Origin of the sequence: Streptomyces sp. NPDC017943, assembly GCF_044328425.1 — a bacterium.
Classification (GTDB): domain Bacteria; phylum Actinomycetota; class Actinomycetes; order Streptomycetales; family Streptomycetaceae; genus Streptomyces; species Streptomyces djakartensis_A.
Genome location: NZ_JBIRHH010000014.1, coordinates 65275 through 120795, shown reverse-complemented (window position 1 = coordinate 120795; position 55521 = coordinate 65275). Strand labels below are relative to the sequence as shown.

62 protein-coding genes (1 of these 62 only partly in view) are annotated in these 55521 nt (G+C 69.8%); 42 read left to right on the top strand and 20 right to left on the bottom strand.

Annotated elements, in window-relative coordinates; translation table 11 throughout:
* Window positions 1-1199, top strand: the 3' portion of a protein-coding gene (locus ACH4C6_RS32760; RefSeq protein ID WP_398112304.1) for a hypothetical protein. 877 nt of this gene lie to the left of the window's left edge; only the last 1199 of its 2076 coding nucleotides appear in the window; the start codon falls outside the window, past its left edge; it ends in the stop codon at window positions 1197-1199.
* A gap of 593 nt (window positions 1200-1792) precedes the next feature.
* Here ACH4C6_RS32760 and ACH4C6_RS32755 read toward each other — a convergent pair.
* The 3 genes from ACH4C6_RS32755 to ACH4C6_RS32745 are packed head-to-tail and all read right to left on the bottom strand — an operon-like array spanning window position 1793 to window position 3964.
* Window positions 1793-2788, bottom strand: a complete 996-nt coding sequence (locus tag ACH4C6_RS32755) for a hypothetical protein (RefSeq protein WP_398112303.1) — start codon at window positions 2786-2788, stop codon at window positions 1793-1795.
* A gap of 10 nt (window positions 2789-2798) precedes the next feature.
* Window positions 2799-3749: a sigma factor-like helix-turn-helix DNA-binding protein gene (locus tag ACH4C6_RS32750; RefSeq protein ID WP_398112302.1), complete on the bottom strand. Its 951-nt coding sequence runs from the start codon at window positions 3747-3749 to the stop codon at window positions 2799-2801.
* On the bottom strand, window positions 3746-3964 hold the full coding sequence (locus ACH4C6_RS32745) for a hypothetical protein (protein ID WP_398112301.1): 219 nt from the start codon (window positions 3962-3964) through the stop codon (window positions 3746-3748). The genes ACH4C6_RS32750 and ACH4C6_RS32745 overlap by 4 nt, the downstream gene beginning before the upstream one ends.
* Before the next feature lie 458 nt (window positions 3965-4422).
* Here ACH4C6_RS32745 and ACH4C6_RS32740 point away from each other — a divergent pair, with 458 nt between their 5' ends.
* Complete coding sequence (locus ACH4C6_RS32740; protein ID WP_398112299.1) at window positions 4423-4881, top strand: hypothetical protein; 459 nt, start codon at window positions 4423-4425, stop codon at window positions 4879-4881.
* A gap of 654 nt (window positions 4882-5535) precedes the next feature.
* On the opposite strand, the gene ACH4C6_RS32735 is transcribed toward ACH4C6_RS32740, so the two are convergent.
* Window positions 5536-8454: a hypothetical protein gene (locus tag ACH4C6_RS32735; protein WP_398112298.1), complete on the bottom strand. Its 2919-nt coding sequence runs from the start codon at window positions 8452-8454 to the stop codon at window positions 5536-5538.
* Between the two features lie 91 nt (window positions 8455-8545).
* On the bottom strand, window positions 8546-9850 hold the full coding sequence (locus ACH4C6_RS32730; RefSeq protein WP_398112297.1) for a hypothetical protein: 1305 nt from the start codon (window positions 9848-9850) through the stop codon (window positions 8546-8548).
* 258 nt (window positions 9851-10108) lie between these two features.
* Here ACH4C6_RS32730 and ACH4C6_RS32725 point away from each other — a divergent pair, with 258 nt between their 5' ends.
* From ACH4C6_RS32725 to ACH4C6_RS32715, 3 genes are all read left to right on the top strand, one after another.
* Entirely contained in the window at window positions 10109-10540 is a 432-nt protein-coding gene (locus ACH4C6_RS32725) for a DUF6300 family protein (protein ID WP_398112296.1), read from the top strand.
* A gap of 965 nt (window positions 10541-11505) precedes the next feature.
* On the top strand, window positions 11506-12441 hold the full coding sequence (locus ACH4C6_RS32720; protein WP_398112295.1) for a hypothetical protein: 936 nt from the start codon (window positions 11506-11508) through the stop codon (window positions 12439-12441).
* Between the two features lie 104 nt (window positions 12442-12545).
* On the top strand, window positions 12546-13076 hold the full coding sequence (locus ACH4C6_RS32715) for a hypothetical protein (RefSeq protein WP_398112294.1): 531 nt from the start codon (window positions 12546-12548) through the stop codon (window positions 13074-13076).
* Here ACH4C6_RS32715 and ACH4C6_RS32710 read toward each other — a convergent pair.
* Both ACH4C6_RS32710 and ACH4C6_RS32705 read right to left on the bottom strand, forming a co-directional pair.
* The gene (locus tag ACH4C6_RS32710; RefSeq protein ID WP_398112292.1) at window positions 13069-13641 is read right to left on the bottom strand and encodes a hypothetical protein; all 573 of its coding nucleotides are present in this window, start codon (window positions 13639-13641) and stop codon (window positions 13069-13071) included. The genes ACH4C6_RS32715 and ACH4C6_RS32710 overlap by 8 nt on opposite strands.
* Window positions 13641-16208, bottom strand: a complete 2568-nt coding sequence (locus tag ACH4C6_RS32705) for a DnaB-like helicase C-terminal domain-containing protein (RefSeq protein ID WP_398112291.1) — start codon at window positions 16206-16208, stop codon at window positions 13641-13643. Before ACH4C6_RS32705 ends, ACH4C6_RS32710 begins: the two co-directional genes overlap by 1 nt.
* A gap of 426 nt (window positions 16209-16634) precedes the next feature.
* Between ACH4C6_RS32705 and ACH4C6_RS32700 the strand changes: the two genes are divergently transcribed.
* Window positions 16635-17273 carry a hypothetical protein gene (locus tag ACH4C6_RS32700; protein ID WP_398112290.1) on the top strand — a complete coding sequence of 213 codons (639 nt, stop codon included), beginning with the start codon at window positions 16635-16637 and terminating at the stop codon, window positions 17271-17273.
* 765 nt (window positions 17274-18038) lie between these two features.
* On the opposite strand, the gene ACH4C6_RS32695 is transcribed toward ACH4C6_RS32700, so the two are convergent.
* The gene (locus ACH4C6_RS32695) at window positions 18039-19022 is read right to left on the bottom strand and encodes a hypothetical protein (RefSeq protein WP_398112288.1); all 984 of its coding nucleotides are present in this window, start codon (window positions 19020-19022) and stop codon (window positions 18039-18041) included.
* Between the two features lie 202 nt (window positions 19023-19224).
* On the opposite strand from ACH4C6_RS32695, the gene ACH4C6_RS32690 reads away from it, so the two are divergent.
* Window positions 19225-19575, top strand: a complete 351-nt coding sequence (locus tag ACH4C6_RS32690; RefSeq protein WP_398112287.1) for a DUF6233 domain-containing protein — start codon at window positions 19225-19227, stop codon at window positions 19573-19575.
* Between the two features lie 89 nt (window positions 19576-19664).
* Window positions 19665-20642 carry an ATP-dependent DNA ligase gene (locus ACH4C6_RS32685; RefSeq protein ID WP_398112286.1) on the top strand — a complete coding sequence of 326 codons (978 nt, stop codon included), beginning with the start codon at window positions 19665-19667 and terminating at the stop codon, window positions 20640-20642.
* Between the two features lie 157 nt (window positions 20643-20799).
* On the opposite strand, the gene ACH4C6_RS32680 is transcribed toward ACH4C6_RS32685, so the two are convergent.
* Entirely contained in the window at window positions 20800-22416 is a 1617-nt protein-coding gene (locus ACH4C6_RS32680) for a hypothetical protein (protein WP_398112285.1), read from the bottom strand.
* Between the two features lie 889 nt (window positions 22417-23305).
* Between ACH4C6_RS32680 and ACH4C6_RS32675 the strand changes: the two genes are divergently transcribed.
* Both ACH4C6_RS32675 and ACH4C6_RS32670 read left to right on the top strand, forming a co-directional pair.
* Window positions 23306-23806, top strand: coding sequence for a lamin tail domain-containing protein (locus ACH4C6_RS32675; protein WP_398112284.1), 501 nt, complete (start codon window positions 23306-23308; stop codon window positions 23804-23806).
* A 210-nt stretch (window positions 23807-24016) separates the two neighbouring features.
* Complete coding sequence (locus ACH4C6_RS32670; RefSeq protein ID WP_398112283.1) at window positions 24017-24232, top strand: DUF6207 family protein; 216 nt, start codon at window positions 24017-24019, stop codon at window positions 24230-24232.
* Window positions 24233-24242: 10 nt separating this feature from the next.
* On the opposite strand, the gene ACH4C6_RS32665 is transcribed toward ACH4C6_RS32670, so the two are convergent.
* Both ACH4C6_RS32665 and ACH4C6_RS32660 read right to left on the bottom strand, forming a co-directional pair.
* The gene (locus ACH4C6_RS32665; RefSeq protein ID WP_398112282.1) at window positions 24243-24899 is read right to left on the bottom strand and encodes an HNH endonuclease family protein; all 657 of its coding nucleotides are present in this window, start codon (window positions 24897-24899) and stop codon (window positions 24243-24245) included.
* A gap of 366 nt (window positions 24900-25265) precedes the next feature.
* Window positions 25266-25658, bottom strand: coding sequence for a hypothetical protein (locus tag ACH4C6_RS32660; RefSeq protein WP_398112281.1), 393 nt, complete (start codon window positions 25656-25658; stop codon window positions 25266-25268).
* Between the two features lie 339 nt (window positions 25659-25997).
* On the opposite strand from ACH4C6_RS32660, the gene ACH4C6_RS32655 reads away from it, so the two are divergent.
* Window positions 25998-26324: a YidB family protein gene (locus ACH4C6_RS32655; protein ID WP_398112280.1), complete on the top strand. Its 327-nt coding sequence runs from the start codon at window positions 25998-26000 to the stop codon at window positions 26322-26324.
* Between the two features lie 419 nt (window positions 26325-26743).
* Window positions 26744-27673 carry a PIN domain-containing protein gene (locus ACH4C6_RS32650; RefSeq protein ID WP_398112279.1) on the top strand — a complete coding sequence of 310 codons (930 nt, stop codon included), beginning with the start codon at window positions 26744-26746 and terminating at the stop codon, window positions 27671-27673.
* Between the two features lie 330 nt (window positions 27674-28003).
* Here the strand turns inward: ACH4C6_RS32650 and ACH4C6_RS32645 are convergent, their stop codons facing one another.
* From ACH4C6_RS32645 to ACH4C6_RS32605, 9 genes are all read right to left on the bottom strand, one after another.
* Entirely contained in the window at window positions 28004-28375 is a 372-nt protein-coding gene (locus ACH4C6_RS32645; protein ID WP_398112278.1) for a fic family toxin-antitoxin system, toxin component, read from the bottom strand.
* Complete coding sequence (locus ACH4C6_RS32640; protein ID WP_398112277.1) at window positions 28372-28626, bottom strand: hypothetical protein; 255 nt, start codon at window positions 28624-28626, stop codon at window positions 28372-28374. Before ACH4C6_RS32640 ends, ACH4C6_RS32645 begins: the two co-directional genes overlap by 4 nt.
* A gap of 85 nt (window positions 28627-28711) precedes the next feature.
* Complete coding sequence (locus ACH4C6_RS32635; RefSeq protein WP_398112276.1) at window positions 28712-29152, bottom strand: DUF6919 domain-containing protein; 441 nt, start codon at window positions 29150-29152, stop codon at window positions 28712-28714.
* Window positions 29153-29309: 157 nt separating this feature from the next.
* Entirely contained in the window at window positions 29310-30374 is a 1065-nt protein-coding gene (locus ACH4C6_RS32630; RefSeq protein ID WP_398112275.1) for a DciA family protein, read from the bottom strand.
* Complete coding sequence (locus ACH4C6_RS32625; RefSeq protein ID WP_398112274.1) at window positions 30371-32929, bottom strand: hypothetical protein; 2559 nt, start codon at window positions 32927-32929, stop codon at window positions 30371-30373. Before ACH4C6_RS32625 ends, ACH4C6_RS32630 begins: the two co-directional genes overlap by 4 nt.
* A complete protein-coding gene (locus ACH4C6_RS32620) occupies window positions 32926-33441 on the bottom strand; it encodes a hypothetical protein (protein ID WP_398112272.1) in 516 nt (171 codons plus the stop codon). The genes ACH4C6_RS32625 and ACH4C6_RS32620 overlap by 4 nt, the downstream gene beginning before the upstream one ends.
* 466 nt (window positions 33442-33907) lie before the next feature.
* Window positions 33908-34174, bottom strand: a complete 267-nt coding sequence (locus ACH4C6_RS32615; RefSeq protein WP_398112271.1) for a helix-turn-helix transcriptional regulator — start codon at window positions 34172-34174, stop codon at window positions 33908-33910.
* Window positions 34175-34315: 141 nt separating this feature from the next.
* Window positions 34316-35572, bottom strand: coding sequence for a helix-turn-helix domain-containing protein (locus ACH4C6_RS32610; protein ID WP_398112270.1), 1257 nt, complete (start codon window positions 35570-35572; stop codon window positions 34316-34318).
* Entirely contained in the window at window positions 35569-35898 is a 330-nt protein-coding gene (locus ACH4C6_RS32605; protein ID WP_398112269.1) for a putative quinol monooxygenase, read from the bottom strand. The genes ACH4C6_RS32610 and ACH4C6_RS32605 overlap by 4 nt, the downstream gene beginning before the upstream one ends.
* 219 nt (window positions 35899-36117) lie before the next feature.
* Between ACH4C6_RS32605 and ACH4C6_RS32600 the strand changes: the two genes are divergently transcribed.
* The 30 genes from ACH4C6_RS32600 to ACH4C6_RS32455 all read left to right on the top strand — a co-directional run.
* Window positions 36118-36498, top strand: coding sequence for a hypothetical protein (locus ACH4C6_RS32600; RefSeq protein WP_398112268.1), 381 nt, complete (start codon window positions 36118-36120; stop codon window positions 36496-36498).
* Window positions 36499-37121: 623 nt separating this feature from the next.
* Window positions 37122-37367 (top strand): hypothetical protein, encoded by a 246-nt coding sequence (locus ACH4C6_RS32595; RefSeq protein WP_398112267.1) that lies wholly within the window; start codon window positions 37122-37124, stop codon window positions 37365-37367.
* 284 nt (window positions 37368-37651) lie between these two features.
* Window positions 37652-37948, top strand: coding sequence for a hypothetical protein (locus ACH4C6_RS32590; protein WP_398112266.1), 297 nt, complete (start codon window positions 37652-37654; stop codon window positions 37946-37948).
* A gap of 175 nt (window positions 37949-38123) precedes the next feature.
* The gene (locus tag ACH4C6_RS32585) at window positions 38124-38609 is read left to right on the top strand and encodes a hypothetical protein (protein ID WP_398112265.1); all 486 of its coding nucleotides are present in this window, start codon (window positions 38124-38126) and stop codon (window positions 38607-38609) included.
* Window positions 38610-38795: 186 nt separating this feature from the next.
* Window positions 38796-38966: a hypothetical protein gene (locus ACH4C6_RS32580; RefSeq protein WP_398112264.1), complete on the top strand. Its 171-nt coding sequence runs from the start codon at window positions 38796-38798 to the stop codon at window positions 38964-38966.
* Window positions 38967-39137: 171 nt separating this feature from the next.
* Window positions 39138-39446, top strand: coding sequence for a WhiB family transcriptional regulator (locus ACH4C6_RS32575; protein WP_398112263.1), 309 nt, complete (start codon window positions 39138-39140; stop codon window positions 39444-39446).
* Window positions 39447-39641: 195 nt separating this feature from the next.
* Window positions 39642-39833, top strand: coding sequence for a DUF5999 family protein (locus ACH4C6_RS32570; protein ID WP_376330558.1), 192 nt, complete (start codon window positions 39642-39644; stop codon window positions 39831-39833).
* Window positions 39834-39943: 110 nt separating this feature from the next.
* The gene (locus ACH4C6_RS32565; RefSeq protein WP_398112262.1) at window positions 39944-40315 is read left to right on the top strand and encodes a hypothetical protein; all 372 of its coding nucleotides are present in this window, start codon (window positions 39944-39946) and stop codon (window positions 40313-40315) included.
* 364 nt (window positions 40316-40679) lie between these two features.
* Window positions 40680-42497: a DUF2637 domain-containing protein gene (locus ACH4C6_RS32560; protein WP_398112261.1), complete on the top strand. Its 1818-nt coding sequence runs from the start codon at window positions 40680-40682 to the stop codon at window positions 42495-42497.
* Between the two features lie 123 nt (window positions 42498-42620).
* Window positions 42621-43112, top strand: coding sequence for a hypothetical protein (locus tag ACH4C6_RS32555; RefSeq protein ID WP_398112260.1), 492 nt, complete (start codon window positions 42621-42623; stop codon window positions 43110-43112).
* Window positions 43109-43345 (top strand): hypothetical protein, encoded by a 237-nt coding sequence (locus ACH4C6_RS32550; RefSeq protein ID WP_376330464.1) that lies wholly within the window; start codon window positions 43109-43111, stop codon window positions 43343-43345. Before ACH4C6_RS32555 ends, ACH4C6_RS32550 begins: the two co-directional genes overlap by 4 nt.
* 153 nt (window positions 43346-43498) lie before the next feature.
* A complete protein-coding gene (locus ACH4C6_RS32545) occupies window positions 43499-45745 on the top strand; it encodes an ATP/GTP-binding protein (protein WP_398112259.1) in 2247 nt (748 codons plus the stop codon).
* Window positions 45746-45760: 15 nt separating this feature from the next.
* Window positions 45761-46150: a conjugal transfer protein TraB gene (locus ACH4C6_RS32540; protein ID WP_398112258.1), complete on the top strand. Its 390-nt coding sequence runs from the start codon at window positions 45761-45763 to the stop codon at window positions 46148-46150.
* Between the two features lie 83 nt (window positions 46151-46233).
* Window positions 46234-48360 carry a chromosome segregation protein ParM gene (locus ACH4C6_RS32535; protein ID WP_398112257.1) on the top strand — a complete coding sequence of 709 codons (2127 nt, stop codon included), beginning with the start codon at window positions 46234-46236 and terminating at the stop codon, window positions 48358-48360.
* Between the two features lie 79 nt (window positions 48361-48439).
* The gene (locus tag ACH4C6_RS32530; RefSeq protein ID WP_398112256.1) at window positions 48440-48628 is read left to right on the top strand and encodes a hypothetical protein; all 189 of its coding nucleotides are present in this window, start codon (window positions 48440-48442) and stop codon (window positions 48626-48628) included.
* A gap of 69 nt (window positions 48629-48697) precedes the next feature.
* Window positions 48698-49246, top strand: a complete 549-nt coding sequence (locus ACH4C6_RS32525) for a hypothetical protein (protein WP_398112255.1) — start codon at window positions 48698-48700, stop codon at window positions 49244-49246.
* A 121-nt stretch (window positions 49247-49367) separates the two neighbouring features.
* On the top strand, window positions 49368-49652 hold the full coding sequence (locus ACH4C6_RS32520; protein ID WP_398112254.1) for a hypothetical protein: 285 nt from the start codon (window positions 49368-49370) through the stop codon (window positions 49650-49652).
* A gap of 266 nt (window positions 49653-49918) precedes the next feature.
* The gene (locus ACH4C6_RS32515; protein ID WP_398112253.1) at window positions 49919-50341 is read left to right on the top strand and encodes an RRQRL motif-containing zinc-binding protein; all 423 of its coding nucleotides are present in this window, start codon (window positions 49919-49921) and stop codon (window positions 50339-50341) included.
* A gap of 20 nt (window positions 50342-50361) precedes the next feature.
* Complete coding sequence (locus tag ACH4C6_RS32510; RefSeq protein ID WP_398112252.1) at window positions 50362-50787, top strand: NUDIX domain-containing protein; 426 nt, start codon at window positions 50362-50364, stop codon at window positions 50785-50787.
* Window positions 50788-50901: 114 nt separating this feature from the next.
* The gene (locus ACH4C6_RS32505) at window positions 50902-51417 is read left to right on the top strand and encodes a hypothetical protein (protein WP_398112251.1); all 516 of its coding nucleotides are present in this window, start codon (window positions 50902-50904) and stop codon (window positions 51415-51417) included.
* Window positions 51414-51761, top strand: coding sequence for a hypothetical protein (locus tag ACH4C6_RS32500; protein WP_398112250.1), 348 nt, complete (start codon window positions 51414-51416; stop codon window positions 51759-51761). The genes ACH4C6_RS32505 and ACH4C6_RS32500 overlap by 4 nt, the downstream gene beginning before the upstream one ends.
* Before the next feature lies 1 nt (window position 51762).
* Window positions 51763-51930: a pRL2-8 gene (locus ACH4C6_RS32495; protein WP_398112249.1), complete on the top strand. Its 168-nt coding sequence runs from the start codon at window positions 51763-51765 to the stop codon at window positions 51928-51930.
* Between the two features lie 93 nt (window positions 51931-52023).
* Window positions 52024-52596, top strand: a complete 573-nt coding sequence (locus tag ACH4C6_RS32490; protein ID WP_398112248.1) for a hypothetical protein — start codon at window positions 52024-52026, stop codon at window positions 52594-52596.
* Window positions 52597-52711: 115 nt separating this feature from the next.
* Entirely contained in the window at window positions 52712-52909 is a 198-nt protein-coding gene (locus tag ACH4C6_RS32485) for a hypothetical protein (RefSeq protein ID WP_398112247.1), read from the top strand.
* Window positions 52906-53106 carry a hypothetical protein gene (locus tag ACH4C6_RS32480; protein WP_398112246.1) on the top strand — a complete coding sequence of 67 codons (201 nt, stop codon included), beginning with the start codon at window positions 52906-52908 and terminating at the stop codon, window positions 53104-53106. Before ACH4C6_RS32485 ends, ACH4C6_RS32480 begins: the two co-directional genes overlap by 4 nt.
* Window positions 53107-53231: 125 nt before the next feature.
* On the top strand, window positions 53232-53534 hold the full coding sequence (locus ACH4C6_RS32475) for a hypothetical protein (protein WP_398112245.1): 303 nt from the start codon (window positions 53232-53234) through the stop codon (window positions 53532-53534).
* Between the two features lie 166 nt (window positions 53535-53700).
* Entirely contained in the window at window positions 53701-54144 is a 444-nt protein-coding gene (locus ACH4C6_RS32470; RefSeq protein ID WP_398112244.1) for a hypothetical protein, read from the top strand.
* Complete coding sequence (locus tag ACH4C6_RS32465) at window positions 54141-54419, top strand: hypothetical protein (RefSeq protein WP_398112243.1); 279 nt, start codon at window positions 54141-54143, stop codon at window positions 54417-54419. The genes ACH4C6_RS32470 and ACH4C6_RS32465 overlap by 4 nt, the downstream gene beginning before the upstream one ends.
* Before the next feature lie 35 nt (window positions 54420-54454).
* Entirely contained in the window at window positions 54455-54631 is a 177-nt protein-coding gene (locus ACH4C6_RS32460) for a hypothetical protein (protein ID WP_398112242.1), read from the top strand.
* 12 nt (window positions 54632-54643) lie between these two features.
* A partial coding sequence (locus ACH4C6_RS32455; RefSeq protein WP_398112241.1) for a hypothetical protein occupies window positions 54644-55521 on the top strand: 878 nt, incomplete at its 3' end.

Sequence of the window (55521 nt, the reverse complement as noted above, 5' to 3'; positions counted from 1 at the left end):
GGCTCCAGCCGCGGCAGGCCGCCGAGGTCGCCTGGTCCCAACTCCTGCTCCAGCTACGGGCCGCTGCGGAACAGTTTGCGGCCGACGTATGGATGGACTCCTGGCGGGCTGTCGATGCGGTCCTCGCTGCCTACCGAGCCGCCCGCACCGTACAGCCCTTCGGCACCAGCCAGCAGGCTCCTGGTCTGGCCGCGCTGGTTGAGCCGGCCGTAGAGGACGGCTTCCTGCGCAAGGAGGCCTTTATCAATGCGCTACGGCACGCCGCGGCGCACCCCGAGGACTACCCTGGGCCCGTATTCGACGGCGCCGCCGCGTCGGCGATCCTCGCCCGGATCGACTCCCGGGAACCCCACGAGACCTCCAGCAGCGGCCAAGGTGACTCCGACGGCGACGACCCGGACGCCGACGCGGGAAGAGAGCGGCTCCATCGCATCGCACCGACCGTGCTCCGCAAACTTCCACTCTCCCATGCACTGCGTCTCGCAGAAGACCTCGACGACACGGCTCTCGCTGCTGTCGAAGGCATCGCCTACGACAGCGACGTTGCCCGGCTGAAGGCCACCGACCCCGTCATCATTCCCCTGCTCGACAGCTTCCTTGCCCGGTTGTCAGAACACGAGGCGTTCACGGGGGATGTCCGGCAGACCTTCACCGCCCTGCTCACCCAGACGCTGCTGTTCCTCAAAAGCCGCACCGACCTGGAACGAACCCACATTTTCGGCACCGGAAAGAAGGACGACCCGCCCTTCGACTACCGCCGAAAGGCCGAAAAGGGGCAACGGGAAGCCAACGAGGCGGACCTGCAGCGCGACTTCCACCAATGGCTGCTCAGCGGCCCCCTGCACAGCATCGTTCAGGTAGAGACGAACAACGTCGGCATGGGCCGCGCCGACGTCCTGGTCCAGTTCGGATCACTGCGCTACCTGACTGAGATGAAACAGGACCCCGACGACAACAGCCGCGCCCACATCGAGGGCAAGTACCTCACCCAGGAAGCCGAGTACACCAACACTAACGCCCCCTTCGGCCAGCTCCTCGTCCTCGACCTAACTCCCAAAACCAGCAGCAGCGGCACCCTGCGCGTCGACGAGGTCGCCTGGCTGGCCACGCACCGTCCCCGCGGCGCCACCACCGACCGGCTCGTCCTCGCCGGCATCGTCACCGGCAACCGCCTCACCCCCTCCACCTACTCACGCTGACCGAGGCCCTCCCCCGCTCCTGAACGCTTTCAGACCCCGGTCCCAGCTCAGCGCGCAAGGCCAGGCGCGAGACGAGATACGAGTCGGCACGCCCGCGCGGGCCTCATCATGATCGTCCTCACCGGGATCTCCTGTACGCCAACTACTCCCACCCGAGCTCCTCGCCCGCCGCCAGCCACTCGACGGTGACCACGGCGTTCCGGCTGTTTCGGCTCAGCGCAAGGCCCGCCGCGAGTACGAGAACCGCGTCAACGCCCTCGCGGCGACCACACCTTTATCGTTCCTCACCGCTAATCACGGCCTGATTGATCCCTGAGGCCCGTTCAGGCACGTCATGCACGTCACCCGGCCAGTGAGGACGGATAGGGCATCTGGTCTTCGGGGTGCCACAGGGCCGTCTTGCCCACCACTGAAGCCGCAGGGCGGTGCTGGCGGCGGGCTCGGGGCCGTTGCCGACCGCCGCACCGCGAACCCGGTCCCGGCGACGTTGGCCCGCGGCCTCCACCTGGACGGCCTCGCCGAAACGGCCGAGGTGTGGGCAATCTCGTCCCCATCGGATACATGCCCCTCGTGTGTAGTTGGACCGGATTTCGTCATGGCGTGGAGCGCAGAAGGCGTTGTCCGGCAGCGCCCCGTGCACGTGAGAGGGCAGGCGTGCGCAGCTGGCGGCGGTCGAGGAGGAAGCGCATGAGGACTTCCCTCTGACCAAGTCTCTGGGGCTGTTCCGGTGGGATCTGCCTCCACGCGTGGGCGAGGGCTGCCTCGTGGAAGGCGGAAGCGGACTCGGCGTCGGGTGCCGCGGACTGGACCAGGACGTGGTCCGGCTCCGATGTTCGGGTGCGGCGGGTGGCCATGTCGTCGTCTTCGACCGGGCGGGCGGGCAGAGGGTCTGCGGCTGGGTCAGCGCAGTCGTCGTCGGCGTCAGTCAGGGCTGCGAGGATGATGTGCAGCATTTCGGCGAAGTAGGGGCCGGGGGCGGGGATTTCGACGTCGGGGTGTCGGCGGTATCCGTCGGTGACGGCTGCGGTGGTGTAGGACATGACGGCGAGCGTGGTGTCGCTGTAGGTGCGGTCGCTGTCGGCAGTCATGTGCGCGATGATGCGTAGGACGGTGGCGGTACTGGCGGCGCATCCTTCGGCTGAGTCGGTGTCGGTGCCGTCGTCGGCTTGGTCGAGCCAGAAGTCGGCCGTTTGGTCGTCGCCTCGTGACCGGTGGTGGAGGGACAGGCAGTAGCCGGCGCCGCGGTCGCCAGCTCCGGCGGCGTACTGCCACCAGTAGCGTGCTCCGTCCTCGGCGCCGGCCAGGTACAGCAAGCAGCCGAGGATCCAGGCTCCCCCGGGGCCGGGGAGCTGTTCGGTGATGAAGTCGGTGATCTGGGGTGCGCTGGCGTGAGTCACGGCGACTTCACACAGGGAGCGCAGGTGCTTTGCGGAGGTATGGTCAGCGAGAGGATCGCCGGGGAAGATCTGGGATCCGTCGGGCGGAGAGGTGGGATCCGGGTGGGTGTCGAGGCAGGGAACGGTGTCGGCGGGGATGCGGGGGTTCTTCAGCAGGGCGGCGCGGGCGAGGAGGTCTTCGATGGCACTCATGTCGGGGTGATCACTCCCGGGCTGTGGGACGGTGGTGGAGCAGTTCGAGGGCTCCTCGTGCGTGGTGGTCGAGGGTGTGGACGTGGGCCGGGGACAGGCCGGTGGCCTCCTGAACCTCGTCGGAGGTGAACTCGCACAGGTAGCGCAGGACGACGACGTCGAACTGGTCGGGCGGCAAGCGGCTGATCGTGTCAAAGAAGTCGGCGACTTCGCTGATTTCGACGAACCGGGCCACCGGGTCCTCGATCCGGCTCTGTGCGACCGTCATGAACGCGGCGGGGCGCAGGTCGGGGCGGCCGTCCGGGTGGCGCCTGACGCGCAGCAGCACCCGTGAGCGCAGCAGCCGCCAGGCGTATCGGGGGAGGTTGGGGCCGGCGGCCGCTTCTGCTTCGTCCCAGCCGGCCCACAGGATGTCGAAGGCCTCGGCCACGATCCGCTCGGGCCGCTCGATGTGCAGCAGTGCCTGGGCGTATGAGACGTAGTAGTGCTCCATCTGTTCGATGAAGCCGCGGTGTTCCACGGGCCGCTCCTCGGGCCCAAGCGGCCGGACGGCCGCGATGCGTTGTGTGATCCACGTGGTGGAGTTGGCGGCCTCGTAGGCGCCCGCGGTCCACAGACGGCACAGGGGCCAGGGCGGCAGTGCCAGGGCGTGGACCACGCTGTAGGTGATCTCCCAGCTCGGGTAGTACTCGATGCCGCGCAGGAGAACGGAGATGCGGCCCTTGGAGAAGCCGGTGCGGCGGGCCAGCTCGTCGAGGGTGACGCCTTGTGCGGATATCTGGTGGCGCAGGCGCTCCAGCAGTGCCTGATGGCTGGGGCCGATGTTCTGGGACATCGGCTCCGCGCGGCGGCCTCGCCGGCCGGGCCCGAACGTGGCGGGCGCGAGGGAGAGCGGTGCGTCCGGGGCGTCGTCGGCAGTGGGGGGATCGTCCTGGGGGTTTGCGGGTGGTGGGGAGGTCATCGCTGCGGCTCCTCATGCCCGGCCGGCTCCGGTGCCGGAGCGCGGACGGGCCCGGTGCTGGAACCGTGGGCGGCGGCGGTGAGCTGCTGCAGCAGCAGTCCGAGCGAGGGCAGCAGCGCCACGACCGCGGCGAGGTGTCCGAGCACGGTCATCGCCGTGCTCCACGCGAGGACCACCACCAGCACGGCGATGGCCCACACCTTTCGACTGGGCATTTCACCTTCCCTGCTTCGAATTTGAGAGTCTGGAAGGCCTCCTTCCTCGGCGGTGCTCAAGCGCCGGGGAAGGAGGTGGTGGACAGCATTGCGGGCGCCACCGTCGACACTCAACGTGATCATGGAGTCACGGAACAAATACGTTCGATCGACCTTGTTATGAGCACTAGAACGCCAACTCCCACCCAGGCGCGGTCAAAAGCGCATCGGAACGTCCGCTTCTGATCACCATTCATGCAATTGCACAGCCACCGTCCGGGGGACCGGCACCATGAAGGAGACGCTCCAGTGGGCGTCACACCTTCCCGTCTGGAAGGCGCACGGGGTTCCCTCGTGCTCAGGGAACCTCAGGAGGGCCCCGTGCCGCTCCCGTCCGGCACGTGGCTGCCGGACGGGAGCCAACCTCCGCTCTACTGGGCTCTGCCCGCGGGTCGTCAGCCTCCCGCCAGCTCTGCCATGTGCGGGCGCTGCTCGCCGCCCGCCTTCGGGCCCTGAACCCGCGGCGGGCGCCCTGCTACCCGCGCGAAGAGGCTGCCGACCTCGGGGACGAGGAGACCGCCGCGCGGCTGATCGAACACGGTACTCAGATGCGGGCAGCCCGGAAGCCCCTGCCATCGGCCTTCAACGAACGCGGCCTGCTCGTCTCGAAGGACAGAGTGAGTGTGACCCCGGTGATCTGGAGCGACAGTCAGGGCGAGACAGCCCGGGCGGTCTTCGCCGCACACATCGGCCTCCTTGCCCGGCGGCTGGGTGACACCGACGACCTCGACGCGTTCGCTGCACAATTCCGGTCGTCGGTCATAGCCCACGGACACCTGCTCAATCATGAAGGAGCCGCTGCGCTGCGCGGGCATCTGGCCCCCCGGTCCCAGGCGTTGCGCACGGCTCTCGCCACGGGTGCCACGTCATCCCCCTGAGCACGTCCCTTCCACTGCCGGACAGGGATTGGGCAACCGCAGCAGTGACGACGCCGACGGAGACGAGCCGGTTCGCAGACCACCACGACGCTGCCGTTGGAGATGCGGCGCATGGCCGCGCCGGCCGCGACGGGACCCAGTTGGAAGCCGCGCTTCGGGGCTGACGTCCTGGTGCGGTGGTCCCCCGCACGAAGCGCCGGGCGTGCGCCTGGCGGTTGGGCATCGTACGGTCCGAGCGCCCGGCTCGGACAGGACGGCCGGAGTTTGCGGTCCCGCGTTCCTTCGCACGTTGCGCGGGACCGCTCCCTGTCCTCGAGGAGGGTTAGGAGCGAGCGCTCTGAGCGGCCTGGGTCCGCGCCGACTCTCTTCCCCTCTACCGGGGCTCCTCAACCGTCCGCGTGGTGCTTGGGGATCGTCGGCTGGGAGACGTTGACGGCTCGCTGTTCGTTCGGCGCCTGCGGGGGCCGTACGGCGAGGAGGTGATCGGTGGCCTGTCTCCCCCTGTCCTGCCTGCGCTGTTCGGCACAGCGGTGCTGCTCAGCGGCGAGTCACTTCGTCTTGCGCCGGACGCGTTCGTCGAAGGGCCTGCAGATTGGCGTCAGTGTGAAGGGCCGGTACCCGGCCGGGCGGCATCAGATGGCGGCCGCAAGAGCTTTAAGCGAGCAGGCTTCTACGGGCGAGCCATTCGCGGGCGGACAGCGATCCTGCTTCGGCGGCAGCCCGGTTCAGTCGTTCGGCGTCCTGGAGTTGGCCCTTGGCTAATCTGAGGTGGGCGAGGCCGTGCAGGGCGTGGCTGTTGCCACGGGCCGCTGCGGCGTGTGCCAGGTCCTCGGCGCGCCGATGGTCGCCTTGCCCGTCACAGCGCCATGACATCCACTCCAGGGCCTTGGGGTGCTCGACCGCGGCCGCAGCACCGTAGAAGCACAGTGCGGCGGCGTGGTCCCGGTGGTCTGAACGCTCGCGTGCGCGGGCGACGAGGAGGTCGGCGTGGCCACGATCAGCAATGATCTTGGCCAGTCTCGCCGCGTCCGTGACTTCTTTGGTGGCAACACGGGACTGAGCCAGGGCGAGGAGGGCGGCGGGGCTACCGTGCTGTGTGAGAGCGTCGTGCGCCAGCCGTTCTGCGGTGATCCTGTCGCCTTGGGCTTCGTAGTGCTCGGCGAGCCACCGAGCAGCCGACGGGTCGCCATGGTCGGCAGCCCAGGAGTAGAGGCGTGTCGCATCGCGGCGCATGCCTAGACGCAGCAGATGGTGGCTTAGGCGACGGTGACCGTACCGGTCACCGCTGACGGCGAACGCCCGGCGGGCCAGGCGTTCACTGTCTGCGTACTGTCCAGAAAGGCCCACAGCTGCGGAGAGCTCGCCGAGGAGTAAACCGGAGAGACATCGCTCTTCGATGAGTTTCTCCGCACGTCGGAACTGCCCAAGTCCGATGAGGCGGCGGATGAACCACGTCAGCAAGGAGGCGTCGCCACCGGCAGCTGCCCGCAGGTACAGCGCCTCACAGTCCACCGCCTGGTAGGTGCGCGCAGCCTCAGCGAGTTCCCGCATGTCAGCGTCGGTGCGGGAGTGAGTCGCTGCCGCTGCCCACAAAGAGGAGGCAGGAGGCTTCCTTTTCCTGGTTGTCCGGCTTTTCTCGTGAAGGATGTCTGCCAACTGGTACAACGGGCTATCCGGGGATGGCTCACCGGAACGGGGCCGGTACCGGGTCAGCGGCCCTGGCAGTTTACGGCGGGGTTTGAGTAGCTCGTCCAGGCTGGAGGTGAACCAGCCCTCGTCCAGCGCGTGCCATGTGGCTTCGTCGATATAGCCCTCGGCTGCGGTCCGTAGGAACTCTTCGGTCAGCAGGGGGCCGTGTCCACATCGGCGCGCGTCCATGGCGGCATGAAGGATGGCACGTGCAGCCCCGTCGGACTGTTCGTATCGGCGCACCAGGTGAGGGGCGCCGGCGAGGAACTGAGTGATGCGTCCGCTGGCGGCACGGCTTCGTGCCAGTCTCAGGCGCGGGTCGGAGGCGACGAGCGCTGCAGCGTCGGCCAATTCTCTCGCACTGAACGCGGGAGGCATCGTGATGGTGTGGGCAAGGTCGGCGAGCTGATGCACGGCGCCCATGCCGTCGTCAACCACATGGGCGTGCGTTTCGTCCCCTTCCGCCGGGTCGTCCGCCACGTGGTCCCAATACGTCGGCCACATGGTGCCCAGGACCAGAACGGGGCCGCGCTGGTGGTCCGTCAAACGATCTTGAAGTGCTGATGAAACCTGGGCCGTGTAGTCCTTCACCAGGAGATACAGCTGAGCTTCGTTCAGCCACAGCACCGTGCGCGGCTCCAGCGCGTCATCCTGCAAGGCACGCAGGAGAGCTGCGGGCCGGTCCGGGGCCAGGGGATGCACAAGGCGCCAAGAGGGTAGTTCGGCCCGCACTGCTTCCCAGCAGGCCCGTGTCTTCCCGGTGGAGGAACCACCCACCACCATCACCAGTCGGCTCCCGTTGACCGACTGAGCCACCATGCGCCGCAGCCGGCCGTCCACGCCATCAGGGCGGGCAATGTAGGGAGGAAGCGCAGCGAGCGCACCGGATCCGGCGTCCGCATCCACAGCGGGGTGTACCCCCAAGCGCAGCGCATCGGATGGCTTCAGCTCTCCGATCACCTCGGACCGCGTAGAACGGCTGGTGTGACTGGTCAGGGTCTGCCCCTGTGCTGACTGGGTGAGCGTTTCCGCCCCGGGCTGTTCAACGTGTTGGCGGACCACCACGGCAGACCGGGTCGGCGGATCGCCACGAAGCGCGACACCCCTTGCCCGCAGCCGGTTACGCAGCATGGCAGCGTCAATCGCACCGCCCCGTGGACCCCACTCCTGGGCAAGCTCCTCGACCATCCGGAACACTCCGGCGGCGTCTACCCCGGTGTCCGCGGGCAGCACCCGTTCCTGCAGTGCGGCGCAGAGAGCGGGGTAGCGAGGACTGATGTGCTCGGTGGGCTCAATCTGGATGACGAGGCGCCGAGCGATCCGGTAGGCACTGCGCTGCACCAACTCCTGTTCAGGAGCGTTGTCGTCGGACTCTGCGAGGAGCTCACTAACGGTTTGCGTCAGGTGTTTCCACACACGGTGGTAGGACTGGCCCAGGCGGGGCAGCTCGTGCAGAAAGTCGGCCACGCTCTTCTGTGCCGCAGCGGATGCGGCCAGATCTCGCAAAGCCTCCACACCAGTTGTGGGCCCGGAGGCAGTCAAGCCGAGACGGTGCCGGTCAGCGTCGATCGCGTCCCCGAAAGACTCCAGACTTGCCAAGCACTGCCCCATCGCCTTGCGCCAGGGACCACTACTGGGCACGATCTCAAGCGTGCGCTTGACCTGCCGCTGCACGGCCAGCTCGTAGGAGCCCTGGCGGTTGAGGACGACGACGTCGTCCAACGGGAAGTCGTTGGCCTTCTGCAGGCAGACCGAGTCCGGCACCACATCGAGACCGGGAACCTGCACACCACACAGGAGGGCGACCAGATCCAGTGCCGCAACCCGGTACTCATAGATCGTGCCGCCCCCACCTGAGCCAATCGAGGACGCCCCCCTGCTCAACCGCTCACTCCTCGCTCAGACAGGCCACCCATCTTCCAGGATCGCGGGCCCAACGAAGAATAGGATCCCCAAACGCCGGGCTGCCACGACGTCAGCTACGGCGGTGTCGGACGCTGCGCATCCACCGGCCCAGGGCCGAACGCCAGCCGTCCTCTCCTGGCCCCGGTGGCGGGAGGGGCGCAAGCGGCGGCGCCGGGGGCAGCGGAGGCCGGGACGGGCCAGGAGGCTCCGCAGGCGGCCCGGATTCTCCTGCCGGGGAAGCGGGTGGTTCAGGGGTCGACTGCACCGGTTCCTCGCGCTCCTCCGGAAGTGGCGGCGATATGGCGGCGGGAGGCAGCGTTGTAGGAGATTCCGGCTCCGACGAGGCAGCCGGTGGCACGTCCAGTTTCGGCGACGGGGACGGCCTGGCGACCCTGCGGCCGGGTGCCGGCTTCGGCTGGCGGGGGCGGACGACGGGCCTGGGGAGTTCCACGGTGGTGCCGTCGGTGTCCCAGCGGGTCACCTGCCAAGGCTGTTTCACCCACAGCTGCAGTTCGATCCAGCCCTGGCTTCGCGCGCGTGACAGGTCGTCGGGGAAGAGCTTCCAATAGCCGTAGGCGAGCACCTGCCCCGATCGTGTGGTGGCCCCGATCCAGTCGTGGTGGTTGCAGCGCACCGCGACCCTCAGCCGTACGGGCCTGTCCTTGATGTGGACGGGGTTGCGGGCCACGTACATGACCACGTACGAGTCGCGGCCGACGGCATCGGCGGTGCTGACGGGCCCCCACACCGCGCGCGGGATCGTATCGGCGGTGCCGTCGACGAGTGACTGAGCCAGTTGATCGGCGTCGGCGCGGCCGCGGCAGAACTGCGTCCATGAGATGTTGCGTGTCCCGTCAGGGGCGACCGCGGCGAACTCCTCCGCAACCTCGGGGTCCTGGTCGAAGTCCTGGAGGATCTGCACGATGCGGCGCGCCGAGGCGATCGCCTGTCCTGCCTGTCTACTGGTCGTCCGGGGACCCGCCCCGCCCGTACTAACGGGGCGTACCGTGCCGGCCGGTGGCCGTCTGGCGTGACCGCCGATCCCGAGATGGTCCAGCGGCGGGCAGATCAGCCGCCACTGACCGGCGCGCCGCACCACCGTGCCCGCCGAGCCGCCGCTCAGCTGCTTGCCACGCTGGTCGAGGTCGTATGTGCAGGTCGGCGAGTGCGGGTCGAGCCTGAAGTAGTGGGAGGTCCGGCCGTCTGGATCGTCAGCATTGCCATGCCGGGCGCTCACCCTGGTGCCGCACCCGCCGCACTTGAGGGGCATCACGTAGCGCGGGTGCGGCTGACGGTCGATCTCCGACCGGTCGTACTCGTTGCCCAGCGCGTCCTTGACCCACGGGATGCGCACCCCACGCTGCTTCTTCGCCACACGCCTCTCCCCGTCAGCGACTCATCCTTCCATGCTCTCTCCTGATCCTCCCCTAACACCCGCCGTACCCGGTCGACTTGGACACCTGAACGTGGGGATGTTCCTGTATGCCCGCCTCGGGCCACAGCGCACTGCCGACGGCCAGGTACTGAGAACTCTCTAGTCGGTCCCTATTCACGTGTGTCTCCACCCTTGACTTCGGTTGCGAATGGGGCAGATCGTGACCGTTCGCGTCTTGCTCCACGGGAAGGGGACTGTATGTCCTTCACCTGGCGATACCTGGTACGCCCGGACGGGTCCTTCAGCCGGATCGGCAACCTCAACGGCAGCCTCGACGACGTCAGTGACGAAGAGCTGGCCCGCATGCGCCCTGCCGATCGCGACGACGAGGAACAGCCGGCCCGGCCCTGCTCCCGCTGCGGAAGCGACCTCCTGCTGCACTGGCACGGCCCACTCGGGACCGGTGTGTGGATGGAGCTCTGCGCCGCCTGCGACGCTCACCGACCCGCAGCCCGCGCCTTCATCCGCTGGCACCGCGACGCCGACCGCGACCCGAAGGCGCTCCCCCAACTGTTCGAGGACTGGGAGACCGAGACCATGCACGCCCACGGCTGGGCCCGCGCCCAGGAACCCGCGGCTCCCTTCAACCCGCCGGCCCCGCCCGGCCTCACACCGCGCGGACGGGGTTGAACGCGGCGCCGGAGAAGCCTTCGAACCGCGCGGCCATCAGCATGGCGGCGACGGCGGGAGCCGTGCCATCGTTGCCGTACGTCAGCGGGCCCCGGCCGCAGCCACGGCCAGGGCCCGCACCGCGTAGCAGGCGGCTGTCCCGGCTCAGCTATCGGGAGCCGGGGCGGCCGTCAGCACCTCGGGAACACGAGGTCCCGGATGATCCGGCCCGCCCAGTACGCGGCGGCCGAGATTGGCACCAGCCACAACCGCACACGCCGCGCGATCCTGCCGGCCCTCTTCGGCCTGGTGCGCTCGCTCACAAACGTCTCCCTCCTCCCGGACGGCCGTATGCCGGACCCGGGCGCCCAGGGTCCAACCCCACGCCAGGGGCGGGAATCGCCGTTCTTACAACGAGCGAGAACAACCTAACCGGGGTGCTGTGACCGGAGAACAGCGTTTGTGTAGCTGTCTCTGCCAAAAGTGCCTCGCCGCGGCAGACCTGCGAGTCACCGGCCTACAACCACGGCCCGTGCGATGCCCCGACAGACGGCGCCTGCCGACGGGGCACGATCTACTTGTCGCCGCCCGCGCCGGACTTACGGGCGATCAGCACCGCCACCGCGCGGGAAGGTTCCCGTCGCGAGGCTGCGCCCGATCAACGGTGTACTGGGACCGAACTTCGTCACGAAGCACGGGACCAAGCAGGGCATCGTCGTGTCGGGTCCTGGGCCCTGGGCGACGACATCCGCGTCCAGGTCCACGTTCCATGGGTCGGGAACATCGACGTCTGGCACTGCATCGTCTCCGACGAGATCAGCGCCGACGGCTTCATCATCCTCTACTGAATGTCAACTCTTCTTGAAGCTCCTCACAATCCGTAACGGGCAGACTCAGGGCGCCTAGGACGCTCACTCGGTAGATGCCGAAGCAAGGAATCCGTCATAGGATTGTAAAGAGCTGTGGCGCAGTTGGGAGGCGCAAAAATGACGAAGAAGAAGGGCGACCCCAGGAACGTTACTGCTCATCCGGCAGGTGAAGGCGGAGCGGGTGGGCACGACGACTCCGAGATATCAGAGGGCGCCGTTTGGGGTCCCAGTGAAACCACCGTCGTTCATGAGAAGAGAACCACTTCAAGTGGCGGCGTAGCCGCCTCTGGTTCCCACTGGGGCGGCGGCACGGGCGGTGCTTACAATTACGTACCGCCTCCCGATCCGGGATACTCGTCGGAAACCAGCTCAGGAGTCAGCCAGAGTAGTGGCGGAACCACTTCCGAGACTGGAGGCGGTGACACTACGACTGTCTACGAGACGAGGACACCGACGAGCGAACATCCTCCAGCGGCACCAGGTGCGCTTACTCTAGGGCCACACATCTGGGCCTACGCAGAAACAATGGTCGTGCACGAAACGCGCGCGAAAGAGTCAATCGACTACGATCCGCTCACGGGGCACTTTCGGATCCTGTTCCACGATGTGCCGGTATACGAAACGCGCACGTCAGTAAAATTCGAAGATGGCGACCTGCAGACGTCGAGAATCAGACATCGACGCCTCACGAGGAGTGAGTACGACTTCGAAAATAGGGTCGGGGGTGGGAATCGGCAGGCAACTAAGAAGTGCGTGCCAACGAGGTTCGAGATCGGCCCCGCCCATGTAGATGTAGCAGTGATCATCGGCGCCTTCATTACGGCCTCGGACGGATATGTCATCAGCAATGTAGAGGCTGGCGATCAGGCATACCATGCCGCAACATACGCAGCGAACGTGGTCGCGTATGAGCTGACATACGGGGGCATGCATCCGAGATTTGCCCAAGAGGTTTTCATGGCAGTACTTCTAGGTTTCCTAAGAGCCAAATTCAAAACGCCCACCGGTGATTCAAAGGGCTGGACAGTCGACGGCTGCTTCTACATACCATGAGGTGGCTTGCACCGGAGGCCGCAGCACCCAGTTGATTGCAGGCAGCGTTCGTCCCGTTGATCGCGACGCGGCACTAGCCGAGTGAACGGTGGCCATGCCGCGCCATGGCCACCTTCCTAGACACTCAGTCGGACGCCCGGCGCTTCGCCGCGCTGCTGGACGGCTTCGACACCTTGGCCGCTGCCATCACCGACGGAAGCGTCACGATCGCCGTGGAGGGCTATGCCGACCGCTGGGTGCGGCTCGTCGCCCTCAACAGCGCGGGCCTGACCAGCACCCTCTCGGTGGCTGTATTGGGCAAGGCGCGCCAGGCTGTAGGGCAGGACCTCCTCGACGGGATCGTCAGCGAGGTCAAGCTGGCCGAGAACGCCGTCACCCAGGCGAAGGTCGCCCTGGGCGTCGTGGGCCCCGCCGCCCTGGCCAACGGGGCGGTCCTGGAGGAGAGGGCTAAGCCACGGCTTCGTCCTCTCCCTGACGTCGCCGGCGAGCCGATGGAGGGCAGGACGGTGTTCGGCGTTCGCGTCCCTCTGCCCATATACGGCGTTCAGCGGCAACCTCCGCCGTTCCGGCAGGTGGCTCATGAAGTGAATTCCCCTGTCGCGGCGAGTGGTCGGCTGCTCGTGCGTGCTATCTGACTTCGACGGAGTACGAGGCGCCGGAGAACTCCCAGCCGTCGGTGCCTTCGCCGATGTCCTCGACGATGACTTCGTCGATGAAGTGGTCCTCGAACTCGTCGTCGGTGAGTTCACCGGCGAGCCAGAGTTCCCCGATCCCGTCCCAGTTGCCCCGGCTGCCGTCAATCCGCAGGGGCGCGGCGTCCACCGTGCCGCGTGTACGTTCGTCGTCCCCGGTTTTGACGACGCCGCTGATCTCGTACTGGCCCTGCGTGATGTGGTCGGGAAGCGGGTCGGCGGGGACGATGGCGACGTTCTCGTACGCGGTGTGGATGAGGTCCTGGTAGCTGCGGCGGACGTTGTACTCGGAGTCGGACAGCCAGTTGATGAGCGTCTTGGTCGTGACGTTCAGGCCAGCGTCCGCCAGGGCCTGCTGCCCTCGGTGGGTCGCGGTGAGCTGGCTGAGCTGGGCGTGCCAGTGCTTGGCGTTGTACGACGACAGCCGGTGGCGGGGCGTGACCTGGGAGCGCAAGAGGTCGTTCAGGGCGGCTCCCAGAGATCCGCCGTGGCCGGTGGGGCCGGCCATCAGTCGTCACCTTCGAGGATGGTCTCTCCGGCCTGGACGAACTTGCGCTTCACTTCGCCGAAGCCGGTCCCGATCCGGTACGTGGACGGCGGCGTGCCGGGCGGCGTCCAGAAGATGGCCTGGTCGACGTTGCGCAGTGCGACGAGCTGGTGGCCTTCCTGGACGGCCTTGAACGCGACGGTCCAGTGCCGGACGGAGGCCTCGGCGACCATGCTCATGCGCCAGTCCGGCCGCCAGAACGGGGAGCGCTGCGCGGGGCGCTTGGGCCACAGCAGGCGCAGCGCGATGGACAGGCGGGTCTTGTACGCCTTGTAGGGGTCGCCGCCGACCTGGACGAGTTCGGTCCGTGCCTTGCGGGTGGCCTCGTAGAAGGGCTTGAAGAGGGACTCGTTGGCCTTGCCGGTCCAGGAGTCGTGGATGGTCGGCATGGCGCCGATGTGGTTGTCGCGGGCGAGCTTCACCAGCTGCTTGATGTGGGGGGTGGTGACCCATACCCGGCCGTCCTCGTCGGGGCGGTCGATGATCCGCCCCAGGGGGTGCGGCATGTCGGTGCGGTTCCACTCCGGGATGTCGATGAGGTAAATGCCAGCTCCGGCTTTGTCGTACGCGTCGAGCGGGCCGGTGTGCAGGAGCTTGTTCGGGGCAAGGGGGACGGCCGAACAGGCGGAGGGGAAGCTGCCGTTGCGGTCGATCAGGCACAGCACGCCCTCTCCGAAGGAGTCGGGCACCTCGAGCTGGTCGCGCCGGACGCGCTTTCCGCTCGCCCGGATGTGGGGAACACGGGTGGCGGTGACGTCGGGGTGGACCCAGCGGGGCTCGCCGTCCATGTGCTCGCTGATCAAAGTCCACGGGGCGCTGTCGCGGGCCTCGGTGCGGATGACGGGGATCGGGTGCATCTTCGAGCGGCCGACCGAGTCCTTGAGGATCTTCAAGGCGGGGAAGACGTGGCCCTCGGGCTCGTCCTCCTCATCCCCCGGCGCCAGACCGTCCTCGCCGTCTTCCTCGTCTTCCGCTACGGCATCCTGCCCCTGGCCGCTATCTGCCGGGGCGTGCACAGGGGCACCGACAGCAGCGACCTGACCGGCGCTTCCGGCAGTGTCGGCGGACATGGGCGTGCTGAAGGGCCGCAGTGCGGCGGCGAGGCGGTGCCCTTCGTGAGTGTCCGGCATCCCCGATACCGCTGCGGCGGCCTGGAGCAGCGACGGCAGGATCTCCTTCAGGGCGTCCTGGTCGCCACCTGCGACTGCGGTCCGCCAGGCCGCCAGCTCGTGGGTGAGGGCGGCGGGGATCCCCTGGTGTCCGCCGGACGTGTAGGGAAGGGCCGCTTCAGCCAGTTCCAGCGCCGCGGTTCCCGTTCCGCCGGTGGCAGGCGAGAGATCTGCGCCCGCCGGGCCGTGGGCGCGGTCGATGGGTCCGGTTTCTGCGTCGAGGAAGCGAGCGTGGAGCAGGTCGGGCTGCAGATATGCCGAGCCGATCGTGCCGAAGTCGCGTTCGGTGACCGTCACCTGGACCTTGCCCAGGTCGGCGGTCGCTGTGAGCGTCACGACGACGTCGGCATCCAGGAGTGCCAGGAGCGTGGGGTCGTCGCTGTCCACGACGGCGACGACCGGTACGTGAAGGGTGCGTGCGAGGCCGGCCAGGACCTGGGAGGCGTCCGGGAGACGCTCTCCGGACAGCGGGAGGCGGGCGCTGTGGGCGGCCTGGAGACGGTCCACGACCACGAGGGCCAGGCTCTCCATGTGCGGCGCGGTTTCCGCGATGTCCTCAGCCGTCAGGTTGGTGCCGTCATCGATCATGAGCAGGTCGCCCGCCTGGACCAGTTGCCGGGCGACCTGCTGCTCCTGCGCGGTGAGGCGGCCCTGCTTCAGGCGCGGGTAGTCGCCGCCGGTCTCGGCGGAGATGATCCGGCGGAAAATGTCGTCCCTGTTGGGCCCGGACGCCGCGTAGAGGACCGTGTGACGGTCGACGAGCGCGGTCTGCCGTGCGGCGGCAAGACCCAGCAGGCTCCCGCCGACGTTCGGGGCCGCCGCCACGAGCGTCAGCCGGCCCGGCTGCAGACCGCCCGTGGCGGCGTCCAGGCCGGGCAGCCCGAACAAGGCTCCGCCGACCGGGCCGTCGGTGAGTACGGAACCGATGGCGTCGCCCAGCGTGGCGAGCCTGCGCGGCGCGCTGCTGCGGTCCTGGTTGCCTTGGCTGTTCACCGCACCTCCTGCAGTCGCCGCGCCGGGGTGCGCGGCCGTGTCGGATGAGAGGGCACTTGAGGCGGGGTCGGCGGGGAGCAGTACCGCGACCGGCGTGGTGTTGCGAAGGAGGACCTGCGGTTGGCCCTTCGCTGCCAGCGTCACGAGGTCACCGAGGTCCTTCTGCGCCGTACTCAGCACGTGGGCCGGGAAAGCATCGGTCTTCCGGGCCGCCGGGAACCGGTCCAACGGCGCGAGCAGAGCGCGCACCTTGTGCTTGGTGATCACCGTGGTGCGCCCCTCTTCAACGAGCTTCACCAGCGAGTACAGGCTGCTCCGCGCTGCGGTCGCGCCGATCACATGCTCTTCCTGCGGCGACTGACTCACTCACCCTCCTAAACACTCAAGTCCCCAAGATTATACCAGAATCCACCTAGTCAACTGATGAAGTCACTATTTTTTTTGAGATTCTCACTCATTATTGGCAGCCCTGTGGTGTGGGTTGACGGGCCAGGTTGCCGCAGGGGTGGTCAGCAGCCGGCAGTACGGAGGCCGGGAACCGGGCCCCGGCCTCCGCATGTCCGGCGCAGTCTGCACACTCCACCGTGTGGGGTCGGTCGGCTGAAGATCTGCGGCCGACGGTCCGCTGTCGTGCTGGTGGAGGGTGCCGGCGGCGCCGGGGCGGGTTCGGGTGCGGAGCGATCGTCAGCGCATTGCGCCGACGCGGCGGGGGACCTTCGGGGCACCCCTCCACGCGTCGCTTCGCGCTGCGTGCGCGAAGGGTTTGCAAACTAGGAATGCCATGATGAGCGCATGGAGAGGCTGGGTAAATATCAAGTCACCGCGAAGGTCCGTCTGGAGGTGCGGGAGCGCCTGACGGAAGAGTTGAAGGCGCAGAAGAAGTACCGGGCGGAGCTTGAGAGCGACGATCGGTGGAGTGTGGCAGGCCTGAGTCGTCAGGATGCGAAGAAGGTGCGGGCCGCGCGGCGGGGTGAGATGGAGCGGCTGCGGAAGGCCGGCGAGTTGCTCGACACGGTCGATGTGCTCGCCATGCACGGTATCGAGTCGGAGTTGAGGGCCCGCGGCTGGTGGGACCGGCGGTGGCCGCCGGTTCCGGGAGAGGCGATGGATCCAGGGCGGTGGCCCGGTTCGCGGGATGGCGGCTACCCCAAGTCTGTGCCGTTGCGGCTGCCTCAGCCGTTGGCGCGGACGGTGTATGCGGCCTGCTGGCATACGTCGGCGAAGTCGATCGAGGCGCTGCTGGCGTGGCGAGACCGGCACCCGGGGATGGTGCCTGCCCGGTTCTATGGCGACCTGGACGACTTGCAGGACCCGCTGAGGGAGTACGCCCGGCTTGCGAGCGAGGTGACCACGGTTGGTGATGTGTGGCGGGGCGGGTTGGATCGTGGGATCGATGCCGCGGCCGCCCTCCGTACAAAGTTTGCAAACTAGAAAATCGCTGGTCAGAGCCCTAAGCGTGCTTGCGTTGGTGGGCGTCGAACGGCTACCGTCCCCCTAGGAGACGGCAATGCCGAGGGCGCCATCCAACCCCCGCAGAGGAGACGCAGCGTGACGGAGCAGCAGCTGACGCCGGACCAGAAACCGCAGGAGGCGGTCTGGCACCCCCGCTGGAACGAGGTCCCGTGGTCTCTGGCCTCCAAGACCCAGCTGAGCCGGGCTGACCTCCCCCGCGAGCCGGTCGGCCCGGTCCGCGGCTACGTGGCCGGCCGCGACTTCCGCGACAAGGAGATCGAGATCGCGCTGTACGCGGTGAAGGATTCGCGGCCGACGAAGGCGACCGGCGGGCAGCTGGCGGCCGCGGAAGCGCGCCGGTCGGCGACGGCCCGGGTGTGTACGGACTGTGGGGCGAACTGCCAGCTGCCGCTGTCGGAGCGGCGCGGCCGCTACCTGTGCCCGATGTGCTGGCGGATCGCGACGGTCGTCGACTACCAGATCGAGCTGCGCGAGCGCCGTGCGGAGAACGCGGCCTGGGCGCGCGGTCTCCTCGAGGGTTGTGACGGTTCCGAGATGCAGGGGCCGGCGTTCGGAAGGCAGTACCGTGCCGCGCTGCTCGGTTCAGGTACTGCGCAGGCGGGTGACCGTGACGACGGCGTGCCGGGTCGTCCCGGCCAAGGTCAGGACGGCAAGGCGCGTGATCACCGAGCACGCACACTCTCGGTGATCATTTGTCAGACAGGCCCTAGCCAACCGGCGCACTCAGACCTGTCGCTGTGGTGGCTCTACCGTGCGGTAGTACCTGGCTCCGCAGCGGAAGCAGAGCCCCATGAAGGTGTCCGGTTCCTCTGCGGTCGAGGCGCCGATCACTACGGACGGATCATCAGCCCACGGCCCGTTCTCGCTACACCCGCACGGGTGTAGCTGTCCGTTGTCCGGGCCGACGACCTCAAGCACGTACAGCCGCGCCAGCTCGTAGGAGGACCACCGCGCAGTGCAGAAGCGGCAGTGCAGCATTGACTCGGGGACCAGGTCTTCGGTGCGGTCGCGGTCTTCCTGCGGTATCACCACGGCGTACTGCCGGCAGTGTGGGCACAGCACCGTGCGGTCCGCCATGCCTCTGAGCGCTGCGGTGACATCGCCCATCCGGTCTTTCACCAACGAGTCGATGCGTCCCAGCCGCACCTGGATGCGCTCCATCATGTCGTTGAACTCCGCACCGAACTGGCTGGGGTACCGCGAGTCGTAGAGGTGTGTGCGGATGAAGTCGACGAGGAAGCCGAGCACCCGCGCGATCTGGGTCTCGACCGCGTACGCCGGCGCCGTGTGCCCGTAGTGAGTGAATGCGTTGCGGGTGCGAGTCAGTTCGTTGATGGCTCCGCGGTTCGCTTGACCGATGTCGAGGCCGACGATGTCGCGCAGGCGGTCTATGGTTGCATCCACGGTCACGCTGACGAAGTCGCCTTCGTGGAACTTGTGCTTCGTCGCTTTGCGCAGGTCGCTGAAGACCAGACTCCAGTGCTCACGGACTAGGCGTGCTTTGAGCAGCACCTCCGTGGCGGCATGCAGGTGCAGGACCGCGTACTTCAGATTCCGGTCGCCGGGCGGCTGCTGCCCCTCGGTCAAGTGCGTCACTGTGCTCAGGAGGTAGTCCATCCCGTTGCGCACGGGCCGGAACTCGATGTCCGGCCGGTCCGCCCTCCCGCTGTGGGCCAACACCCGCCCGCCCGGCACGTCGCTCGACAAGCTGCTCACCTTCATCCCCCCTCGGGATTGTTCTCGCCCGATATCCGCTCTATCGATCACCAAGACCGTGACCAGCGCGCTCAATCTTCGGCGAGAAGGATGCCAGTCGGCCAAGGTTCGGTGAGAACGCTCAATCTTCGCTGCGAAGGGTCAGAAGGAGTCGGCTGCCGCGCGCATCATCACAGACTCTAGAATCGAACGCGTGACCGATACAGCGTCGCGGCTTCAGCTGCTGCACTTCGCCCGCCAGGTGGTAGAGCAGCAGGCGAGCGCAGCCCTCGCCCAACTCGATCAATGGATCGCCGAGGAGGAGCGCCGCGAGGCCGAGCGGCGCCGGGGCGAGCAGGCACGGCCGGCGCCCCCGGACTGGCTGATCCAGTACGGGCTCAACCGCACAAACGTCGACGCGGTGCACACCGGGGACTGCTGGGCAGCTGCCAAGAGCGGCCGGTGCCACCCCGCCACTCGCGAGCAGGCCGTCGACGCGCTGGCGCAGCAGGTGCCGGCCTGCATTCACTGCCGGCCGGACACCGCCCTGGGCGTCCTTGAGTAGCGCGTGCGCGGCGCCCTTCGGGTTGTCCGCCGGGTGACCGGATGCCTCCCGGCCGGTCTGGTCGTGCGCGGTGTGGAAGGGATGGCGGCATGACGTGGTCGTTGCCCGAGCCGATGCTCACCGTGGCCGTGGACAGCCCTGCCCTGCCCGCCGGGTATGCGGCGGAGCCGAAGTGGGACGGCTTCCGCGCACAGCTGGCCGTCTACAAGGGCGGGCGGGTACTGCTGCGCTCCCGACAAGGCACGGACATGACCGGCTCGTTCCCCGAGATCCGGACCGCGGCCTCGGTGCAGCTGCCACCGGGCACCGGCCTGGACGGTGAGCTGGTGGTGTGGGAGAGCGACCGGTTGGCGTTCGAGCGGCTGCAGCAGCGCCTGGCCCGCCGCGGCAAGAGCGCGGCCGAGGCAGCCCGGCAGTGGCCGGCGCACTACGTCGCCTTCGACCTGCTCCACCAGGGCGACACGGACCTGACCCGCTGGCCTTACCGTGCACGGCGCGCAGCCCTCGAAGCACTGTTCGCCGAACGGGCCCTGCCCACGGCACTGACCCTGTGCCCCTCGACCACCGACCCGGCCGTCGCGAAGCAGTGGCTGGAGTGGGCGGCGGCCGGGCTGGAAGGCTTGTGCTTCAAGCGGCTGGACGAGCCATACCGGCCGGTGCGCTCGTGGCAGAAGTACAAGGTCCGGGTCACAACCGAGGCCATCGTCGGCGCGGTCACCGGCAGCCTGGCCGCACCCCGCACGGTCCTGCTGGGCCGCTACGACCAAGCCGGGCGCCTGCAGTACACCGGCCGCAGCACTACCCTCTCGCCAGCCGCCAGCCGCACCCTCGCCGAGCAGCTCACCCAGCCCCCGGCGGCGAGCGCGCATCCTTGGGACGGGTGGACGTTCCGGGCGGGGTTTGGCACGCAGCACACGCTGGACGTGCACCTGGTCCAGCCCGACGTCGTCATAGAGGTGGCCGTCGACGTGGCCCGGGACGCGGCCGGACGGTGGCGACACCCCGCCCGCGCCCACCGCATCCGCACCGACATCCACGTCGCCCAGGTGCCGGCCTTCGGCGAGTGATCGCGCTGGCGCCTCACTCCAGTGGGAAGGTGGGCGGCGGTCCGTGCCGAACGTGGTCAGCACGGACCGCCTGGAGGACCTCCGCTACCGGGCAGGAGCCCCGAAATCCTTACCGGACCGCGGCCATAGTAGGCGGGGCGCTGGGCCGCCGGCTGGGTCAGTCGTCGACAGACTCGTCACTCGTCGCCACTGAAGGCTCTGGTGTGGGGAAGAGAAATCGTGGCCAATCAATGCGTTCGATCAACCAGGCAGACAAGGCCCAAACGCTGTGGGTGTCGTGTAGTCCAGCTCCCCAGACGGATACGGGGTAGGCGTCCGGCCCTTGGAAGCCATCGCGGCCACCCCACCAGGAAGAAGGATCGTATTCGCATTCCAATCCCACTACCCCTTCGAGTACGTGTTCTTCGTCTCCACCACGCCAGAGGTTGATCTCCGACGCCCACCGGCCGTCGCCGAACCGGCTTGTGCTGAATTCGACATGGGCATTTGTTCCAGGAATGTCGACTACCTGGTCCTCCAGGGGGCCAGCATCCAATGCGATACCTGGGACCATATTCAACGCCTCAACGAGCGCTTCCTCGATGGACTCCTCGTCATCGAAAGCCTCTTCAAGGATCACCGCGGTGGCATCAGCGTCGGCCGCCATGGATGTGATGATCCCGTCGACGAACTGAAAGGTGAGGTGGGCACGCACTAGGACATTGCTGATCGGAATGACCTCTACTTCGGGGTCACCGCCGTTTAGCAGGGTCTGCACAGTGGTCTCACCAGTGGCCAGAAGATAGACCGTCGCGTCTGCGGCCTCCTTCTGCGCCACACCGGGGTCGGCAGGTCCGGTTCTGGGTTTGGTTGGGGTCAACCGAGAGGGCTTGTTCGTCTCGACCCTGACCGTCCCGACCCCTGCTAGTGCTACGAGGTTCGTCACGCTGGCGCCGTAGCTGCTGAGGCTGGTGCCGTCACCGTCCCGCGCGCGGGTGTAAGCCGCTTCGAGGCCCACAATTCGACCGATGTCGATCTCGTTCCATTCAAGCTGTGCCGGAAGCCGCTCGCGGAGGTACCGAACGATGGCGGAGCGGGCGTGCCCGTCGTCCACTGTGAAGTCGAAGAGCGTTGGCCGTAGTTCGCTAAGGGAACGCAATTCTGGTACTTGCCTATTCCAGGCGACGAAGGCGGCCGAGACGTCACGATCGCTTGACACGATCACGATTTCGTCTGGGTCAGCAAGCGTCAGGACATCGCGGATCCAGGCACTGTCACTTGCGCCGCTCTTAACTCCTGGGACGCCCTTGATGTTCTTGTCAGGGTCAGGGGCCCTTCCGCCCTTGCGCTTGCCCGGGTCGCGGAGAAGGACTTGGTCCTTCAACCCCTCGATCGCGCTTCGGCCTGTGAGGTCGATGATCTTCACGTTGGGGGTGCTCGCCAGGTTGGCAAGCGCCGCCGCAATCACTTCATCCCTGCTGGCGTAGTTGGTTGGCGCGGGGATGTTAAGGCCAGCATCCAGCAGCCGCTTTCGCTCAGCGGTCGCCGCGTTCTTTAGGACTTGCCAGTCACTGGCAAGGTGCTCCGCCCACTCCCAAGCGACAGGCTCAGGTACCCAGGTCTCTACGCCTATGCCAGCCAGTCGGCTGGCGAGGCGTCCTAGATGGTCAAGATCGGGGCGGGCCTGACCGTAGGCATTCGCGTCGAACACTACGGCCTTGAGTTTTTCACGGAGGGGGGAGGCCAGCCGGAGCCTTGCGGCGTCTGCAGATCGCGCTCTGGGTGTACGTGCCATGGCGGGATTCTGTACCTGCAGGGTAGCCACGCGCGCCAGCTCACGGAATCTCGACTGCGTCGAGCAGCGACTCGATTAGAGACAGGGGAAGGAGAGGGCGGGCAGTCGGTGTGGTGGTGCTTCAACCTTAACGCTTCAGTGCTGGTCACCACCGAGGCCGTCGTCGGCGCGGTCACCGGCACTCTGACCGTGCCCCCGACGGTGCTACGGAGCCGCTACGACCAAGCCGGGCGCCTGCAGTACGCCGCCGCAGCACCACCCTGTCCCAGGCCGCCAGCCACGCCCTCGCCCAGCTGCTCACCCCACGCCCGGCAGCGAGCGTGCATCCGGGGGAGGGGTGGACGTTCAGCGCCGGGTGGGGCACCCAGACGTGGCCAGAGACCGGCCGGGCGGTGGCGGACCCCGCGCCCGTGCTTATCGTGTGCGCACCGACACGAGGTGGCCCACGTGCCGGCCTTCGGCGAGTGACCGCGCTGCCCTTGTGACTGATCGGGCGACCCTCCCGCGGAAGAGGTGTGGTCCTCCTTCGTTCTCCCACATCGGATCCTGCGGCCGCGACGTGCCGCTGTTACTCACTTTCGGGTGACGGCCCGAGTAGATGGGAGGTGGCGCGATCTGGCGAACACCCCTGGTACCCCAGTGGCCGCATCGGATACGGGCCTGCCGGTGCGTCAACTTCGCGCCTGGGGTGGATAGGTGGATGTTACATCCAAGAGTCATAGAAACCTGGATAACAGGTAACAGAGGCTATGTTTCCCCCACGTCTCCTCCACGCCGTGGCGAGAGTGTGTGTGCGGCCAGCCGGCCGCGATCGCACACCGCACCGACATCCCCGGACCCGCCCTCATGGGTGGGGCTGGGGTGGGTGTCCGCACCGTGAGGGGACCTGATGTCCGCTTTCGCTTCTGTCACCGCTCGCCGTATCGCCGCCGCCGCGCTCACCGCCGGCGCCCTGGTCTCGGTGGTGACGCTGCCGGCATCCGCCGCCGACCACGCCCACCCCGACCGGCCCAAGGTCCAGATCACGGCCGTCCAGTACGACTCCCCCGGCCGTGACGACCGCTCCAACCGCTCCCTGAACCGCGAATGGGTGGAGATCACCAACACCGCCCGCCGCGCGGTCAACCTCGACGGCTGGACCCTTCAGGACGAGGACGGCCACACCTACACCTTCGACCGCTACCGCCTCGAGGGCCGCTCCACGGTCCGCATCCACACCGGCGTCGGCCGCGACCGCGCCACCGACCTCTACCAGGACCGCCGCCACTACGTCTGGGACAACCGCTCCGACACCGCCACCCTGCGCAACCACAACGACCGCCTCATCGACGAAGCCTCCTGGGGCCACCACCGCCACGGCGGCCACGGACACGGACACGGCCACCGCTGACCGACAGCAGCCGGCGGTGAGCTGACCACCTCGCCGACGCACTGACCCACCGGTGACGCCCCCGACCCTCGGGCCGGGGGCGTCACCGTGGCCGTCAGACGGGGGACCGCCGCTCGGCGCTGCAACCGAACCTCCGGCTGCCGGTACCCGGTCGAGTGAAACGACCCGACGGGCGGCAACCTGAGCCAGCGAGGCCTCGTCATGCCTGGCATGAAACCGATCAACGAAGCGCACGTGGCACAGCCGGGCCTTGCCGTCGTCGATGTTGCTGCGTGCGACGAGCGGACCGCGTTCGCCGTCCAGGAGCTGCTCGCCGGGCGCTGGGCGACCGCGACGGCCGACCGTACGACCCGGGTCCCGGGCGAGCCTGGTGTGCGGCTGCGCTGCTACCTGGATGTCCGCCAGGAACTCGCCCCGCAGCGGTGAGGCTAGCGGCCTAGGCCGCCGGTTCGTAGGCGACGTTCTGCAGCGGGCAGTCGCCGGCCAGCTCCCGCAGGGCCGCGAGCTCGGTGTCGTCCGTGGTCAGGGTCCAGCGCAGCTTGGTGGCCACCCAGTCGCCCGCGTAGCGGCAGTGCACGTCGGCCGCGGGCGGGAGCCACTGGGCGGGGTCCTGGTCGGCCTTGCTGCGGTTGGAGCGGGCGGTGACCGCGACCAGCGACGCCTCCTGGCCCTGGTCGTTGGCGTAGGCCTCGCGGCGCTGCGCGCTCCAGGCCGAGGCGCCGCTGTCCCAGGCCTCGGCCAGGGGCACCATGTGGTCGATGTCCAGGCCGGAGGCCGAGGTGACGGTGACGCCGTCGTAGTAGGAGAACCAGCTGCCACCCTCCAGACGGCAGCCGGCACCGACCGTGGGCGGCTCGACGGCTTCGTGCAGGAGGACCTCGGCGCGGGTGTGACAGCCGTCCGCCGGGTCCTGGCCGGCGTTCCAGTGGCGGAAGCTGTCGCGGGTGTAGCCGTCACGCGACTCCGTCCCCAGCGGCAGCCGCTCGACCGCGTCGGTCAGGGGCAGTGTCTCGGTGGCATGGGCCGGTGAGGCGACGGTGGTGGACAGGACGACGAGGGCGGCGGCCAGGCCGCGCAGCATGAAGGTGACCATGCAGTCCTGATAGCGGTACCGGAAGGGGCGCTGGCGGCGGATTCCTTCGCGCGCCGCCCGTGTGGGTGGAATGGTCACACCGGGACGGCACCCGGCGGTCGGCCACGTAACACGTGCGTCCCCCCGGAGAGGCCGTGCTCGTGGACTGGCGCCGTGCCCTGCAGCAGCATCAGGACGAGGCGGCGAACGCCTGACGTGCTGGCCGTAACGCGTCGAACGGCTCTGACGTTGGCATGGTGATCGCGCCACGCCGTCCCCCGTGCGGAAGCGCGAGCAGGACTCCGGGCACGCCTAGGTCATGAGTCCGGGTCCTGACCGAGCGCCCGGCCCGCCTACAGGGTCGGGCGCTCACGCGTGCGGGTCAGGTCAGCGGTGGACCCGGATGCAGGGGCTGCCGGACGACTGCTTGGCCATCGCGCACAGCCACGTCCCGTGCGGGAAGGTCCGGTTGACCTTCCAGGAGGCGGCGGCGAACCGAGTCATGCCGGCGTTGTGGAAGCGGGCCCTCTTCCAGCGGGTGACGTTCGACTGGCTGGCGGACGAGCCGGTGTGCCGGTAAACGCGGAAGGCCTCGTGGGTGCGTTGCTTCCTGCTGGTGACGGTGATCGTATCGACGTGCAGGCCTCGACCCTTGACGGAGATCGTCACTTCCTCGTTGGTGTCGTTCGCGCTCATCGGCACCGCCGCGGACGCCGAGGGGGCCAGCAGCAGGACAGCGGCCGCCGCGGTGACGGCCGACTTGATCGCAAGAGGTTGCATGAGCGGCTAACCCGCGCCTCGATCCAGCGGGTACGCGACCAGGCCGGCAATCACTCACAGGAGCGATCAGCTGAGGAGTCCGTCCGGCGTGCGCCGTCTCGATAAGACACTTCTCACCCTACGCGGTTATCTGAATACATTAAGTAGCGACCATGTGAGTGATGACGGGAGAGATGTCATGCGCAGACGAGGACGACGCGGGGTGGCGGGTGCCGCCCGCAGGCGCGGGGCGAAGGAGAAGCGCGGCGGCGACAAGCTCCGCGACCTCCTGAAGGGGTACGGAGGGGCATACGCCGCCGCGGATGCGGCGGCAAGCGGGGTCGTCGAGGGAGCGAAGAAATGACGACGGAGGCGGCGGAGCAGGTCAGCGCGGAGGAGATGGGCGCGCTGCTGGTGTTCCTTGCGGAGAACGGGTTCGCCGACGAGGTCGGCTCGTGGGTCAGCGCAGAGATCGAGAACCTGCCGATCACCGGTGCGCAACTGCTGGAGGTGCTGGACCCGGACGACGTGGCGGAGGACGCCGCAGACGCCGGGATGTCCGTGCAGGCGTACGCGGACCAGCTCGCCCGGGAGCTTCCTTCGGCCGCTGACGCGGTTACGCCTGATGGCGAACTGCCGGACGACGAGGAGTTCGGCCGGCACTTCGAGGAGCACTTCCGCAGCTAGGGCCCCGCGCCGCAGCGTCGTACCGCTCCCGTCCGGTGCGGTACGACGCTGTCGTGTCTCCGGAGGCAGGCCAACCTTGGGCTCGAACCAGGTGATCCGGGCGACGACCGGCCTTGGCGAGCGCCGGGCTTCCCGTCCTGGGCTTGCGTGACGTCACGCCAGTCTGGATGGACGTCGGCGCAGCGGGCCCGCCCGAGCCATCCGTTGCCGGCACCGATGAAGGGGTGTCCGGCCGGACACGCTGTCCGCCACGGCTCATCGGGCGGCACGGAAAGCCGGTACGCGGCGCGCGGTATGAGCAGGCCTGTGCCAGCACCCCACAGGACCGCTGCCGTGATGATCAAGAAGGTCTCCACCGAACGGAGCCTATGCTCAGCCCGTCCGTGTTGCGGACGGCCCGTACTGTGAGGAGCACATGCATGCTGTTGAGGCCCGGAACGACCTGCGGCCAGGCAATCAAGCTGCTGGAAGACCTGACTGACCAGGGGCTCAACAATCTCCAGAACGCCGTTCCCCACCACTTCGACGGCATCGTGGTCGGCCTGCCCGACAACTGGGAGCAGGCAGTCAACCGGATGGTGCGCGACTACGACCAGTGGACGCTCCAGGCCGCGACCGATCTGCTGGACGCGTTCGCCGACCGTTCCGTGGCGGCACGGCTGCGGGGAGAGCGCTACAACGCGATCGTGCATGGCCAGTTCGCCCACCCGCGCCGGTGGACGGCCCTGATCAACACTGAATTGCAGGAAGTGCGCACGTACTTCATGGAGTTGGCCAATGAACTGCGACAGACACAAGGCCGGTTCACCCGCCACGCGGTGCGGACGGTGGTGCTGGACACCAACGACCTGCTGCACTACATGCGCTTCGACAAGATCCCGTGGCAGCGGCTCTTCGGCCGCGGCACGTCCGTGATGATCCCGCACGTGGTGATTGACGAGATCGACAAGAAGTCGTACGACACTCACGACACCGGTGTCCGGAAGCGGGCGCGTGGCGTCTTCGCGCTCCTGGAGCAGATCCTGGCCCAGATCGAGGCCGACGGCCACGCGGTGGTGAACGAAGACACCGTCGTCGATGTCCTCCTGGACGAGCCCGGGCATGTGCGACTGACGAACAACGACGATGAGATCGTCGCGCGCGCCTGCTATCTGCAGCAGGCCATAGCCCCGGCCCCGGTCACGGTGATCACCGGTGACAACGGGATGCGGGCTCGCGCGCTGTCCTGGGGACTGAAGGCCCGCGTCCTGGACGAGAAGTACAAGATCGAGCGGCTGAGTGCCGCGGAGAAGGTGGAGAACGAGCAGGCCATCACGTTCGAGGTGCCCGACGAAGACGGGGACGGATAGACCCTGCTCCGGGCCGGAGCCTCAGCCGGTGGTCCGGGCCGCGCAGCCGCGCGGCCTGGACACGGGCGCCCTTGGGCTCCGCGCGCCTCATGAGCGCGATGGACTCCTCAGGCTCGTAGTGCAGGTACTGGCCGTTGGTGCTGAGATACGTCTCGGTGACCAGGTCATCCGGCGTGACCGTGCCGCTGGATCTCGTGCAGGTCCCGGCTACCCAGGGGCGTGGGGTCACCACGCGGCCGCGTCGGTGTCGGCGGCGCGGGTTTCCTGGGTGGCGAACCCCTGGCTCAGTGATCTGGCGTGGCCCGAAGGCGATCACCGGCCGGTCCAGGTTCAGGGTTTCCAGGTACGCAGGAAGGAGGCGATCCGGTCGGCGGTGCAGCGGGGATTGTTGAGCTCGTGGGCGAGTGCGGTGAGCTGTTCGCGGGTGGGGTTGACGGGGATGTTGCTGGCTTCGAGGTACATGACGGCGACGGCGCAGGCGACGGTGAGGTTGGAGCGCTCCAGCCAGCGGCAGCGGCCCAGGGTGTGCACCAGTGCGGCGGCGCGGGCGAAAGCGCCGCCGTAGACGGGGGTGTCGAGGAGTTCGCCGCGGTGGCGGGCGACAGCGGCGATGGGCACGCCGTAGTCGTCGGCGGCGGGGTCACGATGCCCGGCACGCTCCGCTACTTCGAGGATCCAGGATTCGTCGACGTGCAGGATCACGCGGCCGCACCCGGCTGCTGGTCGTACGGGGCGTCGAGCTGCTGCTCCAGGTCGTCGAGGAACGTACCGTGCTCATCGATGAGCCGCTGGGCGGCCGTCATGCCGGCGGCACGGGCACCGGTGGTGTCCTCGACGATGAGGCGCTCCACGTATTTGTTGAAGTCCAGCGAACGTGAGCGCGCGGCGGCCTTGCCGGCCTCCAGCACGTCCTCGTCGAGCCTGACCTGTGTCTGCTTCTTCGTGGAAGTCACCCTCGAATGGTAGCAGGGTGGTAGCAGGCTGGCCCGGGCGCGGAAGCGGTTCGCGTCGCACGCCCTCAGGGGTGTCCTGCCCACATCAGCCGGTCTCAGCGGCGTCGAGTAGGTCAGCAGCTGTACGCATGGCGGCGGCAAGGCTGCGCTGGGCCCAGATGCCGTAGCCGGAGGTGCGGAGAAACTCGACGCTGTCCAGGTCGGCGTGGAGCGTTTCGCCTTCGCCGGGGTCCTCGTGCCAGCCCGGCCTGGGCGGCCCGCGCGCACAGGGCCGGGCGAGCGCCGGGTCAGCGACGAAGCCGGAGACGAACGCCCTATGCCACCACGGCAGTTCATGGTACGTGGCGAGCTCACCGGGCTGAGGGCCTTCGGTGAGGAATCCTGCCTCGCTGGCGGCTGCGAGGGCCTTCCCCAGGGGCACGGTCTCCGGATCCGGGGCCGCGTGCCAGTTGGGGTGCCAGAGGAGGTGTCCGCGCAGCCAGCGGGCCGTCAGGGCCGCGAGCTCCTCGGGCGCGCTTCCCGCCACGTCCGGATCTCGGCACCGGGACTGCGGCCGGCAGCGTGCCACCGGGCCAGCAGCAACTTTCCCTACCCCACCGTCCTGAGGGCGCGGGCGCCCCTGCTGTCCTCCGCCGTCCGTGTGGGGCACACCGTGGCGGAGGACAGCAGAGAGACGGCCCGGTTCATGCCTCTGCCCGGATCGAGCCGACGTCAACGCTCTTGATTCCGGCACGCAGGGCAGGCTCCTGCTCGACATACCCGCGCACCAGGACCTGGTCGCTGGCCTTGAGGGAGCGTCCGAGTGCTTCCTCGGCTGCGGCGAAGCGGCTGGCGGACACCTGGGCGTGTGCCGTCTCGCCGTTGTGGCTCTCCAGCAGCAGTCGCACGTGTCCGCCGAACCGGCAAACCGCCGCGATCGTCACCGTAGCCTCAACGCGCTCGCCTTCCCGGTCCGCCGCTGGGCAGCGTTCTGGCTTCTCCGCGCGGGCCCGGCGCAGGGCCGCGGCGCGGGAGACCTCAGCCGGACGACGGCCCTCGGCACGGACCTGCTCGATCGAAGCCGACGCATCGTCCGACAGGACGTCGTGCTCGAGGAACGCGCGGCGGGACAGCTCCCGCATCGCGGCGGTCTGCCGCTCCACCGCTTCCGCGATGTCCGGGTCAACCCGGGACGGCCGCGCGGCCTGGCGGTGCGCTTCGACGGCCAGGCGGTAGCCGTCCGGCGGGGTCCGTTGGTGCACCAGCCCGGCGGGCGGGGCCGTCTGCGGGATCGGATCGGCGGCCGCCATGGCGGAGCCGGCCTTCACGGGCGCGGGCGCCAGGACGTTCACCGTGCGGACGTTCGCGTCGCGCACCTTCTCGTTGGCGGCCGCGACCAGCTTCGGCGCGCTCCAGCGCAGCTTCGTGCCGTACGCGGGGGCGTCGGGGGCGACGTCCAGGCGGCCGGTGTCGGCGTCGAACTTCACGGCCTGGACGTGACCGGCGAGCTCCGGCGCGGCCGCGGCGAGGATGTCGTCGAACTGTGCGAGGACGCTGCCGCCTGCGGCCGGGGCGACCATGCCGCGCTCGGTCATCATCATGCTGATCGCGCTGCCTAGCCCGAGCGGCTCGCGGCCGTCGCGGCGTACGACCGCGCCGGTACGCCGCTTTGGCTTCTTCGCCTGGGTGCCGCCGTTCTTCTTCGCCGCTTCCCGAGCCGCGACCAAAGCCTGACGCGCGAGGTCGACCCCGCTCAGCTCGCAGCTCACGCGATCACCGCCCCGACCGTGTCGCCTTCCGGCGAGCGCGCGGCGAGCTCCGGCAGTCGGTCCGTCCACGGTGCGACCGCAGCCTGCTCGGTCCGCGCTGCCAGCTGCTCGCGCAGCTGCTGCATCCGTACCGCGAGCAGGTGCTCGGCCGTGCGCTGACGGGCGGCCTCAGCCTTGCCCGTTGCGGCGGCGACGGCGTCCGCGCCGTTCGGGTTGTGCCTGTACCAGTGGCGGCTCTGCTCGGTCTTGTACGCCCGCCGGGCCTCCGCCTCGGCTTCCTCGGTGCGTCCGAGCCGTCCGAGGGCGCTGCTGCGGTAGTTCGGCAGGGCCTGCTGAACGGCCTGGAGCGCGGCGAAGGCCAGCGCGGACGCCGCCAAGATCGGGTCCGCCTCCAGCGCGCCCGGCTCCATGAGCTCCAGGAACTCACGCCGGGCCCGCTCGATGTCGGCCTGCAGCGAGGCCCGGACGTGGGCGGTGACGGCGGCGACGTCGTGAGGGTCGTCCAGGTCAGCCGACCAGGTCGCGGCGATGAGCCCGGCCTCCACGATCGCCGTCTCGGTCCGGCGCCGAAGACCGCATGCCTCGCACAGGCCGGCCGACCGCTCAAGCCCGCAGTCCTCGCACGGCAGAGTCTGGCGCACCGCGTCGGCGGCGGCCGCGGCCTGGCGCTCGTGCTCCGCCCGCTCCTGGGCAGCCGCGCGGGCGGCATCGCGGCGGGCCTGCTCCATGCGGGCCTGCTCCTGGCGCCAGGCGAGGTCCTCCGCCTCGATGGCTGCCTGCTCGCGCAGCCGGGCCTCGATGACCCGGCGACGCTCGCCCTCGGTCAGGCCGGGCAGCTCCCGGTCGACCTCCGCCGCGATCTTCGCTCGCTGGGCCCGCCGGATGTGGATCACGTTGCCGCACATCTCGCACTCAGCCCTCGTGTCCAGCCGGATCCCGTCGTCGCAGCGCCGGTCCGTGCACGCCTGGCGCTGCACCAGGCCACGCCGCATCAGCCACGGGAACGGGCGGTCGACCAGGGCTTCGCCGCCGGTCTCCTTCAGCCGGTCGGTGAGCCGGTCGGCCAGCAGCCGCGGCCCGCCGCCCTGATGCTCCAGCAGGCCCTCCAGCCGCTTGATCTCCGCCTCCGCGGCCGCCTGGACCTGGTCCTGCTGCCAGCCGGAAAGCTGCACCCACAACCCCTCGACCGGCCCCAAAGCCACCTGCAGAGCAGGACGAGCCGGAAGGCCCACCCTCTGCTGCTGCCGTGCCTTGTTCCAACCCACAGCCTTAGGCCGGCCACCGGCCACAGCACCGGCAGCACGCTGCCCCTCACGCTCTTCGACCGGGAACTCTTCCGGCTTTTCCCCGCGCAGCGGGCCGTCCTCGGCCACCGGAGGCGCCGACTCGGCAGCAGCCGTCCCGCCGTCGGCGGCCTGGTCCTCGCCCGCGTACGCGCGCTCCGGCCGATGGCCTTCAGCCCCACGGCCTTCGCCGGAAAAACCACCAGAGAGAGCGGGGGGAAAGACGGGAGTAACCAGGTGAGGGTGGTCAGTGTGAAGGGCTGCCGCAACGTCGGGCTCTGCAACGTCCGCCACATCCGTCACCGGCACGCCGCTGACCTGGGACTCCGTCTTCGTCTCCGGCGCCTCACCAGCCCTTGCCGCAACGTCGGGGTCTGAAAACTCGGGCTCCGGGGCCTGCGCACGGTCCTCCAGGATGTCGTCGGCGACCGTGCGGCCGTGCGCGGCGGCGACCGCCGGCATCATCAGCCGAGACCGGCTCCGCAGGCCCGAGCCCGTCTTCAGCCGCACCCGCAGCACCAGCTCCCGGTCCTCCAGGCGCTCCAGCACCCGCTCCCCCGCCGACGCCGTGCACCCCAGCAGCCGGGCCACCGTCGCCGCCGCGCGGCCGCGCTTGGTGTCCACCGCCCCGCCGCACAGCCGCACCCGACCGCTCTCCCGCGCCTCCAGCACCAGCAGCAGCAGCGCCAACCGGTCCGTCGCAGCCCCCCGACCGGTACGCGTACCGATCAGCCCGGCCGGAGTGACACGGCCGTCGCGGTGCCTCCAGCCCGGCCCCATCACGGCCTCCATCAGCCGCTGCAGCGTCGCGTACTCCTTCTTCGCCAGGTTCAGCGGGTGCCCGACGACATCCTGCGCCGCCCACAGCGGCAGAACCTTGCACTTGAGGCCATCGTCCTGCCCGTACTCGCCCTCCTTCGTCTCCACGCAGACCAGGCCCGAGCGGCGTAGACCCGGCACCACGTCGGAGGCCGTGTACGACGCAGATGCGCCGATCCATCGGCCCAGCTCGGAGGTATAGATCTCCACCACGCCGTTCTCCGACGGCGTCCGCGACGCCAGCACCAGCACCGCCAGGCGCACCGCGTCCGACGCGCCGTCCAGGCCGTCCAGGTCCAGCAGCATCCGCACCGCGCCACCCAGACGGGCGCGCGCGTCCGACCCGAGCGACAGCGGATGACCCGCCGCCCGCTCCGGGACTGGCCCGGCCGGGACGGACAACTCCGCACGGGGGCGCGCGAACGCAGCGGCCCATGCCGCCACGACGCTCATCGGCCCACTGCCCCGAGAGGAGCGATGGAAGCCACCAGGGCCGAAGCCATCAGCGTCGTCATCGGGCCGGTGTACACGCCAAAGCGGACACCCACCGGAACAGGCAGAACGCCCGTTTCTTCATCCATCCGACGACCCTGCACCGGTAGCCCTGTGGACAAAGTCCGCCGAGCCCCGATCGACCCGGCCACTCCCGCCCGGCGGGCAACAATCTTGGAATCCGTCCCGCCACACGGGACGGCACCCTCGCAGGCACCGCCGTCGACGGCGGTGCCGATGAACTCGGGGCAGGGGTGGAAGAGCTGGGTAGCCGGCGCACCGACCACGCCCATCGAAACCGGCTCGAAAGCGCTGCTCTTGTAGCTTCCTACCGGAAAACCCGCTTCCTGTTCAAAAGTGGCGAACAGGAAGAAGTTGGACAGCGATTCCGTCACACGGGAAGACCGGAAGCCGCAAACCTCGCCGAAACGGACAGCCTTCGACTTTTCAGGGGGCGCCAGATCGGGCACCATGACGGGGACACCAACCTTCAAATGGATCGCCCCGACCGCGACTAGGCCCCTGCCAAGGGACCCGAACACGGCCGAGCGCTCTGTACGGATGGAGCCCCGAGCACCGACGGCCTGCCAAAGCCGCCGGAACCCGGGGTGACGCTGTGGCTCAACAGAGGCCCCCTGCCAAAGGGGCTCCTGGAGAGCCGAGGTGGCCCGCTTGCCAAGGCGGACCGGGTGGACCCGCCTGCCAGGGCGGGGTTTTGCAGTGATGCAGTAGCGAGAGACCCAGCTCGATGAGCTGGAGCCCAGAATCGGCGCCAACCGGGGACTGGGCGGCCGACCTAGTGGTCGGCACGAAGGGCCGCGCGGGGCCGGAGTGGATTGTGAGTCCACTCATTTGGCGCGCGCGGCCGGTGGCGGCTATGTCACCCCGACCCCCTCGAAAGCGTAGGTGGAGTCGGCGTGCCTGAAGCCGGGAGCAAGATCAATCCTCACGCAGACCTCCCTGGGCGACGGCTGGGTGCTCCTTGGCCAGATCGCGCAGAAACTCCGCATACTTCAGGCGGTTGGCGCGGTGGGGCTGCGTGCGGCCGGCTTCCCATCCGACTATGGCGAGACGCTTGACGCCAATGGCCTCGGCGACTTCCACCTGGGTCAAGTTCGCAGCAAGGCGCAGCTGCCGACGAATGTGCGGCGGGGGCAGCGTGTCAGCATCCACCAGGGCATCGTCTCGACGCAGCGGATCCGACATAGCACCCTCCATCTGACCTGATGTTTTCTGAAAACATACATCAAGTGATCTCGATTCAGGAAGCAGTCGCAGCGTGAACCCAGCCCGGCCATCAGCCGGGTGGCTATCGATCACCACGGCGACGGCTGGGACGGATCCGAACTAGTCCAGGGCATCAGCTCTTTCGGCGAGGTCCAGCAGCTCGCGCGAAGCGTTTGGCCCCGCCACCAGGACGAGCTCGTGAATAGCTGCGCGGGCCGCTTGATGCGTTTGGATGATCTCGGGGGCGATGGCCTCGGCGCGCAGCAGGCAGTCGAGGGCCTCGCCGCCGTGGCGCCTCTGCGCGTGGGCGCGGCCCAGGTCCATCAGGAGCCGGCCCTGCCTCTCGGGCGAGAGTTCGGTGGCGTCGATGGTGAGGCCGATGTCCAGCGCCTCGCCGGCGTCGCCCAGGTCCACGGCGGTGCTGACCGCCTGAATCTCGACGTTGACCGGGCCGAACTCCAGATTGAAGTCGTTGCGGTTCTCCCCGAGCTGCGCGGCGATGGCGCGAGCCTTGTCGATCTCCTCCTTGGCCTCCGTCCGAGCACTGGCACGGGCCCGGACGAGAGCGAGGGCCAGATGCAGGGAGCCGAGGACCGACAGGGACTCGGGGGACTGGCTGGCCTGTTCACCCAGCGCGCTGATGGCGGTCTGCGCAGCATGTTCGGCCTGTCCGAGGCTGCGAAGTCGTACGAACGCCTGCACCATGCGGAACACGCTGGCGCAGACGTGCAGAGGGTCGCCGGACCGCTCGGCCGCGAAGACCGCACGGTCGGCGGCCACCCAGGCGGCATCTGCCTCGTCCTGTCGCACGAACGCTGCGGACAGGGCCTGGTAGGCCCGGGACAGCAGCAGGTACAGCTCTGCCTGGTGCTCGCTGGGAGCTGTCCGTGCGGTCCGCTCCATCTCGGGGAGCAGCTGAACCGCGAGGGTGCTGACCTGTGCGAGCTGACCTGCATGGGTCAGGTCCCAGAGGTCATCGACGTCGCTCCGCAGGGCTTCGACGGCGCGCGTTGCTCCGGAGTCGTCACGGCCGGCGGCGAGCAGAGTCTGAAGCGCCGGGTGGCCGGACAGCAGGCGACGGGTCTCGTCCAGATCGTTGGAGAGCGACTGAGCGGTGGGTGCCTGTGATGGCCCGTCTGCCGGAACGCTGGGACGCAGTTGCTGGACGGACACGCCCAGCTCGTCGGCGATCTGCTGGAGCAGGTCCATGCGCTGGACGGGCTGAACACCCCGTTCGACCTGGGAAAGCCAACTGCTGGTCTTCCCGAGCGCTGCCGCGAACTCGGCCTGCGTGCGGCCTCGCTCCTTCCGGAATCTCTGGACACGCTGCCCGAAGGCACGATCCTGCGGATCGACGTCCCTACCGGTCGGCTTCACGACTGCTCCGTCTCGGGTCGCTTGCTCAGGCCGTCCAGTTCGTTGAGAAATGTGACTTCGACGCTGCTCAGGTGCGCCTCGCGGGCCTCGAGGAAGTGCTGAGTGTGGGCCTGGTCCTCGTGCGCCTGGAACGCCTCGCGGTCGGCGTACAGCTCGTAGAAGACCCGCACCAGGGGCTCGTCCACCGGGGTGTGCACGGTGTAGACGAGCGTGCCGGCCTCGGTGCGGATGCCCTCGATGGTCTGAGCGACCAAGTCGTCGAACTGCCGGGCTGCCGAGGTGTCTCGCAGGGTGAAGCGCACCACCAGTGCGTATCCGCTAGCCACGAAGTCTTCCTCTCCACGTCGCGTAAGCATGCACACATTCTCACACCTAAAGCAAGGGTGCTAGCTAGCAGTCAAAGTGTTGACTCGCACTAGCAGTGCTACTACTGTCCAAGGCGTTCCACCCCGCAAGGGATGGGCCGCCAGAAGACGCTTATTTGGCCTGCCCGAATGAACCTGACCCGCCTCTGCGCGGGCTCCTACCGAAGGGAGCTCCACCCCATGAACACCACCAGCCGCCCCACCGCCGGCCTCGCCACCGAGACCTTCGACACGGAGACGCTCGCGCTCCTGGAGGCGGTGGAGGTACCGCTCCCCGAGTTCGGCGGCTTGGACCTGGACGTGGCCTTCGGTACGCCGCTGGAAATGTTCGAGGCCGGCCCCCTTCCCCACGAGCAGCTGGACTGCCTGGACATCACCGCCGCCGTCGCCGCGATCGAGGCTCGCGAGAACCGGATGCTCGCCGCCCGCGACATCGTCGCCACCGACCCGACCGCCACCGAGCTGGTGCGCGAGCGCCTGGTCGACGTGCTCCTCCCCTACGCCACGCAGCTGCGCATGACGCGGCCGGCCGCCGCGGCCTCCCTGCCGATCGCGGCCTGACCTCCCGCACCACCGCCGGGTCTTCGGACCCGGCTCCTTCACCCGGAACCGCCCCGCGGGCGGCGCCGGATGTGGGAGCCGGAAGCGCGACTCCCGACAGCATCCGCCCGGACATCCAGCCCTTGGGCTGGCTCTGGAAGGCAGCGGCTGTTCCTTGAGAACTCCACAGCGTGATCCACCACCGCAGTACCGGCCGTGCCACACCGGCCGGAGGTGAGTGGAAACCCGTCGTGCGGCGCCATCACCGCTGGTGGTGGCAGTCGGCACACGCGATGACCTGTCAGGCGCTCAGTTCGTGGGGGCGGCCCGGTGCAGTACCAACCGGGCGCTTATTACTGACGGAGAGCGTGGAGGGCTGACATCCCCACGACGTAAAAGAACGACGCGACACACTCCCAGACCCTCGGCACCCGGTCCCAGCCGAGGCGAGGAGCCGCGTCGGGACCGAGGGAACCTCGTCCTCCCTCTCAGCACACAAGGCGAGCAGCGCGGCGGCAGAGGCCGCGCCCCCTATTTTGCAGCCCCGCGCTGCCCAGTCGCCCACCGCCGGCCTTTGGGTCGTTCGGTGGGCGGTGGAGAGCGCGGAGGACCATCCCGCTCCACTCACCCCGGGAGGAGAGCCCATGGAATCCCTGATCAGCCACCAGTTCTTCGGCGCGACGCCGGCGACCCGCTACACCGTCGCCGGGCTGAGCTCGGAGGAGGCGTACCGCCTGATCGGCGTGAACACGGTGGCTGGCTTCGAGCCGGTCGTGCACACCCGGACCGCGAAGGGCGAGCAGCTGCGTACCCGGGACGGCAGTCTCCTCACCGTTGTCGCGCTGCACGGCACGAAGGTGATGAGCGCGATCGAGTTCGTCCAGGTCTGACAACTGTCTGCCCGCTGCCAACCGCGCCTGCGGTTGGCTGCAGGACGCACATACGACGAACCCCCCAGGGAGACAGCCCTGGGGGGTTCTTGTCGCAGCAGGTCACCTCACCTCACGAGAAGGACGACCCACTGATGAACAGCATGACAGCCCCCGCAGGGAGCAGCAGGCCGCCCCTTCCGGTCCGCCCGCAGCCGCACGAGCGGGACGGCCGCCGGCCTCAGCCCGGCGGTGGCCGCCCACACCCCCAGCACGCCGACGCCCGCCTGAATCGGAGCCGCAGCATGATGCTGACCGCCATCGCTTTGCCCAGCACCGATCAGGAGATCGGCCCCCGCCGCCCCGGCGCCATCTACCAGAACAGCGACGGACGCTTCGAGGTCCTGGCGCTCATCACCGACCCGGCCGAGGCCGCGCAGCTGCTGCGCCGGGCCAGTGCGCGGTGGGCGGTCATCGTCCGCGACACCCTGCGCCCCGACGGCCAGCCCTTCGCGGTCGGCTCGGTGTGGACGAACAGCGACTACCTGATCCGCCCCGCCAAGACGGCCGCGCCGTTGGTCGGGTTCGCGGCTGCCGCCTGAACGGCCCGCCACGGTCCCTCCCCCACCCCTTAACCAGAGCGTCACGAGGGGGTGAGGGAGGGGCCGTGGCGGGCCGTCCGGCCAGCCAAACAGTGACAGCCCCGGCGATTTGGCGATCGACCCCGGGGCTGTCTGGTCAAAAGGAAAGGGGCACAATCCCTTGACCACGACGATCATGACACGACCCACCACCCGTACAACAGCGGCCGCCGGTCCGGAGTACTGGTGCGACCAGTGCAGCGCCTTCCACTCCGGCCCCTGCTCCGGTCTTGCGCTGCGCCAGCTCGGCGTCCTGGTGGACCGCATGGTGCGCGAAGCTGACGCCCTCGTCCCGGAGGGGCGTCGGGCGCGGCGCACGCTGCAGGAGATGGCTCCCGGTTTCGAGCGTCAGCCGGTGCTGACCCTGTACCGGCCGGTGATGGCGGATGACGCGTGCCCGCTGTGCGGGCGGTGGTCCTGCTCGGGCAGCGACTGCCCGCCCGGCGCCGCCCCGGCCCCCGCCGCGTCCGTGCCGGTGGTGACGGGCGGCGGTGGCTGGCAGTGCTCCCGGTGCGGCGGGTGGTTCGGGGTCACCGGAGCTCAGTCCGCTGCGGCGGGTGGGCGACGGCCGGCCCCGGCGACGGCGTGGGTGTGCGACGCCTGCAGCGCTCTTGGGCTGTGACGGCGCACCTCATACAGGCGGCTCGGGCAGCGCAGCAGCGTGCTGCCCGGGCCGCCGCCGCGGTCGGCTCGCATCACCCGCTGGCCCGCCTGCTGCTCGCGGCCGCCGCGATGGCTGCCGCGGCCGCGTGGGAGGCCGGCCACCGCGTCACCGACCTCCACCCGCCTCGATGTGAGAGGGCACCTCGTGCCTGACGATCTGTTCCAGCGCTACCAGGCCGCGCACCGCGCTCACCAAGCCCACGCCAAGGCCTGCGTGTCCTGTACTGACCAGGCCCGCTGCCTGGACGGTGGCCGGTTGTGGGAGTCGTTCATGCGGCTGCAGGACGCCTACCTGCAACGCAAGCGCCGCCGCTGACCGGCCCCCACCGGCGCTGCCCCGACCGTGTGCTGTCCCTCTTCGGACGCGGCCGGCGGGGAGCGCCAGGAGCTCGCCTCACTCTGGCCGTCCGGCCACAGATACGCGAACAGCCCCAGGGATTTCGCACCGCCCTGGGGCTGTCCTTCACCGACCCTCCGGGAGGTACCGATGAAGCGCAACTCCCTCATACGCATCGTCTACGCCCTCTCCCCCGACCTGCCGGTCGACTCCGACTGGCGTGGTCAGGGGGTCTGCTCGAAGGAAGACCCTGAGCTGTTCTTCCCCGTCGGCAACACCGGCCCCGCGCTGCTGCAGATCGAGGAGGCCAAGGCGGCCTGCCGTCGATGCCCTGTCCTGCAGACCTGCGCTCAGTGGGCGCTGGACCAGGGCGAGCCGCACGGCGTGTGGGGCGGCATGAGCGAGGACGAGCGGCGCCGCATCAAGCGCCGCTCAGCCCGTAAGAGCGCCAGCGCCTGACCACTGGACGGGAGCCGCGAGCAACTTCCCGCCCACCCCGCAGTGCCACCCTCGACCGGCCGCCCGCATGACGGGCGGCCGGCCTTCCGCACATCGTCAGCCCGGGAGAGCCTCGGGCTTTTCCTAACGTCCCCGGGAGTGCTCATGGACCACCCCACCTCGCCCTTCCCCACTACTGGCCGCCTGCCTGCCTCGCTGTGCACGCACACCCCGGCCTGCCCCACCGCTGACAGCCCCGACCACGAGGCCGCCCGTCCGGTGGCCGGTCATCCCGAGCAGGGCTGGAGCCTGCTGTGCAACGGCGTCCTGCTCTTCGAGGACACCGGCGAGCTGCTCCCCGACGGCCGGGTCATCGCCCCGCGCCGGCACCTCACGGTCGTGGCCTGACGGTTGCCTGACCCGCCCGGCCCCGGCCGCACCAGCATCACGCGGCCGGGGCCGGGCGCGGTCCAGGGGAGCCGGACAGTCCGGACCAGTGATCACCCAAGGAGCACTCCATGCGTTCCTCCACTCCCGCTGTCACCACCACCTCGACCGTGTTCACCGTCGGCGACTACGTGCTGTACCGCGACCCCGCGCTGTTCTGGGCGGGCAAGCCGGGCCACACGACCATCTGCCGTGTGGCCTGGGCCGGCGGGCACCGTTACACCCTTGAGCCGGTGACGGGCGGCCTTGTCCGTGAGGTCCAGGGCGACTACCTGCGGCTGCTGCCCCCGATCGATGCGATGCGCGACATCGACACCGCCACGCTGAGCGACGACGCCGTCGCCGACGGCATGATCGCGGGCGCGTCGGCCTGGCTCTCCCAGCAGCACGTGAGCACCGAGCAGCGGCCCTCGCTGCCGGAGCTTCCCACCCAGCAGGACTGACCCCACCACGCATGGACTGCCGCCCCGGCCTTTCGGGGCGGCAGTCGACTTCCATGCCGAGGCCGCAGCGTTCGCCGGCAGCCCACCGATCAAGGCCGGGACGGTTTCGGGCCCGTCCGGCGGGAGCTGCACCCGGTTTCGCGCCCACCCCGTGACGTTTCGCCTATGCGGCTGCCCGCCTCTTGGGAGGCGGGCCTTTTCGCGGGCGCGGAGCGGGTAGAGCCGGTCCCAGTTTCGTGATCACCCGACCACCCTGACCGCCGTTTCGGGAACACACCGCCCCGCTTCGGGAACACACCGCCGCGTTTCGGGAGCAGCCCACGCCGTTTCGCGCACACCCTGAACGACCCCATCGGAGGCCCTCATGACGATCACCGACATGCCGCAGACCACGGCTTGCGACACCCCTGTTTCGCGCCCGCCGGGCCGCGCTTCGGACACGCCCGAGAAGGTTTCGGGGACGGCCCGGGGCGTTTCGAGCCCGGACAAGCGGAAGACGATCAAGCCCGCCCGCGACCGGCTGATGACCGCACTGTCGCTCGTCGCCGCGGTCGGCGGAACGCTGGTCGGCGTCATCGGCTTCGCGATGTCCTACAGCACCCTGGCCAAGGTCGCCCTGAGCTGGGGATTCAGCCAGGAGCTGGCCCCGTGGTTCCCGGTCGGTGTCGACGCCAGCATCATCGCGTTCCTCGCGCTCGACCTGTACCTGATCCGCAAGAACACCGCGTGGCCGCTCCTGCGGATGGCCGCACACGCGATGACCGGCGCGACGATCTGGTTCAACGCCAGCTCACAGGGCCAGATCGCCTCTGACCCGGTGCAGGCCGCCAGCCACGGCGTCATGCCGGTGCTGTTCGTGATCGGTGTGGAGGCGGCCCGCCGCCTGATCATCCAGAAGGCCAGGCTGGAGGCGGGGACGGTCGCTGACCGGATCCCGCTGCACCGCTGGATCCTCTCCCCCATCGCCACCCCGCGGTTCTACCGCCGGATGCGCCTGCACAACGTCACCTCCTACCCGGAGATGATCCGGCGCCAGCAGGAGCTCATCGCCTACGAGCAGTGGCTCAAGCGCAAGTACGAGGGCGACATCTCCAAGGCCTCCGAGGACGAGCTGCTGCCGATGAAGATGGCCCCTTACGGCTACACCGTCGCCCAGGCCCTGGCCATGCCCGAAGACCAGGAACGGGCAGCCCAGGAGCGCAAGGCGGAGGCCGAGCGGCGCCGCCTGGAGGCGGAGACCCGCAGCGAGGTCGCCAAGGCCAAGGCGGAGGCCGAGCGGCTGCGCGCCAAGGGTGAGGTCGACCTGGTCCAGGCGGAGATCGACGGCCAGACCGGCCAGGCCCGCGCGCACGCCCGAGCCCAGGTCAGCGCCGCGGAACGTGCCGCCGAGCTGGAGCAGAAGGCCCTCGACAGCGCGGTGGTCGCCGAGGCCCGCGCCCGGGAGGCGGAGGCGGAGCGCCAGGCCGCCGAGCAGCGCAAGGCGACGGCGGCCGCGGACCTGGCGAAGGCCGAGCTCGAGCGCCAGGCCGCCGAGCAGCGCAGGGCGGCGGCGGAGGCGGACAAGGTCGCGGCGGCGGAGGCCGGCGCGATCGAGACCGAGCGGATCGCGCAGGCACGCCGGGCGGCGGCCAAGGCGGACCTGGAGGCGGCCGAGCTGGAGCGCCAGGCGGCGCAGAAGCGGAAGGAAGCGGCGGAGGCCGACCGGGTCGCCGCGGCGGAGGCACAGGCCATCGAGACCCGGGCCATCGCCGAAGCCCGCAAGGCCGCTGCCGAAGCCGACCGGCGTGCCGCCGAAACGGAGAAGGCCGCTGCCGAAACGCGACGGGCTGCCGCCGAAGCCGACCGCAAGAAGGCGGAGGAGAACCGCCTTCGGGAGGTTGCTCTCGCCGATGCCGCACGCGCTCAGCAGGCTGCCGCCGAAGCCGAGCGGGCTGCTGCCGAAACGCGGCGGGCCGCTGCCGAAATCGAGCGGCGTGCGGTCGAAGCTGAGGACGCCGCGAAGCTCAAGCCGCGCGAGCGGGCGGTCCGCAAGGTCGCCCGGATGATCCTCGCGGCCGGCGGCAACGCCGACCAGCTGCCGCTCACCAAGATCCAGCACGAGCTGGCGGTCACCTCGCCCGGTACCGCCTCGGAGTACCGCCAGGAGGCGGCCGAGCTGCTCGCCGGCGGCTACCGCCCCTGATCCACCGTCCGGCACACACCAGTGAGGGCCAGCCCGCAGGCATCGGGCTGGCCCTCGCTGCGACTGCCGGAAGCAGTCAACAGCCCCCCGAGTACACCAGATCCGACCCCCATGGAGGACCCCGTGAGCACCGAAGGCAAGCCCTTCTTCGACGACCCGAACGCGGCCTTGCGTGAGATCGCGCAGAACCCGGCCGCCTACGCGCACTACCTCGCGGACTTCCACCGGGTCGTGCTGGACATGCAGGCCAAGCTGGAGATCCTCCAGCGCGAGACCCGCCTGCACTGCCGCAATACCCACCTGGACGGCGACAAGTGGGGACAGGCCCTCCTGCGTTCCCTCCCGCTGGAAAAGTCCCTGAACGACGTTCTGAAGAACCTCAAGAGCATCAGTTCCGGGCTGGAAAAGAGCGCCCACAAGCGCTACGCCCACGACGAAAAGGTGAACGCGGTCAAGAAAAACCGGAAGGAAAAGGCGCAGCTCAAGGCGCGTAAGAACAATCCGCCGCTCCAGGCCGCCCCGGAGAATCCGGGCCAGCAGGGTACGCAGGGCCCGAACATGGGCTATGGTGGTCCCACGTCGATTTACGACCTGGACCGCAGGGAGTCGGCGTGAGTGCAGGTCGCCCGCTCACGAAAGCAGAGCGGAAGAAGTTCAACCGTGCGGAACACGAGCGCAAAATCAAACAGGATTTGATTGCGCAGCACGGAGAGGAACTCGGCCTTTTCTACGCCTGGCTCCGGGTGGTCAATATCAGGGGCACGCAGGCTTACCGCGGAGGCGACACGGCGTTCATTCGTGAGGTCGTGCGTGCCCTGCAGAACGTCCACAACCGCCATGCCGGCTAGCCGCTCCGCGTCTCGTCACGAAGGGCCGTCCCCGATCCCGGGGGCGGCCCTTCGCCGATCCCAACGCGTACCGCGCGTGACGCGGGCCGCGCGTGGCGCGCACGCGCGTACGCGAGGCCGGTGCCGACTGTCAAGCCCAGGAGGAGGGGTCGCGTGTCCGACGACACAGACAGCAACGTGCTTCACCTCCCCACCCGGGACGGCGATTCCGGCGCAATGCCGGACGCTCCCGACGGCGGGGAACTCTTCTATTCGGAGCCGCCCGACAATTTCTCGGATGGTGTGGTCCCCCCGGAATCCCCGGCGGAGACGACCATGGAACTTCCACCTATTCGCGGGCCCATTTCTCCGGAAACCGCATTGCGGGAAACAGGAATGCCTACCGCGCCGGATGCCGACGACGGAGAATACGAGGAAGGTGAATATGTTCAGCCTCGTTCTCTCGCCGACCGGCTCGGTGACTGGCTGGAACTGCGGATCGAGATGGCGCGGGACCGGCACGCCTCCGAAGCGCCGTTCCGTGAGGCGGAAATAGCGCGCAAGGCCGCGCTGCTGGAAGGCCGCACGGCGCAGGAAGTCGCGATGATGGAGCAGAACGCAAAACTCCACGCCGCGCAGATGAAAGCGAAGGCTGACAAGGCGGCGGCCCGTGGCAAGACGGACGGGGTGGGGTCTTCCGGTTCGGGTCTGGGCGCCGACAAGGGCGGTCGCTCGAAGGCCGCCGGCGGGGGTGGCTCGCGTGGAGGCGGCGGCAACTCCGGCGGCGGCTCAGGCCGGGGCGGCACCGGTGGCGGCCGGGGACCCGGGACGAACGGGTCCGGAGGCACCGGTCGCGGCTCGGGGGGAGGCAACTCCTCCAAGGGCGGCGGGAAGGGCTCCGATCGCTCCGCTGGCGGCCGCGGGGGCGGCTTCAAGGGCAACGAGTCGTCCGGGGGTCCGAAAGGCCGCCAGAACGGCTCTGGCGGCTCCGGTGGGGGTAAGTCCGGCGCTGGCAAGGGCAGTTCCGGCGGGTCGGGCAGCAAGAACAACTCAAGCGGCTCCGGGTCGGGCAAGGGCGGCTCGAAAGGTGGCGGGGTCGGCAAGTCGAAGGACGCGCCGGCGGCCAGCCCCAGAGCCGAGCGCGCTCGCGGCCGCCAGGAGCGCGCCGCCGCCCGCCAGGCCGCCCGGCAGCAGCGCCGCGCCGCCGATCAGGCCGCCAACCTCGCCGACCGCAGCAAGGACCGCGACCAGGACCGCGCCGCCAATCAGGCGGCGCGCGAGGAACGCCGCAGGGCGAAAGCCGAGCGGAAGGCCGCGAGGAAGGCCAAGCGCGAGGCCGCCAAGGCCGCCGACGACCGCACCACCCTCAGTTCTGCAGTGGCGGAGGAAGCGCGCCGCCGCTGGGACAAGCGCCGCGCAGCCGAGAAGGAAAAGCCCGCGAAGGACGACAAGGCCCAGGACCCCACCAGCGACGACAAGGACCCCGAGGCCACCACCAAGAAGACACCCAAGGACGGCCCCGAATCGGCCGCAGACGGTCCGAAGGGCAAGGAGCCGGACGAGGACAAGAAGAGCGGCGAGAAGCCCTCTGACGGCTCCGGCGACAAGGACGCGAAGGACGACATCGGGACGGACGACGGCCCCAAGCCCGACGACGTCAAGGGCCCGCCGGGCAGCGGCGACGGCCGTTCCTTCAAGGAGCGGTTCAGGGAACGGTTCGGCAAGTCCGGTGCGGCCCCGGGCCCTCAGGAGCCGCCCCGCAGAGCCAAGCCCGAGGACCTCGGTTACACAGCCGAGCGCGCCGACCGGCCGCACAAGCCGCCGGCCTCCGAGAAAGCGCCTGAGGAAGACATCGTCGACGCGGTCATCGTCCACGACGAGGCCGACCCCTTCGGCGCCCACCTCTCCCCTCCAGCCGGCCTGCCTCCCGCCCCGGAGCCTCACACCCAGCGTCCCCGCACCACCCGACCCACCACACAGGAGGACTGCGTGGCATCGCAGCAGGTCAGCAGGCCGCCCTCGGGCCAGGCCGGCATGGCGGCCAAGCACCGCACCGACATCACCTTCGGCGAGTACCTGATGGAGATCGTGAACATCGCGATCGCCGCCGGGCTCGACAAGGAACGCGCTCAGGACCTGTCCGTGGCACTGGGCAAGGTCGCCGACGCCCTGCGGGACATGGCGGCCGACCTGATCAACGACCACAACATCGAGGCCGATCTCGTCAACCAGGTCATCTCCCTGGCCGACGCCGCGACCCGCATGAAGCAGATCGCCGACCGGTGCGCCACCGAGTGCGAGGTCGCATCGGAGGCGGCCCGGGTGGCCGCGATGGCAGTCGGCCGCACCTACGGCGAGGACATGCAAGCCATGGACGAGGCGGGCCTGGCCCAGGCCTCCGCCGCCGCCCACCACAACTAGCAGGGAGAATCCCCCGTGAGCGATCTTGCCCACACCGATGGTGACAACCACTTCAAGGCCGTCCAGCAGAAGCTGAAGGCGCTGGGCAAGGCGATGGACTCGTCCAAGCTCGAGCTGGAGGCGCTGCTGCGCGGTATGCGCCTGAACGCCGAGCGCGCCGAGGGTTTGGCCAATGACATCGCCAACGCGGACCTGGACGCCAAGTTCGTGGAGATGACCAACCAGGTGTCCCTCGCCCTGGGCGGCGCCGCCGTCGAAGTACGGCGGCTGCACGAGAGCGCCGAAGAGGTTGCCGGGCTGGCCCACGACACGCAGCGCAGGCACGCGCGGCTGTATGAGGCCCTGGACACCATCCGCTCCGGCCGCCGCGAGCGCACCCCCAAGCCGGGCTTTTTCGCCCACTGACCCCACCCCGCCACACCCCCTGATGGGCGGCCCACCACCGGTGGGCCGCCCATCGCCATCCCCTCTGAAGGAGAAGTCCCCTCGTGTCTGTGCCGCGCAGCGTCGCCTTGGAGCGCACCCTGTACACCTTGGCCGCCCCGGTCCTCGCCGCGGCCCCGAACATCGCCCCGGACAGTCCCGTCAACACGGTCGTGCAGCTGGCAGGCGCCGCCGGCGTCGGCGGCTGGGTCCTGGCCTACAAGAGCGACGAGCCCGGTACGGGACGCAAGTTCCTGCGCTGGTCCCCGGTGGTCCTGGCCGCCGCCGTCGACGTCGCCGCGAAGAACACGATCGGCTGGGGCCCGTGGTGCATGGACGCGCTGCTCGCCGCCGGGTGGGCGGCGGCCGGCCTTCTGGTGATGCCGTTGTCCCGGCACGCCCGCCGCCGCCATCGGCCTGCTCTTGCCGCCCCGGCCCCGGCGACGCAGTTGCAGCCCACCGCGCCTGAGCCCGCGCCGGTACAGCTGGACGACGGCGCCGACCACTTCACTCATCAGGTCCGCCGGCTGTGGGAGAACCGCGGCATGCCCGGCCGCACCATCGTCATCAAGGCCACCCGGCACCCCGGCACGCCCCACGACCTCACCCTGCTACTGCGCGCCTCCGAGGCCGGCCGCGCCATCTCCGGTCTCAGGGAGGACGACGTCGCCGCCGCGTTCGGCGTCGACACCACCGACGTGACCATCATGGAAGTCGTCCGGCAGTACGGGCGCGAGGGCGGTCCCGCCTGGCGGGAGGTCCACGTCACCCCCGACGCCAACGACCGGCGCCGCAAGGCCCCCACCGTCCACGAGTGGTGGGCTGACCGCATCGCGAGCGGCCCGGTTGCGGGCTCGGAGTTCGTCAGGAAGGTCCGCGACAACGAGCGTAAGGTCACCCACTACATCGCCCAGGTCCCCGACGAGATGGGCGAGCCTCGCGTCAACCAGCACGCCCTGGCGGCCGCGCTGAAGACCAAGTACGACGAAGGCCGGCTGTTCGTCACCGTCGACGGCAACCAGGTCCTGGTCTCCCTGTGGGACAGCTCACCACTCGCGCAGGTCTTCCCCGCAACGAGGGAGCTGCTCACCCCGGACAAGGACGGCCGGTGGGTGACCGGCTACCTCGGCAACGGCCAGCCCGCCCGCAACCGCGTCTACACCGACCGTGGGGCCGCGCACGGGATCTTCGTGGCGCCCTCCGGTGGCGGCAAGACCCAGCTGATGGGCCTGCACGTCGCAGCCGACGCCTTGTGGGGAGCTGTGGTCATGCTGGCCACGGAGGCGCCGGACGAGAAGACAGCCGCTCTGGGCCGGCACACCGCCCGCTACGGTGTCGGCGCGCTCTACATGATCCGCCTCCTGCGGGTCCTGAACGCGCTCATGGAGATCCGCGGCGAGATGCCGTGGGAGGACGGCCAGGTCCACGAGTGGGACCCGACCCGGCCGGGCTGCCCCTACCGGATGCTGTCCGCCTACCTCGACGAGTTCCTCTCCGCCGCCCGCAACGGCGACTACGGAGCGGAGATCATGGACCTCGCGGAAGCGGTGTCGGTCAAGGGCCGCAAGTACGCGGTCGGCCTGAAAGTGGCCGGCCAGTCCATCTACGTCCAGGACGGCTTCACGCAACTGCTGTGCGAGAACCTGCGTGACAACTGCATCCCCGTGGTGCTGAAGGTCGCGCCGAAGAAGGTCACCGACATGTTCAAGGCCCTCGGTATCGCACCCGAGTACATCCCCGACCCGCTGCCCCGTTCCTTCTCCCCCGAGGAGAAGGGCCGCATCGAGCGGATCATGCGCGGCGAGCCAGAGCCGCCCACCGATTCCAACACCGGTGGCGCCGGCTGGATCGTCGAAGGCAAGCAGCCTGAAGTCCTGCGCACGCTGTTCATGGACTTCAAGGCAGGAATCGACGAGTTCTTCCCCGACACCGTCGCCACCCTCACGGACTACGAGATCCGCGAGCTCGAAGCGCGCGAGTTGTGGTTCGACTGGACCGAGCCGCCCCGGCCCGGCGAGTTCGGCCCCGAGCCCGATGACGAGGACGGCGACGACGACGCTCCTACGGAGGGCGGCGGCAAGCACCGTGGCGGCGGGAAGTACGCCGGCGGCGGGAAGTACGCCGCGCGCCGTGACGCGGTCACCTCTCCCCGCCAGGCGCTGGAGGCCATCAAGAACCTCTCCGGCGTCTGACCCACCACCCAACACCCGCAGGGGCCCGGCCGCACCGGCCGGGCCCCTGCTCAACCCCTGCAAGGGCACACACCTGCCCGTGGCTATTTCGATCTCCGCCGTCGTCCTGCTCGGCATCGTCGTCTTCGTGCTGATCCAGGGCGGCACCGTACGGCCCGGACCCGCCGCGGCCTGCGGCCTGTTCGGCTTCTTCCTCGCCTCCACCGGCGCCGCACCCCTCATCACCAACGCGATCGGCACCCTCACCGGCTGGATCGCCAGCATCTGACCCCGCCCCGGCCGCCGGCGTCGAAGGCGCCACTCCGCCCCGTGCCTTCGACGCCTCCTGGGAGCCCCGATGCCTCAGACCCACCCCGCCATAGACCAGACCGTCCCGGCTACCGCACCGCCCGCACTGCCGACGGCGTCGCTGTCCCTGGAGGAACGCCTGACGCTCATCAACACGGCGATGACCGTCCGGCTGGACGAAGCGGCCGTCGCCTACGAGGTCAACACGGCGCACATCGAGACCGAGCCCGTGGACCTGGCCGACGTCGTCACCGGCCCCGTCGACACCGGGCTCGCCCCACTGCCGGAGCTGTACCCGACCCCGGTCGCGGCCCTTCTGCAGCGCGCCCACCACCGGCTGCTCACCGACGGCTGGTGCTCCGGCGTCCTGGTCGACGAGGACGGCGCCCGCTGCATGCTCGGGGCCATCCGAGCCGAGGCCCGCGGCGACCGCGGCCTGGAAGCCGACGCGGCCGCCGTGCTCCTGGACACGATCCGCCGCGACTTCGGCGACGACGTCGACTCCGTGCCGTCGTTCAACGACGCGCACGGCACGGGCCGCGTCCCGCTCCGCATGCTCGGCCAGGCCGCCCACCTCGCCGACGCCCGCGGCCTCTAACCCCCTGCTCCGGACCACCTGCCTCGCACCCGAACCCCTCGCGGTCGGGTGCGGGCCAGGCCGTCCGGCCTGCGCACCACCCGCCCATCACACCAACCCCGAGCGAGGGAGTCACCCCGCCATGCAGTCCGACGACAAGCCCGTCAACGGCCAACCCAACCCGAACAGTGAGAGCTTCTTCGACCTGTTCGACCAGACACCCTTACCGCAGCTGCCCGACACGGGCGACGGGCCCGGCACGAAGCGCTCCGACCGGCTCCGCGAGGCGTGGGACGCGTCCTGGAAGCAGGGCGGCTACACCGCCCCGCCGCTCATGCAGCCGGAGTTCCGCCCCGAGCTGCACATCCACGCCACCATCCCGGCCCCCGCCGGCCCCGGCGACGTGCACCAGCTCCAGCAGCGCTGACTTCCGGTCGCTCCGCCCGGTGCTCGCCCACCACGCATCGGTGGGCGAGCACCGGACAGGCCGACCGGCCGAACACACCACCCCTTTGCGCCCCGCCGACATCGCACGACGTCAGCGGGGCGCAGCACTGTCCCACCGATCAACTGAAGGAGACGACTGGTGCTCATTCCGCGTCCGCGCCGCCGGATCGGCCGGCCCCGCCCGTCACGTCCCGCCCCCCGCTACCCGCGCCGTCCCGACCGGCTCCCCAGTGCCTGGAGCGGGTGATGGCCGAGCAGGACGAGGACCTGGTCGACGTCGACCCCTACGACTCCGGCGACGGCTCCTTACCGGTCTACCGGTGGCGCCAGGCCGGCCCCGGGCTCGCGACCCGCCGCCAGCTGCGGGAGATGGGCCTGCGCCCCGGCGGCCACGAGCCCGTCGCCCGGATCGAATGCCGCGGCGGGAAGCGCTTCGCGTGGCTGTACCGGATCGACCTGGCCAAACCCAAGCGCCCCATGACGCTCGCGAAGGAAGCCGCGCTCGACAGGGCCATGGCAGCTCGCCAGACCTGCGGCACCTGCCGCCGGCGCTATTTCCACTGCATCCCGCTCAAGACCTTGGGTTCGTGCTTGGAGTGCTTCGACGGCACGCCCGCCGACCCCGCCTCCTACATCGCTCCCCCGGCCAAGCACCTGCTGGCCGCCTGATCCGAGAGGACCACCGCTCCATGACCACTCACACCACCCACACCACCGACGAGGCGATTCGCTACACCGCCGACGTCGTCCTGCTTGCCGCCGGCCACGTCCTGCTGATCGAGCGTGGCTGGGACCCCTGCCAGGGCTGCTGGGCGCTGCCCGGCGGACACGTGGACGCCGGAGAGACGAGCGTGGTCGCCGCCGCGCGCGAGCTCGAGGAGGAGGCCGGTATCGCTGTGTCGGTCGCGGACCTGCGGCAGGTGGGTGCCTTCGACGCCCCCGGCCGTGACCCGCGCGGCCGGTACGTCAGCGTCGTCTACACCGCCACCCTGCCCGCGCCCGTTGCGCCGTCGGCAGGAGACGACGCCACGGCCGCCCGCTGGTGGCCTCTGACCGCGCTCCCGAACCTTGCGTTCGACCACGCCGACATCCTCGCGGCCGCCCTGGCGTTCTGAACGATCCGCCCCCCGGCCACACCGGCCGGGGGGCGGACCGCCGGGTGGCCGCGCATCGGCTAAGGGTCGGCCACCCCGCTCCCTCACTCTTCTCGAGATCAGGAGACCTCCAGCATGCACGCTCACTCTCCCGCCGTCTTCGCGGCCCTCCTCGGACTGACCCGCGCCGCCTCCGCCGCCGGCGACTTCTGGCTCCAGTCGGATTTCTGCGCCCGCATGAAGGGCGCCTGCGACGACCACCCGGTCACCTACCAGGACCCGGTCACCGAGGAGGAGACGACCCACGGCACCGCCGACGGCCGTAGGGCGTGCCTTCAGCACTGCCTGACCTACACCGCCACGCAGGCGATCGTCGCCGGGGCCGGCGCCCGCGCGCTCGGCATCCGGGTCCACCCGGCCGCCGCGGCGGCCGCGCTCGCCATCTCCTTCACCACCCACTACGCCGCGGACCGACGCATCCCGGGCAAGGGCCTGCTGGAGCGGATCGCGACCAAGACCGGCAAGGGCAGCTTCTACCAGCTGACCTCGCACGGATTGAACGGGGCGTTCCACCTCGATGCCGCATGGCATCACGGCTGGGAAACGGTCGCGGCCCTGGTCGCCGCCACCACCAAGGCGACCACCCGGTGACCGGCCGTTCCCGCACGCGTCTGGACCGGTTGCGTGCCTCGCTCGGCATCGCCCAGCTCGCCCTCCAGCAGATCGAGGACGACCTGAGCGCCGACGACGTCGACGCCCGCGAGCTCGCCGCGATCCTGCGCGAGCTCCAGGAGGACACCGACGTCCCCGGCGGGCTCTTCCCCGCGCTCGCACAGCTGGTCAGCACAGCGGCGCGCCGGGCGGAGCACATCGAGCCGGACCGCGACGGCGACGCCTCCTGCCCGCTGCACGAGACCGCCGCCCTGATCACCGACAACGCCGGGATGCGCCTCATCTGGGCTGCCCGCGCCCTCCACCCGCAAGGAGGCAACTGAGATGGCGAGCGCGAAGGCGACGAACCCGCCCCGGGGGCAGTGCACGCAGTGCTGGTTCCACGCATACGCCGGCCGCGAGGCCCACGCCGGGCTCGGCCCGCGTGAGGACTGCCCGCAGTGCGTGGACCACATGAAGAACGGCCACCCCGCCCACATGATCGTCCGCTGACGGCACGCGAAGCCGCCCCGCTCGTGATCGCCACCGCCCGCCGAACCATCGCCCGCATCCACGCCCAGGCCGACCAGAAGGAGCAGTAACCCCATGGCACTCACCCTCTTCTCCCGTACCCGCACCGCCACCGAGCCGGAGCACACCCCCGAGCCGTGGCCGGAGATCGGCGAGACCTGGAAGCCCGAGGGCGTGATCGTCACCCAGCGCTTCCTCGGGCTGGCCGGCGCGGTCGTCCTCGTCTACACCGCCGACGCCGGCGTCAACGGCACCGCCTACGCGGTGGCCTGCCTGGGCTGCTCGTTCCGCACCCGCTACAAGGACCGCGACCACTACATCGCCTCTGAGCAGGCGGGAGGGGAGATCGCCAACGCCCACGCCGCCCAGTGCCGGGCGCTGCCCCGCGACCTGCCCACCCGTCCCGACGACGACACCGCCCGCCAGATCGTGCGCCGCCGGCTGGAGGCGGAGCGCCGCTCCGACTACGACGAAACGGTCTACCTCACCGCCTTCCACCTGGACCGCCTCGCCCTGCAGCGCTCCACCGAGTGGATCGAGGAGGAGCTGCAGCGCCTCGCGGACGAGCAGCCGGAGTTCCTGACCGCCAAGCCGCGCACCTACGGCACCGGCACCGAGTTCACGATCCTGCGCCGTCCCAAGCGCTGACCGGACGCTCTCCGTACGGCCCTGCCGCACCGCCCCCGGGCGGGTGACGGCGGGGCCGTGCGGTGTCCGTCCGGTTAGCCGAGACCGGACGACCGGCCCTCCCCTGGAGGTCACCGTGCCCCTCAACCGCCGCTCCCTCATGGAAGCCGCCGCCGCCCGCTTCGGCTGCCGCCGCGCCTACAGCGACACCACGCAGGTCAACGCGCTGCTCACCGTGCAGCCCAGCGTCCTGGACGTCCGTGGCCGCGTCCTGGCCGACGTCCTCAAGGGCCGCATGGACCTGGAAGCGCAGTACGCGGACGCGGTCGCGTGAGCCGCGCCGCCGACGGCCCGCACCCGCACCCGCTCACCCCGGCCGATCTCACGGCGGGGGATGAGTGGTGGCACGGCTGCCCGGACTGCCACCTGCCGATCCAGGGCGGGGCCGCCGGCCTCGCCGCGCACCGCCGCACCGTCCACACCAACGCCGGTGACCACCGGCGGCCCATCACGATCCATCTGCAGTTCTGACCCGCCCCCACCGGCGTGACGGACACTCCGTGCCGCCACGGCCCCGTTCGACGGAGGCCGGGGCGGCCGCGGTGGTCCCTCAACACCGAGGCGCCAACACCGAGCAGAGAAGGGAGCTGGACGTCATGCACCTGCACATCTACGAGGTCGACGTCCCGATCCACGACACCACCGACCCGGACCGGCGCGGTCTGCACGTCTTCACCGGCGTCGCCGACTCCCCGGCCGCGGCCCTGCGCCGCGCGCACGAGGTGTACGACGCCGCGCTCGCCGCGCACACGGCCGGACTCGAGGTACCCGGCAAGCAGCCGGACCGCTGGGGAGCGCGCGGGCTCCGGCCCGGCTGGCAGATGGAGTGGCCCGCCGCGAGGGCCGGCCTCTGGCACAACCCCGTCAGCTGGACCACCCGCAGCGACTTCGCGCTGTAGCTCCGCCCCGGGACAGCCGCTGTGCTTGGCGGCTTGACGGCTGTCCCGGGCCCATCCATCCCGTATGAGACGAGACGGAGAACCCAAGTATGTCGTCCTTCCTGCGCGTTCATGGCCGGAACGGCCAGCGCACCCTCTTACTGACGACCGGGCGGGGGCGAGCGGCATGAGCCTCGTTACCCTGCCCGAGGGCGACTGGATCCGCGGCATCACGATCCGCCAGCCCTGGGCAACCTGCATCCTCGCCGGAAAGAGCCCGGAAAACAGGCCCGCCAACTGGCCGTGGCGCGGCTGGATCCTCATCCACGCCGGAAAGGCGAGGCCGGAGCCCGCCGTGCTGCGCGACCCGCTGGTCGCCACCACGATCCGCGGCCGCGAACTGCACCGTGGTGCGGTCATCGGCATCGCCCGCCTCACCGGCTGCCACCCCGATCAGGGACCCGAGAAGTGCGCCAGCCCTTGGGCGGAGCGCGGCGCGCACCACCTGGTCCTCGAAGACGTCCAGGAGCTCGCCCTGCCCGTGCCCGCCACGGGCGCGCTTCCGGCCTGGAAGCCGACCGAGGACCTGCTACAGCGCGTGTTCCAGCAATTGCCCGACTTCCGGCCGTGACCCGCCAGGGACGTGCGAAGAAGGAGAAGCCGCCGTTCGAGCCGGGCCTGATCCCGGCTCCCGGCGAGCTGCTCGTCTGGCGCGACGGCCAGCACTTCGACCGCTTTCAAGACCTCGACTGCGTGCTGTGCACCAAGCCCACGCCCCTGCGCTCCCACTCCGGCGAGGCCGCGCACAAGGCCTGCGCGGAGGGCTGGATCGCCGCCAACCCCGTGGAGGCCTGCCTCGGGCGGTTCGCCTCCGACCTCGCGCCCAAGCCCAAGTCCAAGGGCTGAGGCAACCACACCTGACCTCCACCTGGAGGACCTCCATGAGCCACACCGACCGCGACGTCGACCACACTCTCGCCTACCCCGAGCCGCCCGCCTCCCCGCTGTGGCACCGCCACGGTGCCGCGAAGGCCCGGCCGCTCACCGACGCCCAGCGCAAACGCAACCGCGAGGTGCTGGACATCGCCCAGCGCAAGCCCCGCTCCAGGGCCGCGTAGGAGGGCCGGTCGATGTTCACCGACCTGGAAGAGGCCCTCGCAGCCGAGGCCCTCGACCTCACCCCGCTCGGCAGCGACCAGAGCGCTGCCGCCTCCCTGGTGGTCGCCCACCACGCCCGCGACAAGGACGACCTCGCCGACCTGCTGGACGCCCTCGGCCTGCCCTGCGCCGAAGACGACCTCGTGCGGCTGCTCCCGCACCTGGCCAGCCCTGACACCCCCACCGGAGATTCCATGACCGTCAACGCCTTCACCGCCACCGCAGCCTCCATGCTCGCCAATGGCGACAGCCCCGAGCACGTCCGCAGCACACTCGGACTGTCGCAGAGCGAACTCGCCGAAGCCCTGAAGCACACCGGCCTGCCCGCCACCACCGTCCCCGCCCCGGGTACGGACGACAGCAGCAGCACCCTGGAGGCGGCTGGCCAGGCATTCGACGGCACGGCCGGCTCCGACGGGATCGAGGCCCTGCTCGCGTGGGCGGAGAAGCACCCGGCCGCCGGCATCCGCAACCGGGCCGCCCGCGTCCGCGCCGGCCTCACCGAGCTGACCGAGCGCCGCGCCGCCGACGCCGCCCAGCAGGAGGCGGAGCAGCGGGTCGCCAAGGCCAAGGCCGAACTCGAGGCCGCGCAGGCGCAGCTGCGCGCGGTGAAAGCCGGCGGCCGCGCCGCCACGGCGGAGCAGGACGCCACGCCCCTGGCCCCCGCCCCGGCGGTTCCCGCCGGTAAGCGCAGCAAGGAAGAGCTGGCAGCGATCCGGACGTGGGGGGGCGGCCCCCCCCCCCCCCCCCCCCCCCGGGGCCCCCCCCCCCCCCCCCGCCCCGCCCCCCCCCCCCCCCCCCCCCCCCCCCCCCCCCCCACGGACGCGCGCGGGTGGAGGCCCTCCCCCGA

Excerpts from the sequence above, each read along its gene's own strand:
- ACH4C6_RS32755 (WP_398112303.1), bottom strand. The coding sequence starts at position 2,788 with ATGAGTGCCATCGAAGACCTCCTCGCCCGCGCCGCCCTGCTGAAGAAC.
- ACH4C6_RS32750 (WP_398112302.1), bottom strand. The coding sequence starts at position 3,749 with ATGACCTCCCCACCACCCGCAAACCCCCAGGACGATCCCCCCACTGCC.
- ACH4C6_RS32745 (WP_398112301.1), bottom strand. The coding sequence starts at position 3,964 with ATGCCCAGTCGAAAGGTGTGGGCCATCGCCGTGCTGGTGGTGGTCCTC.
- ACH4C6_RS32725 (WP_398112296.1), top strand. The coding sequence starts at position 10,109 with ATGTCCTTCACCTGGCGATACCTGGTACGCCCGGACGGGTCCTTCAGC.
- ACH4C6_RS32720 (WP_398112295.1), top strand. The coding sequence starts at position 11,506 with ATGACGAAGAAGAAGGGCGACCCCAGGAACGTTACTGCTCATCCGGCA.
- ACH4C6_RS32715 (WP_398112294.1), top strand. The coding sequence starts at position 12,546 with ATGGCCACCTTCCTAGACACTCAGTCGGACGCCCGGCGCTTCGCCGCG.
- ACH4C6_RS32710 (WP_398112292.1), bottom strand. The coding sequence starts at position 13,641 with ATGGCCGGCCCCACCGGCCACGGCGGATCTCTGGGAGCCGCCCTGAAC.
- ACH4C6_RS32700 (WP_398112290.1), top strand. The coding sequence starts at position 16,635 with ATGGAGAGGCTGGGTAAATATCAAGTCACCGCGAAGGTCCGTCTGGAG.
- ACH4C6_RS32685 (WP_398112286.1), top strand. The coding sequence starts at position 19,665 with ATGACGTGGTCGTTGCCCGAGCCGATGCTCACCGTGGCCGTGGACAGC.
- ACH4C6_RS32680 (WP_398112285.1), bottom strand. The coding sequence starts at position 22,416 with ATGGCACGTACACCCAGAGCGCGATCTGCAGACGCCGCAAGGCTCCGG.
- ACH4C6_RS32675 (WP_398112284.1), top strand. The coding sequence starts at position 23,306 with ATGTCCGCTTTCGCTTCTGTCACCGCTCGCCGTATCGCCGCCGCCGCG.
- ACH4C6_RS32670 (WP_398112283.1), top strand. The coding sequence starts at position 24,017 with ATGAAACCGATCAACGAAGCGCACGTGGCACAGCCGGGCCTTGCCGTC.
- ACH4C6_RS32665 (WP_398112282.1), bottom strand. The coding sequence starts at position 24,899 with ATGGTCACCTTCATGCTGCGCGGCCTGGCCGCCGCCCTCGTCGTCCTG.
- ACH4C6_RS32660 (WP_398112281.1), bottom strand. The coding sequence starts at position 25,658 with ATGCAACCTCTTGCGATCAAGTCGGCCGTCACCGCGGCGGCCGCTGTC.
- ACH4C6_RS32655 (WP_398112280.1), top strand. The coding sequence starts at position 25,998 with ATGACGACGGAGGCGGCGGAGCAGGTCAGCGCGGAGGAGATGGGCGCG.
- ACH4C6_RS32650 (WP_398112279.1), top strand. The coding sequence starts at position 26,744 with ATGCTGTTGAGGCCCGGAACGACCTGCGGCCAGGCAATCAAGCTGCTG.
- ACH4C6_RS32625 (WP_398112274.1), bottom strand. The coding sequence starts at position 32,929 with ATGAGCGTCGTGGCGGCATGGGCCGCTGCGTTCGCGCGCCCCCGTGCG.
- ACH4C6_RS32620 (WP_398112272.1), bottom strand. The coding sequence starts at position 33,441 with ATGGTGCCCGATCTGGCGCCCCCTGAAAAGTCGAAGGCTGTCCGTTTC.
- ACH4C6_RS32615 (WP_398112271.1), bottom strand. The coding sequence starts at position 34,174 with ATGTCGGATCCGCTGCGTCGAGACGATGCCCTGGTGGATGCTGACACG.
- ACH4C6_RS32600 (WP_398112268.1), top strand. The coding sequence starts at position 36,118 with ATGAACACCACCAGCCGCCCCACCGCCGGCCTCGCCACCGAGACCTTC.
- ACH4C6_RS32595 (WP_398112267.1), top strand. The coding sequence starts at position 37,122 with ATGGAATCCCTGATCAGCCACCAGTTCTTCGGCGCGACGCCGGCGACC.
- ACH4C6_RS32590 (WP_398112266.1), top strand. The coding sequence starts at position 37,652 with ATGATGCTGACCGCCATCGCTTTGCCCAGCACCGATCAGGAGATCGGC.
- ACH4C6_RS32585 (WP_398112265.1), top strand. The coding sequence starts at position 38,124 with ATGACACGACCCACCACCCGTACAACAGCGGCCGCCGGTCCGGAGTAC.
- ACH4C6_RS32575 (WP_398112263.1), top strand. The coding sequence starts at position 39,138 with ATGAAGCGCAACTCCCTCATACGCATCGTCTACGCCCTCTCCCCCGAC.
- ACH4C6_RS32565 (WP_398112262.1), top strand. The coding sequence starts at position 39,944 with ATGCGTTCCTCCACTCCCGCTGTCACCACCACCTCGACCGTGTTCACC.
- ACH4C6_RS32560 (WP_398112261.1), top strand. The coding sequence starts at position 40,680 with ATGACGATCACCGACATGCCGCAGACCACGGCTTGCGACACCCCTGTT.
- ACH4C6_RS32525 (WP_398112255.1), top strand. The coding sequence starts at position 48,698 with ATGCCTCAGACCCACCCCGCCATAGACCAGACCGTCCCGGCTACCGCA.
- ACH4C6_RS32520 (WP_398112254.1), top strand. The coding sequence starts at position 49,368 with ATGCAGTCCGACGACAAGCCCGTCAACGGCCAACCCAACCCGAACAGT.
- ACH4C6_RS32515 (WP_398112253.1), top strand. The coding sequence starts at position 49,919 with ATGGCCGAGCAGGACGAGGACCTGGTCGACGTCGACCCCTACGACTCC.
- ACH4C6_RS32510 (WP_398112252.1), top strand. The coding sequence starts at position 50,362 with ATGACCACTCACACCACCCACACCACCGACGAGGCGATTCGCTACACC.
- ACH4C6_RS32505 (WP_398112251.1), top strand. The coding sequence starts at position 50,902 with ATGCACGCTCACTCTCCCGCCGTCTTCGCGGCCCTCCTCGGACTGACC.
- ACH4C6_RS32495 (WP_398112249.1), top strand. The coding sequence starts at position 51,763 with ATGGCGAGCGCGAAGGCGACGAACCCGCCCCGGGGGCAGTGCACGCAG.
- ACH4C6_RS32490 (WP_398112248.1), top strand. The coding sequence starts at position 52,024 with ATGGCACTCACCCTCTTCTCCCGTACCCGCACCGCCACCGAGCCGGAG.
- ACH4C6_RS32475 (WP_398112245.1), top strand. The coding sequence starts at position 53,232 with ATGCACCTGCACATCTACGAGGTCGACGTCCCGATCCACGACACCACC.
- ACH4C6_RS32470 (WP_398112244.1), top strand. The coding sequence starts at position 53,701 with ATGAGCCTCGTTACCCTGCCCGAGGGCGACTGGATCCGCGGCATCACG.
- ACH4C6_RS32460 (WP_398112242.1), top strand. The coding sequence starts at position 54,455 with ATGAGCCACACCGACCGCGACGTCGACCACACTCTCGCCTACCCCGAG.